General features: G+C 53.7%; 55 protein-coding genes (3 of these 55 cut by a window edge). 33 read left to right on the top strand and 22 right to left on the bottom strand.

The annotated features are described in order from the left end of the window. Positions 1-2, top strand: a 2-nt sliver of a protein-coding gene (xdhB, locus tag AC6I8L_RS09760; RefSeq protein WP_058960499.1) for a xanthine dehydrogenase molybdopterin binding subunit. Its footprint begins 2,365 nt before the window's first position; a 2-nt sliver of its 2,367-nt coding sequence is all that appears in the window; its start codon lies beyond the left edge, outside the window; its stop codon straddles the left edge of the window (only 2 of its three bases are visible, at positions 1-2). Beyond that, a protein-coding gene (gene xdhC / locus AC6I8L_RS09755; protein WP_058960500.1) for a xanthine dehydrogenase accessory protein XdhC crosses the window boundary here: on the top strand, positions 1-771 show its 3' portion. 12 nt of this gene lie to the left of the window's left edge; 771 of the gene's 783 nt are visible here — the last part of the coding sequence; its start codon lies off the left edge, out of view; the stop codon is at positions 769-771. Before xdhB ends, xdhC begins: the two co-directional genes overlap by 14 nt. A gap of 73 nt (positions 772-844) precedes the next feature. Then, on the top strand, positions 845-2,896 hold the full coding sequence (gene dcp, locus AC6I8L_RS09750) for a peptidyl-dipeptidase Dcp (RefSeq protein WP_058960501.1): 2,052 nt from the start codon (positions 845-847) through the stop codon (positions 2,894-2,896). 30 nt (positions 2,897-2,926) lie between these two features. Here the strand turns inward: dcp and hpxO are convergent, their stop codons facing one another. After that, positions 2,927-4,084, bottom strand: coding sequence for an FAD-dependent urate hydroxylase HpxO (gene hpxO / locus AC6I8L_RS09745; RefSeq protein WP_058960502.1), 1,158 nt, complete (start codon positions 4,082-4,084; stop codon positions 2,927-2,929). 250 nt (positions 4,085-4,334) lie between these two features. Between hpxO and AC6I8L_RS09740 the strand changes: the two genes are divergently transcribed. Together AC6I8L_RS09740 and AC6I8L_RS09735 are read left to right on the top strand one after the other, a co-directional pair. Continuing rightward, on the top strand, positions 4,335-4,574 hold the full coding sequence (locus AC6I8L_RS09740) for a hypothetical protein (RefSeq protein ID WP_058960503.1): 240 nt from the start codon (positions 4,335-4,337) through the stop codon (positions 4,572-4,574). Positions 4,575-4,649: 75 nt separating this feature from the next. Beyond that, positions 4,650-5,900, top strand: a complete 1,251-nt coding sequence (locus AC6I8L_RS09735; protein WP_058960504.1) for an acid phosphatase — start codon at positions 4,650-4,652, stop codon at positions 5,898-5,900. A 206-nt stretch (positions 5,901-6,106) separates the two neighbouring features. Here AC6I8L_RS09735 and AC6I8L_RS09730 read toward each other — a convergent pair whose 3' ends face one another. From AC6I8L_RS09730 to AC6I8L_RS09695, 8 genes are all read right to left on the bottom strand, one after another. Then, complete coding sequence (locus tag AC6I8L_RS09730; protein ID WP_058960505.1) at positions 6,107-6,436, bottom strand: DHCW motif cupin fold protein; 330 nt, start codon at positions 6,434-6,436, stop codon at positions 6,107-6,109. 67 nt (positions 6,437-6,503) lie between these two features. After that, a complete protein-coding gene (locus tag AC6I8L_RS09725) occupies positions 6,504-7,991 on the bottom strand; it encodes an FGGY-family carbohydrate kinase (RefSeq protein WP_058960506.1) in 1,488 nt (495 codons plus the stop codon). A gap of 60 nt (positions 7,992-8,051) precedes the next feature. Beyond that, the gene (locus tag AC6I8L_RS09720; RefSeq protein ID WP_058960507.1) at positions 8,052-8,891 is read right to left on the bottom strand and encodes a class I fructose-bisphosphate aldolase; all 840 of its coding nucleotides are present in this window, start codon (positions 8,889-8,891) and stop codon (positions 8,052-8,054) included. Beyond that, positions 8,875-10,629: a glycerol-3-phosphate dehydrogenase/oxidase gene (locus tag AC6I8L_RS09715; protein WP_058960508.1), complete on the bottom strand. Its 1,755-nt coding sequence runs from the start codon at positions 10,627-10,629 to the stop codon at positions 8,875-8,877. Before AC6I8L_RS09715 ends, AC6I8L_RS09720 begins: the two co-directional genes overlap by 17 nt. Beyond that, positions 10,619-11,611 (bottom strand): sugar-binding transcriptional regulator, encoded by a 993-nt coding sequence (locus AC6I8L_RS09710; protein WP_058960509.1) that lies wholly within the window; start codon positions 11,609-11,611, stop codon positions 10,619-10,621. Before AC6I8L_RS09710 ends, AC6I8L_RS09715 begins: the two co-directional genes overlap by 11 nt. 13 nt (positions 11,612-11,624) lie before the next feature. Further along, positions 11,625-12,620 (bottom strand): ABC transporter permease, encoded by a 996-nt coding sequence (locus tag AC6I8L_RS09705; RefSeq protein WP_058960510.1) that lies wholly within the window; start codon positions 12,618-12,620, stop codon positions 11,625-11,627. Then, on the bottom strand, positions 12,617-14,119 hold the full coding sequence (locus tag AC6I8L_RS09700) for a sugar ABC transporter ATP-binding protein (protein WP_058960511.1): 1,503 nt from the start codon (positions 14,117-14,119) through the stop codon (positions 12,617-12,619). Before AC6I8L_RS09700 ends, AC6I8L_RS09705 begins: the two co-directional genes overlap by 4 nt. 10 nt (positions 14,120-14,129) lie before the next feature. Beyond that, positions 14,130-15,158 carry a substrate-binding domain-containing protein gene (locus tag AC6I8L_RS09695; protein WP_058960512.1) on the bottom strand — a complete coding sequence of 343 codons (1,029 nt, stop codon included), beginning with the start codon at positions 15,156-15,158 and terminating at the stop codon, positions 14,130-14,132. Positions 15,159-15,443: 285 nt separating this feature from the next. Here AC6I8L_RS09695 and ampC point away from each other — a divergent pair, with 285 nt between their 5' ends. Then, the gene (gene ampC / locus AC6I8L_RS09690; RefSeq protein ID WP_058960513.1) at positions 15,444-16,562 is read left to right on the top strand and encodes a class C beta-lactamase; all 1,119 of its coding nucleotides are present in this window, start codon (positions 15,444-15,446) and stop codon (positions 16,560-16,562) included. Positions 16,563-16,605: 43 nt separating this feature from the next. Here ampC and AC6I8L_RS09685 read toward each other — a convergent pair whose 3' ends face one another. After that, entirely contained in the window at positions 16,606-17,238 is a 633-nt protein-coding gene (locus AC6I8L_RS09685; protein WP_058960514.1) for a LysE family translocator, read from the bottom strand. 133 nt (positions 17,239-17,371) lie between these two features. Here AC6I8L_RS09685 and AC6I8L_RS09680 point away from each other — a divergent pair, with 133 nt between their 5' ends. Beyond that, positions 17,372-17,671, top strand: a complete 300-nt coding sequence (locus AC6I8L_RS09680; protein WP_058960515.1) for a putative quinol monooxygenase — start codon at positions 17,372-17,374, stop codon at positions 17,669-17,671. An 82-nt stretch (positions 17,672-17,753) separates the two neighbouring features. Further along, positions 17,754-18,149, top strand: a complete 396-nt coding sequence (locus AC6I8L_RS09675) for a VOC family protein (RefSeq protein ID WP_058960516.1) — start codon at positions 17,754-17,756, stop codon at positions 18,147-18,149. Between the two features lie 19 nt (positions 18,150-18,168). Here the strand turns inward: AC6I8L_RS09675 and AC6I8L_RS09670 are convergent, their stop codons facing one another. Together AC6I8L_RS09670 and AC6I8L_RS09665 are read right to left on the bottom strand one after the other, a co-directional pair. Continuing rightward, positions 18,169-18,648 (bottom strand): hypothetical protein, encoded by a 480-nt coding sequence (locus tag AC6I8L_RS09670; protein ID WP_064511341.1) that lies wholly within the window; start codon positions 18,646-18,648, stop codon positions 18,169-18,171. After that, positions 18,645-19,436, bottom strand: a complete 792-nt coding sequence (locus tag AC6I8L_RS09665) for a winged helix-turn-helix domain-containing protein (RefSeq protein WP_479401620.1) — start codon at positions 19,434-19,436, stop codon at positions 18,645-18,647. The genes AC6I8L_RS09670 and AC6I8L_RS09665 overlap by 4 nt, the downstream gene beginning before the upstream one ends. A gap of 290 nt (positions 19,437-19,726) precedes the next feature. Between AC6I8L_RS09665 and AC6I8L_RS09660 the strand changes: the two genes are divergently transcribed. The 3 genes from AC6I8L_RS09660 to AC6I8L_RS09650 all read left to right on the top strand — a co-directional run bounded on the left by AC6I8L_RS09660 (position 19,727) and on the right by AC6I8L_RS09650 (position 22,684). Beyond that, positions 19,727-20,404: a LuxR C-terminal-related transcriptional regulator gene (locus AC6I8L_RS09660; RefSeq protein ID WP_498014452.1), complete on the top strand. Its 678-nt coding sequence runs from the start codon at positions 19,727-19,729 to the stop codon at positions 20,402-20,404. A gap of 234 nt (positions 20,405-20,638) precedes the next feature. Next, positions 20,639-21,901: a DUF1479 domain-containing protein gene (locus AC6I8L_RS09655; RefSeq protein WP_058960520.1), complete on the top strand. Its 1,263-nt coding sequence runs from the start codon at positions 20,639-20,641 to the stop codon at positions 21,899-21,901. Positions 21,902-21,943: 42 nt separating this feature from the next. Then, positions 21,944-22,684, top strand: a complete 741-nt coding sequence (locus tag AC6I8L_RS09650; RefSeq protein ID WP_058960521.1) for a DeoR/GlpR family DNA-binding transcription regulator — start codon at positions 21,944-21,946, stop codon at positions 22,682-22,684. A 12-nt stretch (positions 22,685-22,696) separates the two neighbouring features. Here AC6I8L_RS09650 and AC6I8L_RS09645 read toward each other — a convergent pair whose 3' ends face one another. Beyond that, positions 22,697-23,812 carry a GntR family transcriptional regulator gene (locus tag AC6I8L_RS09645; RefSeq protein ID WP_058960522.1) on the bottom strand — a complete coding sequence of 372 codons (1,116 nt, stop codon included), beginning with the start codon at positions 23,810-23,812 and terminating at the stop codon, positions 22,697-22,699. A gap of 372 nt (positions 23,813-24,184) precedes the next feature. Here AC6I8L_RS09645 and AC6I8L_RS09640 point away from each other — a divergent pair, with 372 nt between their 5' ends. The 7 genes from AC6I8L_RS09640 (at position 24,185) to AC6I8L_RS09610 (ending at position 30,454) form a co-directional block, all read left to right on the top strand. Further along, the gene (locus AC6I8L_RS09640; protein ID WP_058960523.1) at positions 24,185-24,757 is read left to right on the top strand and encodes an SIS domain-containing protein; all 573 of its coding nucleotides are present in this window, start codon (positions 24,185-24,187) and stop codon (positions 24,755-24,757) included. A gap of 14 nt (positions 24,758-24,771) precedes the next feature. Next, positions 24,772-25,245, top strand: coding sequence for a VOC family protein (locus AC6I8L_RS09635; protein WP_058960524.1), 474 nt, complete (start codon positions 24,772-24,774; stop codon positions 25,243-25,245). 15 nt (positions 25,246-25,260) lie between these two features. Further along, entirely contained in the window at positions 25,261-26,250 is a 990-nt protein-coding gene (locus AC6I8L_RS09630) for an autoinducer 2 ABC transporter substrate-binding protein (protein WP_236699738.1), read from the top strand. Between the two features lie 102 nt (positions 26,251-26,352). Next, positions 26,353-27,834, top strand: a complete 1,482-nt coding sequence (locus AC6I8L_RS09625; RefSeq protein ID WP_058960525.1) for a sugar ABC transporter ATP-binding protein — start codon at positions 26,353-26,355, stop codon at positions 27,832-27,834. 27 nt (positions 27,835-27,861) lie between these two features. Then, entirely contained in the window at positions 27,862-28,863 is a 1,002-nt protein-coding gene (locus AC6I8L_RS09620) for an ABC transporter permease (RefSeq protein ID WP_058960563.1), read from the top strand. An 11-nt stretch (positions 28,864-28,874) separates the two neighbouring features. Next, positions 28,875-29,882 carry an ABC transporter permease gene (locus tag AC6I8L_RS09615; protein WP_058960526.1) on the top strand — a complete coding sequence of 336 codons (1,008 nt, stop codon included), beginning with the start codon at positions 28,875-28,877 and terminating at the stop codon, positions 29,880-29,882. A gap of 32 nt (positions 29,883-29,914) precedes the next feature. Beyond that, positions 29,915-30,454 carry a GNAT family N-acetyltransferase gene (locus AC6I8L_RS09610; protein WP_058960527.1) on the top strand — a complete coding sequence of 180 codons (540 nt, stop codon included), beginning with the start codon at positions 29,915-29,917 and terminating at the stop codon, positions 30,452-30,454. On the opposite strand, the gene AC6I8L_RS09605 is transcribed toward AC6I8L_RS09610, so the two are convergent. From AC6I8L_RS09605 to AC6I8L_RS09590, 4 genes are read right to left on the bottom strand one after another with little or no spacing between them, the layout of a single operon-like run. Further along, positions 30,451-31,407, bottom strand: coding sequence for a sugar-binding transcriptional regulator (locus AC6I8L_RS09605; RefSeq protein WP_058960528.1), 957 nt, complete (start codon positions 31,405-31,407; stop codon positions 30,451-30,453). The two genes, AC6I8L_RS09610 and AC6I8L_RS09605, sit on opposite strands and share 4 nt — an antisense overlap. A gap of 23 nt (positions 31,408-31,430) precedes the next feature. Continuing rightward, a complete protein-coding gene (locus tag AC6I8L_RS09600; protein ID WP_058960529.1) occupies positions 31,431-32,369 on the bottom strand; it encodes a sugar phosphate isomerase/epimerase family protein in 939 nt (312 codons plus the stop codon). A gap of 2 nt (positions 32,370-32,371) precedes the next feature. Beyond that, positions 32,372-33,898, bottom strand: a complete 1,527-nt coding sequence (locus AC6I8L_RS09595; protein WP_058960530.1) for a glycerol-3-phosphate dehydrogenase — start codon at positions 33,896-33,898, stop codon at positions 32,372-32,374. A gap of 10 nt (positions 33,899-33,908) precedes the next feature. Further along, on the bottom strand, positions 33,909-35,492 hold the full coding sequence (locus AC6I8L_RS09590) for an FGGY-family carbohydrate kinase (RefSeq protein ID WP_236699739.1): 1,584 nt from the start codon (positions 35,490-35,492) through the stop codon (positions 33,909-33,911). 379 nt (positions 35,493-35,871) lie between these two features. On the opposite strand from AC6I8L_RS09590, the gene AC6I8L_RS09585 reads away from it, so the two are divergent. The 8 genes from AC6I8L_RS09585 to AC6I8L_RS09550 all read left to right on the top strand — a co-directional run bounded on the left by AC6I8L_RS09585 (position 35,872) and on the right by AC6I8L_RS09550 (position 43,670). Further along, entirely contained in the window at positions 35,872-36,525 is a 654-nt protein-coding gene (locus tag AC6I8L_RS09585; protein ID WP_058960531.1) for a DUF2291 domain-containing protein, read from the top strand. Further along, positions 36,522-38,060 (top strand): sugar ABC transporter ATP-binding protein, encoded by a 1,539-nt coding sequence (locus tag AC6I8L_RS09580; protein WP_058960532.1) that lies wholly within the window; start codon positions 36,522-36,524, stop codon positions 38,058-38,060. The genes AC6I8L_RS09585 and AC6I8L_RS09580 overlap by 4 nt, the downstream gene beginning before the upstream one ends. Positions 38,061-38,082: 22 nt before the next feature. Beyond that, the gene (locus AC6I8L_RS09575) at positions 38,083-39,138 is read left to right on the top strand and encodes an ABC transporter permease (protein ID WP_058960565.1); all 1,056 of its coding nucleotides are present in this window, start codon (positions 38,083-38,085) and stop codon (positions 39,136-39,138) included. Positions 39,139-39,207: 69 nt separating this feature from the next. After that, entirely contained in the window at positions 39,208-40,155 is a 948-nt protein-coding gene (locus tag AC6I8L_RS09570) for a D-ribose ABC transporter substrate-binding protein (protein WP_034823484.1), read from the top strand. Positions 40,156-40,319: 164 nt separating this feature from the next. Then, positions 40,320-41,186 carry a DeoR/GlpR family DNA-binding transcription regulator gene (locus tag AC6I8L_RS09565; protein ID WP_058960533.1) on the top strand — a complete coding sequence of 289 codons (867 nt, stop codon included), beginning with the start codon at positions 40,320-40,322 and terminating at the stop codon, positions 41,184-41,186. A 220-nt stretch (positions 41,187-41,406) separates the two neighbouring features. Beyond that, positions 41,407-42,450 (top strand): catalase family peroxidase, encoded by a 1,044-nt coding sequence (locus tag AC6I8L_RS09560; protein ID WP_058960534.1) that lies wholly within the window; start codon positions 41,407-41,409, stop codon positions 42,448-42,450. Then, positions 42,450-43,001: a cytochrome b gene (locus AC6I8L_RS09555; protein ID WP_058960535.1), complete on the top strand. Its 552-nt coding sequence runs from the start codon at positions 42,450-42,452 to the stop codon at positions 42,999-43,001. Before AC6I8L_RS09560 ends, AC6I8L_RS09555 begins: the two co-directional genes overlap by 1 nt. Positions 43,002-43,079: 78 nt before the next feature. Beyond that, the gene (locus AC6I8L_RS09550) at positions 43,080-43,670 is read left to right on the top strand and encodes a TetR/AcrR family transcriptional regulator (protein ID WP_058960536.1); all 591 of its coding nucleotides are present in this window, start codon (positions 43,080-43,082) and stop codon (positions 43,668-43,670) included. A 15-nt stretch (positions 43,671-43,685) separates the two neighbouring features. Here the strand turns inward: AC6I8L_RS09550 and AC6I8L_RS09545 are convergent, their stop codons facing one another. Next, positions 43,686-43,886, bottom strand: a complete 201-nt coding sequence (locus tag AC6I8L_RS09545; RefSeq protein ID WP_153012292.1) for a hypothetical protein — start codon at positions 43,884-43,886, stop codon at positions 43,686-43,688. Positions 43,887-44,204: 318 nt separating this feature from the next. Between AC6I8L_RS09545 and AC6I8L_RS09540 the strand changes: the two genes are divergently transcribed. After that, positions 44,205-44,414 (top strand): YMGG-like glycine zipper-containing protein, encoded by a 210-nt coding sequence (locus AC6I8L_RS09540; protein WP_034823502.1) that lies wholly within the window; start codon positions 44,205-44,207, stop codon positions 44,412-44,414. 79 nt (positions 44,415-44,493) lie between these two features. Here AC6I8L_RS09540 and AC6I8L_RS09535 read toward each other — a convergent pair whose 3' ends face one another. The 4 genes from AC6I8L_RS09535 to AC6I8L_RS09520 form a co-directional block, all read right to left on the bottom strand. Then, positions 44,494-45,864: an amidohydrolase gene (locus AC6I8L_RS09535; RefSeq protein ID WP_058960538.1), complete on the bottom strand. Its 1,371-nt coding sequence runs from the start codon at positions 45,862-45,864 to the stop codon at positions 44,494-44,496. Positions 45,865-46,000: 136 nt separating this feature from the next. Further along, the gene (locus AC6I8L_RS09530; RefSeq protein WP_058960539.1) at positions 46,001-46,981 is read right to left on the bottom strand and encodes a VOC family protein; all 981 of its coding nucleotides are present in this window, start codon (positions 46,979-46,981) and stop codon (positions 46,001-46,003) included. A gap of 10 nt (positions 46,982-46,991) precedes the next feature. Next, a complete protein-coding gene (locus AC6I8L_RS09525) occupies positions 46,992-48,368 on the bottom strand; it encodes an MFS transporter (protein ID WP_058960540.1) in 1,377 nt (458 codons plus the stop codon). Positions 48,369-48,604: 236 nt separating this feature from the next. Next, positions 48,605-49,834, bottom strand: a complete 1,230-nt coding sequence (locus AC6I8L_RS09520; RefSeq protein WP_058960566.1) for a LysR family transcriptional regulator — start codon at positions 49,832-49,834, stop codon at positions 48,605-48,607. Positions 49,835-49,963: 129 nt separating this feature from the next. Here AC6I8L_RS09520 and AC6I8L_RS09515 point away from each other — a divergent pair, with 129 nt between their 5' ends. The 6 genes from AC6I8L_RS09515 to cydD all read left to right on the top strand — a co-directional run. Continuing rightward, on the top strand, positions 49,964-50,701 hold the full coding sequence (locus tag AC6I8L_RS09515) for a PIG-L deacetylase family protein (RefSeq protein ID WP_058960541.1): 738 nt from the start codon (positions 49,964-49,966) through the stop codon (positions 50,699-50,701). Next, complete coding sequence (locus AC6I8L_RS09510) at positions 50,698-51,420, top strand: 4-carboxy-4-hydroxy-2-oxoadipate aldolase/oxaloacetate decarboxylase (RefSeq protein ID WP_058960542.1); 723 nt, start codon at positions 50,698-50,700, stop codon at positions 51,418-51,420. The genes AC6I8L_RS09515 and AC6I8L_RS09510 overlap by 4 nt, the downstream gene beginning before the upstream one ends. After that, entirely contained in the window at positions 51,417-52,487 is a 1,071-nt protein-coding gene (locus tag AC6I8L_RS09505; RefSeq protein ID WP_058960543.1) for a 4-oxalomesaconate tautomerase, read from the top strand. The genes AC6I8L_RS09510 and AC6I8L_RS09505 overlap by 4 nt, the downstream gene beginning before the upstream one ends. 971 nt (positions 52,488-53,458) lie before the next feature. Beyond that, positions 53,459-54,901, top strand: coding sequence for a cytochrome ubiquinol oxidase subunit I (locus AC6I8L_RS09500; RefSeq protein WP_058960544.1), 1,443 nt, complete (start codon positions 53,459-53,461; stop codon positions 54,899-54,901). A 21-nt stretch (positions 54,902-54,922) separates the two neighbouring features. Further along, positions 54,923-55,966 (top strand): cytochrome d ubiquinol oxidase subunit II, encoded by a 1,044-nt coding sequence (locus tag AC6I8L_RS09495; protein WP_064511344.1) that lies wholly within the window; start codon positions 54,923-54,925, stop codon positions 55,964-55,966. A gap of 6 nt (positions 55,967-55,972) precedes the next feature. Further along, a protein-coding gene (gene cydD / locus AC6I8L_RS09490) for a thiol reductant ABC exporter subunit CydD (RefSeq protein WP_058960545.1) crosses the window boundary here: on the top strand, positions 55,973-56,777 show its start. The gene runs 956 nt beyond the window's last position; 805 of the gene's 1,761 nt are visible here — the first part of the coding sequence; its start codon is at positions 55,973-55,975; the stop codon falls past the right edge of the window.

The raw sequence follows: 56,777 nt of genomic DNA, 5'->3' as shown, positions 1-56,777 counted from the left end.
GACTGGATCGCCGTACTGCACAGTTTGCGCGAGAAACGTGAGAGCTGCGTTTTAGTCACCGTGCTGAGCCAGCGCGGATCGGTCCCGCGCAATCGCGGCAGTAAAATGGTGGTCAGCGCCAGCGACACCTATCTCACCATCGGCGGCGGTCATCTGGAATATCAGTGCATTGCGCTGGCGCGCGACATGCTGGAGCAGCGTTGTCTGGAGCCGCGCAGCGAAGAGTTTGCGCTGGCCGCGCGCCTCGGCCAGTGCTGCGGCGGGCATGCCACGCTGCTGTTTGAACCGCTGATGCAGCAGCAACCTGAAATCCAGCTTTACGGCGCAGGCCACGTCGGTCAGGCGCTGGTAAACCTGCTGGCAACGTTACCCTGTCACATTACCTGGGTTGATAGCCGCGCCGCCCAGTTTCGCCATGTGCCGCCGGGCGTCACGGTGCGTCAGGTAGAGGACCCGATCGATTGCGTCAAAGAGGCCGCGCCCGACAGCTACTTCATTGTGATGACCCACGACCATCCGCTCGATTTGGCGCTAAGCGAAGCCATTTTGCGGCGCGGTGATTTTCGCTATGCCGGCGTTATTGGTTCGGCTACCAAAGCGCAGCGCTTTCGCTATCGGCTGGAAGGCAAAGGGATCGCTGCGGATGCAGTGGCGCGGCTGCGCTGTCCGCTCGGCCTGCCGGATGTGAAAGGCAAACTGCCAGCGGAAATCGCCGTGGCGGTAGCGGGTGAAATCATCAGTGTGTATCAGCGCCAGCAGAGCGGTTGTTGAGTGACGTTGAAACTGCCAGGATAGAAGCATCCCGCCGCACCGGTTGCGGCGTTGCTGATTATCAGGAGCGATAATGACTTCACGAGCCAATCCGTTTTTCACCGTCAGTGCATTGCCCTATCAAACTCCGCCTTTTGACCTGATTCAGGAAGCCGATTTTCTTCCGGCGCTTGAAGCGGGTATTGAAGAGAAGCGTCAGGAAATTGCCGCCATCGCCACTAATCCTGAACCGGCTACTTTTGCCAACACCTATGAAGCACTTGAGCGCAGCGGGCAGTTGTTAAACCGCGTCAATCTGGTATTTGGTGCCATGACGTCAGCCAACACCAGTGATGTATTGCAGGAAGTAGACGAGCTAATCACGCCTAAACTCACGGCGCTAAATGATGAAATCCATCTCAACAGCCAGCTGTTTGCCCGTCTCGACAGCGTTTACCAGCATCGCGGCTCTGCCTGTCCGGATGCGGAATCGATGCGTTTGGTGGAAGTGACCTGGCAGCATTTCCAGCTGGCTGGGGCCAGCCTGAGCGACGCAGATAAAGACAAACTGCGTGCTTGCAATCAGGAACTCGCCACGTTGAGTACCCGTTTTGGCAATAAGTTGCTGGCGGCGACTAAAACGGGCGCGTATACGGTAAGCAGCGCGGCGGCGCTGGCGGGATTGAGTGAAGAAGAGCTAGCGCACGCCAAAGCCGCAGCGGAGGCGCGTGGATTGCACGGCGAATGGCTGCTGCCGTTACAGAACACCACGCAACAGCCTGCGTTGCAGTCACTGGAAGTGCGCGCCACGCGTGAAGCGCTGTTTAACCAGGCACTCACGCGTAGCGAACAGGGCGATGACAATGACACGCGCGCAATTGTACTACGTATGGCACAGCTGCGCGCAGAGCAGGCTAAGCTGCTCGGTTTCAATACTTACGCCGAGTGGAGCATGCAGGATCAGATGGCGAAAACGCCGGATGCTGCCTTTGCGTTTATGCGAAATATCGTCCCGGCGGCGCGAGCACGCGCTGAGCGAGAAGCGTCAGATATCCAGCAGATCATTGAACAACAGCACCACACTTTCCCGCTGCGCGCCTGGGACTGGAATTTCTATGCTGAACAAGTGAGAAAAGCTAAATACGCACTGGATGAGAGCCAAATCCGCCCGTACTTTGAGCTGAATAATGTGCTGGAAAAGGGCGTGTTCTGGTCCGCCAGCCAGCTGTTTGGCATCCGCTTCCAGCAGCGTCACGATCTGCCGGTGTATCATCCGGACGTTAACGTTTATGAAATCTTCGATGCTGACGATACGCCGCTGGCGCTGTTCTACACCGATTTTTATAAGCGTGATAACAAAAGCGGCGGTGCCTGGATGAGCAACTTCGTTGATCAGACCACGCTGCTGGGCACCAAACCGGTGATCTACAACGTCTGCAACTACACCAAACCGCAGGCTGGGCAACCTGCGTTGCTCAGCTGGGATGAGGTGATCACGCTGTTCCACGAATTCGGTCATGCGCTACACGGTTTGTTTGCCACCCAACGTTATCCAAGCCTGTCCGGTACCGCTACGCCACGTGACTTTGTCGAGTTTCCTTCGCAGATTAACGAGCACTGGGCCAGCGATGAAAAGGTGTTTGCCAACTATGCCCGTCATTATCAGAGTGGCGATGCGATGCCCGTGGAACTGCGTGAAAAGATGGTGCGCGCATCTAAGTTCAACAAGGGCTACGACATGACCGAACTGCTGGCGGCGGCGTTGCTGGATCTGCAATGGCATTCGCTGACCACGCAGGACAATCCGCAGGATGTCAGTCACTTTGAACTACAGGCGCTGGCGGCAGAGCACATCGCGTTAACCACTGTACCGCCGCGTTATCGCTCCACCTATTTCCGTCATATCTGGGGCGGCGGTTACGCGGCTGGTTATTACGCCTATATCTGGACGCAAATGTTAGCCGATGATGGTTATCAGGCTTTCGTTGAACGTGGTGGGTTGAGTCGTGAGAATGGCCAGCAATTCCGCGATCATATTCTTTCACGCGGTAACAGCAGCGATCTGCAACATCTGTGGCTGGCATGGCGTGGAAAAGCACCGGAGATTGGTCCGATGCTGAAGAATCGCGGTTTAGAAGAGGCGTGATAAGCAGGGCGCATGGTGTGCGCCCTGGCATTAACCCAACGGGCCACCTTCAATGGTGTCGCACATGCCGGCCAGCACTCGCTCGCCGGTTTCGTTTTTCAAATCGGCGTACCACGCAGCGGTGATTTCGGCATCTTTGGCATGCGTCACGTCGCAGCGTTTACGTGCTTTCAACACCAAATCTTTAGTGCGTTCCACGCGGCGCGCCTCGTAGCGCTGCAATCCATCTTCGATACCCAGCGAATGTGAGGCCAGCGTCTGCGCCAGCACCACCGCATCTTCCATCGCGGCGCAACCGCCCTGGCCGATATCTGGCGTGGTGCTGTGCGCCGCATCGCCGAGCAAGGCCACGCGACCTTTGACGAAACGGCTAAAGGGTTCAATGTCGTGAATTTCAACCCGATTGGTGGTATCGGGATTGATACTGTCGATCAGGCGCTGCACCGGATCGGCCCAGCCGCTGAAGTAATTCTTCAGATCCTGGCGCAGAGTGGAACGATCCTCGGCTAAGCCCTTGGGCAAAGGCACGTCGAAGAAGAAGTAAAAGCGGTTGCCGCTCACTGGCATCAGGGAGACGCGCTTGCCCTCGCCGACAAAGGTTGTCCACTGATCGGCTGGGGCGATGCTTTCATCTATGGTCACTAAGCCGTTCCAGTTAACGTAGCCAGCGTAGCGTCGTTCTACATGTTCTCCCAACACATAGTGGCGGACCACGGAATGCGTACCGTCAGCGGCGACCAGGAAATCGCCTTCAGCCTGACTACCATCATCAAACCAGGCGGTGACGCCGGTGGTGCTTTGCTCGACGTGGGTCACGCGTTTACCGAACTGAATGCATGAGCGACCATAGGTATCGATCAGCATCGCCTGTAACTCGGCGCGAGCGACCGGATAAGGGTATTCGCCAACTTGCTGCACCAGGGGGGACAGGCTAAAGCGGGTCAGGGTGCTACCACTGTGCGCATCGTTATAGGCCATAAACGCCATATTGCCGCCCAGTGCCTGCAGTTGCTGTTTCATGCCAAGCGCGTTCAGGCACTTTACGCCGTTGGGCCAGATCGAGATCGCCGCACCGACTGGCTTCATCTCTTTGACCGCTTCAAAAACGGCCGTATCGAATCCTGCTTTCTCCAGCGCAATCGCCGCGCTCATGCCGCCAATGCCCGCTCCAATCACAATCGCTTTCATCACTGTCTCCTTTGTCTACCTGATTACCCTTGCAACTTTCGTACCATTCGCTTTTCTTTGCAGTGATTTATTTAATTTATTGATTATTATGGGTTATCAGTAAATGTGCGTTGCGTAAGTTGCACTGATTTCGAGCAACCATTTGCACGGCGATGGGGCGGTAGAACCCGATCATGAATCAAATGTTCCAGCATGGCATTTGGCGGTGGAGAGGCCATACTGTTTAGAACCTTTTCGCGAGGAATTTCCCATGAAGTGGATAATGGTGTTGATGATGCTGTTCAGTGCGGGTGCTATGGCGCAAACCCAGTGGCAACCGGAAAGAAAAGCGCCCGTGGTGCAACTGACGCCGGTGGCGGCCAAATGCGATCTCTCGTCCTGCCAGCAAAACTGTTATGTACAGCAATCGCAATGCAAAAATGACAACGGCGGCGGCTGTGGATCGCTCGCACAAATTTGCGTACAAAACTGTTCGAACGAGTGCCGATAAATGAAATAAATCTGTCATAACAGGGTGCTAGCGTGTTTCCCCGGCAAGGTAATATTCTGATAACAGGGGAAAATAATGAAAACCCGCTATACACTGATTGCAACGGTTTTACTGCTCGCTCAACAGGCCCATGCGACAACACTGCCGCAGGCGGCCGCACTGGCTGCACAAACGTCTACCGGTTCAACCCCAGGCTATACGCAGCTGGAGCAACAGTCGTTGCAGGCTCAGCGCACCTGGCTGCAAGGCGACAGTGCGTCACTGAAACGTGAGCAACTGGAAAAAGCCAAACAGACCAGCACGCAGGCAGACAAAGCCTGGCTGAAAAGCAGTGGCTATGATTTCAACGTGAAGCAAAATCAGCAGGCTGGCATCGCGCTGTTATCAGGTTTCAGCACATTGCCAGACAGCGTATTGACGGCTAACCGCGCCACCGTGACTGATATCAACCTGAATGCCACGCAGAACGTGCGTCATCAGGCGTTGCAGGATGCGGAAGCGATCGGCTCGCTGTATTTCCTGTCTGACGCCATGGGTCCGCGTCTTGGTAAAGCCTTCATCGCGGCTTATGACAAAGGCGAACTCAGCAAAGCCGCTGCGCTGATTAAAGCCAGTGAAGTCAGCACCAGCGCTGCCAAAAAACACTTTAACTATCCGCGCCCGTTCCTGCATGAAGGCAATACCATCCATCTGGTACCCGATGATGTAGTGGTGAAAGACAATGTGCGCTATACCGCGGACGGCGGATCGTTCCCCAGCGGACACACCAATACCGGTTATACCGATGCGCTGCTGATGGCCGAAATGGTGCCGGAACGCTTTGAGGCACTGGTCACCCGTGGTGCGCGTTATGGATATTCGCGTCTGGTGTTAGGCGTGCACTATCCGCTGGACGTGATGGGTTCACGTATGGTGGCAGAGCGCAACGTGGCGACTTACCTCAACGATGCACGCTATCAGGTGCTGTTCAAAGAGGCGCGCGATCAACTGCGTGCCGCGCTGGAGAAGGAGTGTGGTACTTCATTGGCTGAATGCGCACGCACAACCGGCAAGGACGATCCTTACCGCGCGCCGGATATGAAGCAATTCTATCGTTTCACGATGAGCTACAATCTGCCAAAAGCCAATGTGAAAAACACGCCGATTCAGGTGCCGCAGGGCGCGGAGATTCTGCTGAAAACCGCGCTGCCTAAACTTTCTGATGCGCAGATTCGTCAACTGATGGTGAAAACAGCCTTGCCAAACGGTTATCCGCTGTCGGGCAATGCCGAGCAATCCTTCTGGCAGCGCGTCGATCTCACCGCCGCGTACAGCATGGCTAAGTGATCCTGACGCGGGCACTGACGTCGTCAATACGTCGGTGCCCGCAACTCACGGATTTGCGTTCTTGTTATGGAGATCAAACGCAAAGAGCGTAGAAAGGATTAACGCTGACTGCGGCAACAGCGGGATAGTCAGGACAAACGCACATTATCTTTTCAGACTACCGTATTCAGCATGATGATTCGCAGTGTATAGCCACGGCCCGAGAGCTAATCGACGATGAATAGCTTCGCACCGTACGTCGTGGAGGAACGATGTGCTTCGGCATTATCGGCAACCTGATAGCTCACGCCAGGCGTTAGGGTAAAAGTGCGGCCATCTTCCAGTTCGGTGATCATTTCGCCTTCCAGACACAGCAATATATGACCTTTGCTGCACCAGTGATCGGCGAGATAACCCGGCGAATACTCCACCATGCGCACACGAATATCGCCAAAACGCTGAGTGCGCCACAGCGCAAACCCGCTGTCGCCCGGATGTTTTTCGGTCTCGAGGGTGCTCCAGTCGGTAATGCCAAACGGTAGTTGATTGATCTGCACGACGCTATCCTTATTGAATTCGACGAGAACACAACATTACCGCCTGGCAAAAAAATAACCAGTGAATTCAACCGACTTCATGCCACATTTCGCTCATCGCCAACTCCAGCCTTTTGAACACCCGATAACGTGCATCATGAAACGCAAAGCGTTCCGGGCGTGGCTGTAACTCGCCGGGATTAAGGCGTACTGCTTGCTGTGCCGCCGTGGCCAGATCGGGCCAGACACCTACGCCGACACCCGCACAAAGCGCAGCACCCAGCGCGCCAGTCTCTTTGCACTCAGCCACGCGAATCGGAACGCCCAACACATCAGCAAACATTTGCGGCCAGATGCAGCTGCGCGCCGCGCCACCAGAAAGGGTCGCGTGGGTAAACGGAATCCCTGCTGCGCGCAAGCGATTAATGTGTGCGCGATGGGCAAATGTCACGCCTTCAAACAGCGCAAACAGCATATCTGCGCGCGTATGCCAGCCGCTCAAGCCATAAAACCCCGCTTTTGCGGGTTCAGATTTACGACCGGAATAGAGGTAAGGATGATAGAGCGGCAACTGCGGGTTGGGTTCAACATGGGCCACGGTATCACTGCTGTGAGCCGCGCCGTTGCCAGCGCGCCCATCATCAAACTCACGCAGGAACCAGTCGAGATTAGCGGCCGAGGTGGCGCTGGCTTCAATCGCCATAAAGCGATCATTTTCAATAATTGAATTCATAAACACGGGCCGCTGGTAATCCGGTTTATCGACCACCACCTGATTGATGCTCCAGGTTCCTGCGACGATAGAAGCCTCTCCGGTTTTCACCACGCCAGAACCAATGGCACTGGCCACCACATCAAAAATGCCGGCCACCACCGGAATGCCTGACGGTAACCCGGTGAGTTGCGCGGCGCGCGCGGTCACGTGTCCAACCACCGCACAAGACTCGCGCAGAGGCGGCAGCAGGTTAAGCGCCTCTTCAATGCCATACAGCGCCATCAACTCGTGGCTGTAATTGCGCTGTCGATAATCGATTAATCCGGCTCCGGCGGCATCGGAAACCTCAGCGCTGATAGCCCCGCAGAGGAAATGGGCGATGACATCTTTAGCACACAACAAATGGCCGATCTGCGCCCAGCGATCGGGCTGATGCTGTTTAATCCAGCTGATCAGCACGGGCGTGGCGGCGGGCCAGGGCTTCTGCAGCGAAAGTTGATAGATGGCTTTATCGGTACCGCTGGCTTCCAGGCCCTGCACGGTTTCGATGGCACGATGGTCGATGGATTGAATGCCGAACAACGGCTGCTGCTGCTTATCAAGTGCATACAGACCGTTACCGTGACCCGCCGCGCCCACGGCAATAACCTCATTCGCCGCGCTGCCCGCCTGTTGCAGGCAGCGCGTGACGGCCACGCTGACCCCGTGCCAGATATCTTCTACCGGACGCTCCGCATAACCTTCTTGCGGCTGGAGGGTTTCTCCCGCACATTCGGCAACCGACAGTACGCGGCCACTGAGATCGAACAGTACCGCTTTGATCATGGTGTTTCCGGCATCTATGCCGAGAAGTTGACTCATATCCGACTCCGATTCACAGACGAAGACGGCGCACCGCTTAAGCGCCGGTGCAGGTAATACTCAACCCTGCTGGTAAATGTCTAATGCGTCCGGGCCGCTAGCGCCCTGATGGATAATTGCCATCAGCGCTTTCACCACGCGTGATGGGTTATCGTGTTGGTACACGTTACGGCCATAAACCATGCCGCTGGCGCCTTGCGCCATCAATGCGGCGCTTTTGGCCAGCACCGGTGCCAGTTCGCCTTTGCCGCCACCGCGCACCAGCGTCGGACAGCGCGCCGCTTCCACTACGCGGTGAAAATCTTCCACGTTCTCCGTGGGGTCGGCTTTGATGATGTCGGCGCCGAGTTCACGCGCCAGACGCACCAGCGGCACGATTTTCTCTACATCACCGAGCGAACCGTAAGCCGCGCCTTGTCCTGCCGGCGCCATCACCAGAGGTTCGATCATCAGCGGCATCGCATAGCGATCGCACGCCTGACGCAGGCGGCCGATGTTCTCCACGCACATACGGAAAATGCCGGGCTCATCAGGGATCAGATAGAGATTCACCACCACCGCAGCCGCGTCCATTTGTAACGCGGCGAGGATTGGCTCATCCGGGTTGTGCAACACCGCCCACATTTCGCGATGGCGCGCCGCGTTATAGGCGTTGCCGACATCCGTGCGCATCACCAGCGCCGGTTTTCGTCCCGCGACCTGCTGCAACAGATCGGCCTGGCCGTAATTCACCTGAATGGCATCCGGCTGCGCGGCGATCAGGTTCTCCATCACACCTTCGATGTTCTCTAACCCAATCAGAAAGTCGGGCTCATTCGCAATACCGTGGTCGATAGCCACATCAAGGCACTTACCGTGTTGAAACAGACGATTCATGCGGACTTTATTGCTGACTAACATGGCGTGTTTCCTCCTGGAAAAGAGTGGGGTTGAGATCGGTCAGGCCGTGCTGTCGCGCCAGACTGGCGCAACTGCTTTGCAGATGGTTTTGCAGTTGAGTGGCGTTCCAGCCGCGCAGGTCAGCCATCAGTTGAGCAATTTCGGCCACCAGTGAGGGCGTCAATTCGCCGCAAATCGCCAGCGACGTGCGGCGCACCAGCAGGTCTTCAAGTTGCTGAACCTGCTCATGCTCAATAAGGTAACAAAGTTCCAGCGCGCTATACCCCGCATGATGCTGCAGCGGCTGCTCCCCCTGTTGCTGGATCAATTGCAGGATTGGCAGGGTGCGGCTGCCATAACGGCGGACTAACTGCGATACGCGGGACAAGGGCAGTGAATGCAGATGCGCGAGTTGGGCTAGCCACGCGGTTTGCCCGGAAGGTGCAGGGAAGTCACGTCCACCGCCGATGGGCAGATCGCCGCTCGATATTCGGCGCTTTTCTCCGATCAGACGCAATACCCGATCCGCGGCCTCTTCACCAAACTGACGAAAGGTGGTCCATTTGCCGCCGACCAGGCATAGCAAGCTGTAAGCATGTGCGGCATCAGGCGGCAGCAGCACCAGCGAGTGATTGCGCGAGATTTGCCCGTTAACTTTGGCGTTGCTGGCCGGAAGCGGACGCACACCGCAAAAGGTGTAGAGAATCGACGATTCCGGCACCACGACGTCAGGAAAAACAAAGCGCAGCGACTCAAGAATGTAGGCTTTTTCCTGCTCTTCACACACCACGCTATCGGGATCGTCCACGCGGATATCCGTGGAACCGAGCAGCACTTTGCCAAACCACGGAAACATAATGCAGACGCGGCCTTCCTGGTTTTCGAAATAGACCATTTCCCCATCGAGCATCTGTAACAGTTTGGGGTGATCAATGATCAAATGCGAACCCTTGGTCCCGCCAATCAGTTTGGTGAAATGTTCCGTGGGCGCCAGACGCTGATTGAGCTGATCTATCCACGCGCCGCCGGCATTCACCAATACATGCGGCTGCATTGTAAAATGCTCACCGCTGAGTGCATCCTGTAACGTAACGGATTCGCCATCGGCGCTCACCAGTTGCAAATAATTCAGCGCCAGTGCCTCCGGACAAGCACGCTCGGCATCTTCAATCAATTCATAACCCAGTCGTTCCGGTGCACTGATCCAGGCATCGTAGTAGCTGGCGCTGTATTTCACCCAGGGGGCAAATCCTGGCCAGCGGTCGCGCGTGGCTGCCTCACCGCGCACCTGATGTTTGGGCATCGATCCGTACTGCCTGGTGTAGACATCGTAGAGACTGAGGCCAGTTTTGATCAGCAGAGCGCCGCGGCGTGTGGGTTTGTCGCTCAGACGCAAAAAACGCCGCGTGGCATTGAGCAGTCCGCCGCCGAGGTTGTCGATCGGGACGGTGGTACGCAGCGGAAAAACATAGTGCGCCGCGTTTTTCAGTAGCCGGTCACGCTCCATCACCGACTCTTTGACCAGCGTAAACTCGCCGGTTTCCAGATAGCGCAGTCCGCCGTGGATCATACGAGACAGCGCGCCGCTGGCCGCCTGGCACCAGTCACCTTTTTCCACCAGAACCGCCGGAATACCCTGCAATGCCAGTTCGCGAAAGGTGCTGATGCCGTTGATGCCGCCACCGACAATCAGCACTGGTGTCGTGGTGCGTTGTCGTAAAGCGCTGAGTCGCTGCTCGCGTGTTGCATTATTCTCCATGGATTGCTCCCCGGCTCTTGGCCATTTCGAGTACGCCTGCTGCGGTGGATTCGTCGGTGACCATGCCTTTTAGCCACTGGCCTTGCAGCGCACAGTGGATGGGATCCACTTTGTCGCGTCCGGCCACCACCGCCATAGAAAAGGGAATACGTTGTAGCTCCGATAAGGTCAGCCCAACCAGCCGCTGATTGGCGTCAAACGGCGCGGGCTGGCCTTGTGCATCGAGTAACCAGGCTAGCAGTTCGCTGCGTGCGCCACTGGTTTCGATGCTGGCGGATGCATGACGAGCTGCCAGATTCAAATCGTAGTAGCTGGAACTGTCGCTGTGAATAGAACCAAGACCGACCACTGCCAGCGTAGCGTTACGCGCTTTATCCAGCACCCGGTCTACGGCACTGATTCTCATCAACATGTCACGTTCAGCAGCAGAGTCAGTGAAGAGCGGGGCATGAATCTGCCAGGCATGGCCGCCAAGCCGAGCCGCCATTTCAGAGGCAACATGATTCACGTCGGTATAGTGCTTTCCTTGCACGCAACCCAATGCAGGCACGACCTGAACATCGTATTTGCGCGAAGGATGCAGTGCCTCCACCAGAGCGCTCACGCCTTTGCCACCGGTGAGCGCAATAACGTCGCCATCTTTCAGACGTGATAGCAAATAATCCGCCGCCGCCGCGCCCACCATCTGTAAATTCTGCTCATCACTGCGCGCGACATTGGGTGCCACCACCACCTGTTGCAGTTGACCCCATTGCTGCAGTTCACTTTCGAGTTGGTGGGCCGACAGCCAGGGCGATTTAATAGTGATTTCCACCATGCCGCTCTCTTTGCCCTGACGAATCAGGCGATTCACGCTGGCGACCGACAACCCGGTTTCCACCGCAATCTCCGACTGCTTTTTGCCGTCGAGGTAATACATCACCAATACCTGATAGATCTGGCGTGCACTGTGAAATGCTGGATGTTCGCTGGCGAATTCCATCGATGATGCGTCCTTATGCTGCCCGATATTTATTCAGCAGGTGGTCAATCGACACCGCCGCCAGCAGAATTAAACCTTTGATCAAGTCCTGCCAGTAGACGGAAACATTAATCAGGATCAGTGAGCTGGTCACGATGGAGAGCAGTGCGACACCTAAAACCGCGCCCAGAATCGAGCCAGTGCCGCCTTTCAGGCTTGCGCCGCCTATCACCGCCGCCGCTATCACGTTCAGTTCCATCCCTACGCCAAAGGTCGGGGTAGCTGAGCCTAACCGCGCCATATAAATAATGCCGGCTACACCTGCTAGCGTTGAGGTGAGTACCGTGACCCACAGTTTTATGCGGTTGATGTTGATGCCGGAATAGGCCGCCGCACGCTCATTACTGCCGGTATAAAATACTTTGCGGAACAGCGTGGCTTTGCGCAGCAGGAAATCGAACAGGGCGACCAATATAAAGAACAGCAGGATGACAAACGGAATGCCCCACATGGCACCCTGGCCGATAAATTTGAAACTGACGGGAAGTGTGAACAGCGACAGCGGCGTGCCCTGGGTGATGATCATGCAAAGTCCGCGCACAATCACCATCGCTGCCAGCGAGGCAATAAAATGACTCAGGCCGATTTTGGTCACTGTTAAACCCATCAGCAAGCCCACCAGTGCGGCGGCAGCTATTCCTCCCAGGCTGGCCAGCCTGGGATCCACCCCACTCAGAAACAGTTGTCCCGCGACCACCATAGAAAGGCACACCACCGCGCCGACCGAGAGATCGAGACCGCCGACGATCAACAAGATCGTCATACCGATCACCACAATGCCTTCAATCGAAAACGACAACAGCATCGCTTTCATATTGGCCCACGTCAGGAAGTAGGGTGAGGTAAAACTCATCACGATAAAGATTAACGCGATGATCGCAATCAAGCCGATTTCCCGCTGCTTGTACAGGCCGCCAAACAATGACAGCCGGGATTTGCCTGCTCCGGGCAAGGTCGTATTCATGGTCATAGCGCCTCCACTTCAGGGGGAATGCCAGCAGCCAGTCTCATCAGATTCTCCTCGGTCATTGCATCGCCGGTCACTTCACCGGTGATGTGACCTTCATGAATAACGATAATGCGGTCACATAAACCAATCAGCTCAGGTAACTCTGATGAAATCACCACCAGTCCGACACCGTTATGTGCTAATTGGGCGAGGATCTGGTAGATCTCTGCCTTGGCGCTGACATCGACGCCGCGCGTCGGTTCATCAAGAAAGATGATTTCGGGGTGCACCGACAGCACGCGCGCTAGCGCCACTTTCTGCTGATTGCCGCCAGAAAGCGATGACACCGGGTCGCTCAATTTGCCGCGTTTTAGTTTGACCTGATACGCCAGCGCTTCCGCTTGCACACGCTCGCGACTTGGGCTTAGCGTCAAACCGCGATGGCTAATCGCGCGGACATCCAGCGCCGAGATGTTCCAGTCAATTGGCATTGCTAAAAACAGCCCGGCGTCCTTACGATCTTCGGATAAATAAACCATGTGATGTTGGATACTGGCGGCGTAATTTTTCAGTGTTGCTGGCTGGCCTTTGATACGAACAGTGCCGTGAGTTAACGGGTGCAATGCGCACACGCCCTGAGCGATTTCGCTACGGCCCGCGCCCATCAAGCCACCAATGCCGAGAATTTCGCCGGGATACAGCTCGAAGTTGATATCGTAAAAACGCTGACTATCGCTAAGAGATCGTACCTCCAGCAGCGGTGCGGCACGATGAGAGGGGCGTTTATCGGGATAGAGTTGCGACAATTCGCGACCGACAAGGCGCGTAATGACTTCATCCGGTGTCATGCTGTTCAATGGCGCACTGTGCACCGTCCGGCCATCGCGCAGAATGGTGATGTGCTGACAAAGCGCAAAAATCTCGGCCATACGATGACTGATATACACCACCGTGATGCCCTGATCGCGCAGTTGACGCACGATGGTGAACAGCGTCTGCGCTTCTGGTTCCGTGAGCGCTGCAGTGGGCTCATCCAGAATCAGCAAACGACAATCCAGCGTCAGTGCTTTGGCAATCTCTACGAGTTGCTGTTGTGACAACGACAGTTCGCTAACCTTTTTACTCACTGGAATCGGCGCAAGACGATTCATAACCTGCTGCGCTTTTTCCCTCAAGGTTTTATGCGGTAATAGAAAGCCGCGCTGCTGATGTGCCATCCAGATATTTTCATAGATAGTAATATCCGGGCACAACGCGATCTCCTGATGCACCAGCCCGATGCCTAACCGCTGCGCCTCACGCGGCGAGCGAATGGTTACGGATTGCCCCTCCAACACTATTTCACCGCTGTCGGGGCGCAGAATGCCATCAATGATATTCATCAGAGTAGACTTACCCGCGCCGTTTTCACCGGCCAGCGCATGAATTTCACCGGACCTTAGCGTAAGATCAACGTCCTGTAACGCCTGTACTGCGCCGAAGCGTTTGCTGATGCTGCGTAACTCAAGCAGTGCCGTCATCATCTTCCCCTTACTCGTTGATGCCTTTGGTTCCACGACGTTTCAGGTAACGGTCCCAGCGGAAATCATCGGCATTTTCTTTAGTCACCACGGCATAACCATTGTCGAGGATTGGGAACGAGAAGGGATTCACACCGTTGCGTTTGGCATCATTCATGGGGTCAATCAATTCTGGGTGGGCGGCGAGGAACAGCGTCATAAAGCCCATGTAGCCCTGTATTCCCTGATTGGGGTTGATGGCACCAAACACCTCGCCGCTTTTGATCATATCCAGTACTTTGGCGTTGACGTCCACCGTCATCACTTTCACTTTGCCACCGTTTTCCACCACTGCCTGTGCGGCACCGATTGCGGAACTGGCTTCAGGCATGAAGATGCCTTTCAGGTTTGGATTCGCTTGTAGCATCGACAGCACGGCGTTGTAGGCTTTTGATGGATCCTGATTAGTGGCGGCGCGCGCAACCAGCTTGCTGTCAGGAAACGCGATTTTCATCTCATTGATAAAAGCCGTAACCCGACGGTCATGATTATCCTGCCCTGGATTTTCCAGCACCGCATACTCCGCGCCTTTGCCCATGGCTTTACCAAGTTCATCGGCGGCGGCTTTACCTTCACGGAAGTTATCTGAAGTGATGTAAGCGACACGCTTGCTGTTGGGGGAATCAGCGGCAAAAGTTACCACCGGAATGCCCATCTCTGCCGCACGATTAATTGGCTCGATAAAGGGGTCGGGATTCATCGGATGGAGGAAAATCCCGGCGGGTTTCTGCGCCAGAATCTGTTCGAAACTGGCTAACTGCTGGTTGACGTCATAAGCGGGCGTGCCACCATAAACGGTTTTGCAGCCCAGCTGATGCGCAGCTTGTTTAAACATCTCGTACACCGGAAACCAGTATTCAACACCGGTCACCATGACGTTCATATAGTAAGTTTCGCCAGGTTTGCAACGGAACTGTGGTGATTCATCGGCGGCACGTGCGGTGCTGGAGAGTGTGCCCGCTAACGCAAGGCTGGAAAGAAGGATGGCGATTTTTTTCATGTTTTCCCCGGAGCAGACGCTGAATTTGGAGGCTCAGCCGTGACGACTTAACGCGGAAAAACGAGCCGGGGTACGTTTTGAAAATTATTTCTGATGTGTGAAATAATTTTCATAAGCTATAAAAGCTGGCGGGGAAAAGATCAATTAATGGTTAATAAAATGTTTCGCGCTTGTGATCGCCTTCACTTTCCCGCGGATAGCAGAATATTTGGTTAGGTGAAACCGTGACGGAATTTTATAATCACGCGCTGAAATTGTGGCTTAACTGAAATAAAAGGAATTTTCATGCGCTTATCTCTTACTGCGCTAGCGCTGCTGGCAAGCACCAGCGCCCTCGCACAAACTTCTTTACCTGACGCCATCATCAAACCGTTGATGCAGCAATATCAAATCCCTGGCATGGCGGTGGCTATTCTGCACGATGGCAAAACCGAGTTTTACAACTACGGTGTCGCGTCCAAAGAGACTCAACAGCCGATTACTGCGCAGACCTTGTTTGAAATCGGGTCACTCAGCAAAACGTTTACCGCTACCTTAGCGAGCTATGCGGCTCAGCAGAAAAAACTGCAGTTTAGTGACAAAGCCAGTACATGGTTGCCCGAACTGAAGGGCAGTGCGTTTGATCAGGTGTCACTGCTTAACCTTGCTACTCACACCACGGGCACGCCGCTGTTTGTGCCGGACGATGTCACCAATCAGCAGCAGTTGATGAACTGGTACAAAAACTGGCAGCCGCCGGCTCAGCCGGGCACTCAGCGTGTCTACTCCAATCTGGGGATTGGTATGCTCGGCATGATTGCCGCCAAAAGCTTGCATCAGCCGTTTATCAGCGCGATGGAGCAGCAACTGTTACCCGCGATGGGCATGAAGCACACTTATATTCAGGTGCCTCAGTCAGAGATGGGCCAATATGCGCAAGGTTACAATAAACAAGACAAGCCGGTACGTGTGACGCCAGGCCCGTTGGATGCTGAGTCGTATGGGTTGAAATCGACATCCGCTGATCTGATTCGCTGGCTGGCTATTCAACTGGATGAACAGAAGGTCGCGACGGAGTGGCAGCAGGCAATCGCCACCACGCATCAGGGCTACTACAAAACCGAGGCGTTTACGCAGGCGATGATGTGGGAATACTATCCGTTGCCTGTCTCATCAAAGCAGTTGGTGGAAGGCAACAGCGGTCAGCGCATCATGAAAGGGATGTCGGCCACGGTGATCACGCCACCGCAGGCTGCGCCACAACAGGCGTGGTATAACAAAACCGGTTCGACCAATGGTTTCTCAACCTACGCGGTGTTTATTCCGTCACAGAAGATTGCAGTGATTATGCTGGCGAATAAATGGTTCCCGAATGACGATCGCGTTATCGCGGCGGACAAAATCATTCAGATGTTGGCTCACTAACGGATTGTTGGGCGCGCCCCGACGCGCCCAATTAAATCGCAACTTACTTTCGTGCATCCAATGCGAGTTTGACGGCCATGCCCGCCAGCACCGTGCCCATCAGCCAGCGCTGCAAACGCTGCCAGCTGGGGCGCGTCAGTAAAAATGTCGACACCTGGCCAGCGGTAGTAATGAAAATCGCATTGACCGTCAGGCTAATCACAATTTGGGTGACGCCCAATATCAGCGACTGCATCAGCACACTACCGTGATGCGGGCTAATAAACTGCGGTAATAGCGACAGAAACATCATGGCGATTTTTGGGTTCGCGAGGTTGGTGAGGAAACCCATGGTGAACAGTTTACGCGGGTTGTCGGCAGGGAGATCGCGCACGGCAAATGGCGAGCGGCCGCCAGGCTTGAGTATCTGCCACGCAAGATACAGCAAATAGAGTGCGCCACTGAAACGCAGCGCATCATAGGCCCATGGAACGGCAAGCAGCCACGCGGTGATACCCAGCGCCGCGCACAGCATATAAAACACAAACCCTAACGCCACGCCGCCGAGGGAAATATAACCCGCCCGCTTGCCCTGACACAGCGAACGCGAAACCAGGTAGATCATATTGGGGCCGGGCGTAAGCACCAATCCCAACGCCACCAATGCAAAGGCTAACCAACTCGACAGTTCTGGCATGCAACACTCCTTGCGTTATTTTCGCGATTATGGCGCGAACCAGGCATATCAGGCAACGCACGTTTTCAGACTGACAACAGGAATAAGCTGCGTTACTTTGGCTCGGCTTATTTCATTTAAAAGGGAGATAAAAATGACTGTTCCTGTTGTGGCATTGCTAACGGCAAAACCGGGTTGCGAAGATAAAGCTGAGCAATTATTTTGTGGTGTGATTGAAGAGACGCTGCAAGAAGAAGGGTGTATTACCTATCAGCTAAACATTGATAGCAAAAATCCGCGCCGCTTTGTCTGGACCGAAGAGTGGGCGAGCCAGGAATTACTGGATAAGCACCTGAATGCCCCGCATATCGTTAAATTGTTCGCGGATCTTGAACCGCTGTTAGAACACGCGGAAGTGGTGGCATTACGCAAAGTCGCGGGTGGCAATGCGTGATAAGGAATAAGCAGACTTCGGTCTGCTTTTTATTTGTTGATATCCAGATGAGATTTCGCGTCAGAATATAAAGGAAACCAAAATGAGAACACAAAAGCGTTGCATGGGTTACGTCGCTATTGTGGTCGATGATTATGACCGCGCGATTGAATACTATACGCAAAAACTGGGATTTCATTTAATCGAAGATACCGCACAGCCAGGCAAGCGCTGGGTGGTGGTCAATCCTAATCCGCAGAGCGATTGTAACTTGCTGCTGGCGCAGGCATCGAATGAGCGCCAGCAAGGGTTTATCGGTAATCAATGCGGCGGCCGGGTGTTCCTGTTTTTACAGACGGACGACTTCTGGCGTGATTACCAGCAAATGAAAGCCAATGGGGTCACTTTCTGTGAAGAACCCCGCGAAGAAGAGTATGGCACGGTTGTGGTTTTCGAGGATTTGTACGGCAACCGTTGGGATCTTTACCAGAACAAATGATCGACCGGTCTGACTCGCCTCAAAATCCAGGTTTCATACACCGGTTAAGCGGCCGATAATGGAAGCCTGAAATGACCTGGTTTCCCACTTTAAACAGGTAGATGCGGGCGGTGAAATTCTCGTCCGCCAGCGGATCAATATATTTCCCGATAGCGGGATCCTGCGTATCAGGACCCGCAATACGAAAAGATTTGCGAGTGGAAACCGTTACGGAATCAGGATGGTAGTCATAATCAAGATTCACGGTGCGATCAACATTAATCCTGCTTTCAAGCCCCTGCGGCGACATAAACGCCAGATAAGCATTTAAATGACCTTCACGACTGCCGCTCAATATATCCCAGTAGCCATGACTGACTACGGTCCGGTCAGGTTCATCATAGATAATATAGGTCTCGGCCCGGCAATCGCCAGAAAATGGCCGTACAAAATAGGGCAGCGAAAACCAACCCAGCAACAATGCCAACAGGCAACATGCCGCGGAAACAGCCATTCTCATGGATGATTTCTCCCGATAACCGCAAATGTCTGGCAAGAGGTTGTCGCCAGTTCAATTTCGCCTTTGCACACAAAAAAATTAATCGCGTTGCCACGATCGGCATTAATGTAGATTTTGCTGTGCGGCGTAATGGAAACCTGCATTTTGTTAAGCCAGTAACTCACGCGTCTTGCCGAGTCATGTTTGTCATTTTCCACGTATTGCGAAAACAGAAAGCTGTGCCCATCAAGCAGAAGTGGTTCGCCATACCGCAATGGGTGGATAAGTTGTTGGCCACGAATCACAGTGCCCACGAAAAAAAACAGGCAGCAAAGCAGCAGCGTAAGTACCCTGAATTTTATCTTTGTCGGTTTATTCTTAAGCGCTGATTTCGATGTATCAGAAATAGAGATCGCTGATGTTTCTTGCTTTTGATTCAAACCATCCTGGCGTTCCGGTAACGAATAATTTTGTGAGTCTGAAACCAGAGTGATGCAACCGGGTTTTAAGCGATATCCCATGTATCCCAGTGTTTCAAGAATTTCGCCTTCTACTTCCAGTGAGGCGAGTGATTTCCGGATGCGAAAAAGGGTTTGTCGTACGGTATTATCGGAGACCACAGCACCATGGTTTCTCCAGCAAGCGTCATGTAATGCTTCTTTGGAAACGATATTACCTTCATGCTCACACAGGTACGTCAGGCATATTTTACTTTGCCTGCTAAGAATAATCTCTTTATCTTCCAGCCTGATCAGACCGGTATCGTTAAAAAAAATAATGGTCACTTCTGCCTGATCCCCACGGCGCATCTTCAACGCACACTTTTCATGCGGCTGATTATAACACGGTCTGACAAAAGGGCATGCTGATGATGACAATCAGGTAGGTAACAGCTTTGTCACAGGATTATCTATTTGATTAATATGAGAATTATCTCCATGCTGGTGACTTTTAAGTGACATTTACGCCAGTATGTTGAAAGCCTTCAATCTAGCCAATAATATCCGCATCGGATTAATCGCATGGCATCGGCTAATATCGTTCAGATGAATCTGTAATAATTGCATATTGGCGTGATCACAATTGAGGAACATCAACAATGCATGGCGTCATTAAAATAACGACAAGCAAAATCAAAAATAAAAATATCGCTATTATGACACCCAGCGCGATCACCTATTATGGTATTCGCGCCATGTTGACAACATTGAATGCTGTGACGGTGACTCACCATCCCATCCAAACCCATGATGAACAGATCAACATCATTGATAGAGATTTGGATCTGATTATTATCGATACTGAGGTTGGCAATGCAGATGTTATTTCTATGCTGATAAAATCTTACTTGCCCACAGCATCAGTCATAATTTTAACCCGCGCATCGGATGTCAGGCTATTACAAAAATATAAAAAATCAGGTGTGCAAGCCATATTAAACAGGAAATGCAATCAGCGCGAGGTTGAAGATGCGGTGACGGCAGTACTTGAACATCGAGTCTGGGGATTTGAAGTCAAACCCACTGCACCGCAAAAGGGTTCATCTTTACGACATGTATTCTCATCAAGGATGTATGAAGAAGCGATGCTTTCACTCAGTACCACGGAAAGAACGATCATCCGCTCCATCTATCGCGGTCGTACCGTAACGGATATTGCTGTTGCCAAAGACAAAAGTATTAAAACCATTAGCAGCCAAAAACAGTCTGCAATGCGCAAACTCAATGTAAAAAATCTGGCTGAACTCCATCAGCGGTATCACGCCTGGCTGGAATAGTACCTGCCAGGCCATTTCCTTCCCACATACCACCGTCTTTTTCCTCTTGATTTCCTGACATTTTTCCTCATTTCCCGGCACCGGAGAGCCACTCCGGTGCACCTTCGGTTAGACGTTGTTCTTAATTTTTTTGTGATGGGTTTCTTAAAATCGTGCGCTGAAGTTAGGTGAAATGCCGACAGATTGTTATGAATGAAGCTAACTTAAGTTTCATTCGAAAATCGGAGCGACAAAATGAATACATCCTTTACCTCTTTACAACAACCTGAAGATGCAAAGCAGCATATCCGCTTGATGAAACAGGTGCTCAGAGCGCAAATCGGCGATGTTGAGGGCCTGTTTGAGCAGGTCAGAAGTAAAATCCTCAGCGAAATTGCTGTAGCTCGTGAGGAAGAAGCGCGAAACGGCACGGCATGGCCACAGGTACGTTGGGATGACATCGCCGCAGGGCGCATTTCCGATGAAGTGAAGGATCACATTCGTCGTCGCGGCTGTGTGGTGGTGAAACAGACCTTTACGCGCGAGCAGGCGTTGGGCTGGGATGCGTCGATGCTGGAATACCTTGATAAAAATGATTTCGATGAAGTCTATAAAGGGCCGGGTGACAACTTCTTTGGCAGCCTTGATGCCTCACGCCCTGAAATCTATCCGATCTACTGGAGCGAAGCACAGATGTCGGCGCGTCAGAGCGACGCCATGGCACAAACCCAATCCTTCCTGAATCGCCTGTGGACCTTCGAATCCAGCGGAACGCGCTGGTTTGACCCTGATGTCAGCATTATCTATCCGGATCGTATTCGCCGTCGTTTACCGGGCACCACATCAAAAGGGCTGGGCGCGCATACGGATTCCGGGGCGCTGGAACGCTGGTTACTGCCAGCTTACCAACAGGTGTTCAGCAAAATCTTTAATAACCAATTTGATCAATATGATCCCTGGGATGCGGCACATCGCACAGAAGTGAATGAATATCAGGCTGGCACCACCACCAAATGTTCGGTATTCCGCACTTTCCAGGGATGGACTGCATTGTCAGATATGCAATTGGGTCAGGGCTTACTGCATGTGGTGCCGGTTCCGGAAGCGATGGCGTATCTGTTGCTGCGTCCGCTGCTGAAAGATGTACCAGAGGATGAACTCTGCGGTGTTGCACCGGGCAAAGTATTGCCCATCTCAGAGCAGTGGCATCCTGAACTCATCGAGGGACTGTGTTCCATTCCAGCAATGGAAGCGGGTGATTCTGTCTGGTGGCACTGTGATGTTATCCATTCGGTTGCACCCGTTGAGGATCAACAGGGTTGGGGCAATGTGATGTACATTCCGGCTGCACCCCTGTGCGAGAAGAATGCCGCTTACGCCACTCAGGTTGCTGAGGCGCTGGCAACCGGTGCCTCACCGGGTGATTTCCCGAAAGAGGACTATGAAGCCAGCTGGCGCGATCGATTCACTTTGGACGCGTTAAACAGCAACGGTCGTCGCAGTCTCGGCTTAGAGTAAGTTTCTGGTAAGCTGGATAAAATTTTAATTAAAGCAGGCACTATGAACGCACGTCATCAGCACATTATCCAACTGGTCAGCGAACGCGGCAGCGTCAGCGTCAGTGAACTGGCGCAAACCACCGGCGTTTCCGAGGTGACGGTGCGTCAGGATCTGAATGTTCTGGAAAAGGGTGGCTTTCTGCGCCGCGTGCACGGGTCAGCCGTGGCGCCAGAAAGCGATGATGTCGGTGCACGCATGCAAACGCGTTTTGCTGTCAAAAAACGTCTGGCGGAGTACGCCGCCTCGCTGGTTAACGCAGGTGAAACGGTGTTTATTGAAGGCGGCAGCACCAACGCTTTGCTGGCACGCGAGCTGAGCGAACGCGGTGATATCACGATTATCACCGTCAGCCATTACATCGCGGGATTACTGCGAGAACAGGGCGGTGATGTGATCATTCTTGGCGGGCTGTTCCAGAAGAGCAGTGAGTCGGTAGTCGGGCCGCTGACGCGATTGTGCATCCAGCACCTCAACTTCCATAAAGCTTTTATCGGTATCGACGGCTGGGATGCCATCACCGGTTTTACCGGTCGTGATATGCTGCGCTGCGATGTGGTCAACGCCATCATGGAAAAGCAGACGCACACTGTGGCGCTCACCGATTCATCAAAGTTTGGTCAGATACATCCCTTCGCTCTGGCACCGAACGTGCCCTTTAAGCAGGTGATTACAGATAGCCAACTGTCGCCGGTGTATCAGGAAATATTGCGCCAGCAGCCAATGGAGTTAACGCTGATTTAGCGGGTAAAGAGGCTAACAGGCGTGACAGGAAGCGCGTACGATCAGTTCCCCCTGCGCGATAAGGTGGAGTGGGCTGGCCTCAGGATTATCCAGACGGTGCATCATCGCCACCACCGCGTTATGTCCAATAGCATTGAATGGCTGTTTCCAGGTGGTTAACGGGATACCCAGCAACGCGGAATATTCATTGTCATCAAAACCCACTACGTTGATTTTGACTCCCTGCTGACTGCAGAGGGATAGCAATTTCATCGCGGTAAAGTCATTGGCACACACCACATCACGCGCGCCACTGGCCAGCAACTGGTGGATAAAATCAGCGTGATTCAGTTCGCCTTCATGCTGCCATTCCGGCAGGGGAGAAATGCCGGCTTCCTGCAACGCCAGTTGATAGCCAAGCATTCGCATGTAAACCGTATTTGCTGAGAAACGTTCACAGAGGAAATCGATGCGACGCGGGCGATCGGCTAGTAAATGCCGTGTCATCACGGCTCCCGCTGCGACGTTATCGATGCCAATTAAATCCCACCGGCTGCGCGCGGGCCACCGCACCACATCACTATCAAGCAGCACCACACTCATGCCGTCGCGTTCCAGTTTACTCAGAATCAGTTGATTGATTTCAGTAGCGAAGGGATGAAATTCAATGGGAATAAAGAACACGCCTTTCACACCGCTACGCTGGTAGCGCTCAATCACACCCTCAATCTTGCTGATGATGGCCTGCCGCGAAGCTCCCGTGCCCAGCGTCATGACACCGTTCCACACCAGATCAAAGTTAAAGGGCTGAGACAGGGCGGCAATGGATTTAAAGATCTGCTCAAACAGAAATCCACTTTCGTTGGCTTCCATGCGCGGGGAAAGAATACCCAAAGCCATCGCAGGCGGCAGGTGTGTCATCTGGCTGGGTTCAGCATAGGTAATGTAATGGCCTGAACCCTGAGTACTGCTAATCAGTCCCTGTTCACGTAAGCGTGACAATGCGCGAGACAGCGTGGGGCGTGAAACATCCAGTTCAGCACACAGCATCACTTCAGTCGGCAAACGTTCACCGCTGGCATAATCGCCACGATGAATACGTTGAGTTAATTCAAGATACACGCGATCCAACTTGCCTGATTTCGCCATAGTGCGGTTTGCCCGTTGATCAACAGTTTCAGCGATGGAACACATTAAGGGAGTTAATAAGTAAAATCAACCAACTGAAAAACGTGCAAATTTGTAAATTATAAAAAGTGATAGTGAATTCGATTTTTTAAAAACCGCACGACCTCGAAATGAAAAATAGCGCACAAACTGCACGTAAACTTGTGATCGACTCCGCTAAATCGCCTTTACTGCTCGATATGTAATCCATTTGTGTTTGATTTGTGATCAATTCCAAAAGAAAAAGTAAAAATGTTGCGTAAGGTTGTCATCAGTTGTCAGGCATTTAATTTTACAAATTTGTAAATATAAACCCTACATCTGTGCCTTTTAGGGCCAACTGAGGAATGACACATGTCTCAATACGCAGCATTGGTAGAGAAGGTCATTAATGAAAACCGCGACACGCTGTTGGCGGTTGATCCGCAGCAAATCGACCAGCTCATCACAGAAATCCGCCAGGCGAAAACCATCCAGCTTTATGCTATGGGCCGCATGCAACTGTCAGTGCGTGGCTTCGCCATGCGCCTTAAGCACATGGGATTTGACAGTTATGTCGTGTATGACACCACGTCGCCCTATCTTGGCAAAGGTGATTTGCTCATCGTGCATTGTGCCGTCACCAATGTAGAACTGAACATTATCAAACTGGCGAAAGAAGCCGGTGCCCGCATCGTGTTGCTCACCGCCCACCCTGAAAATGAACATGGCCAATATGCGGATCTAGCTGTGCGTGTTCCCGGCCAGATATTTGGCGGCGATCAGGAAATTCCCTCCATTCAGCCAATGTCCACCTTACTAGAACAGTCGCTATTCCTCTTCACCGATATCGTCACCATGATGCTGATCGAGCAGTGCGGTATTCAGATGGATGCGATGAAAGCCAGCCACACCAACCTTGAAGGGTTGCCTCATAAGTTTGCCTGAGCGGAGCGCATGCGATGAAAGACGGTGACATCATTCAGATTGCTCATCTGGTGGAAGATCTTGATGGGGCAATGCAGCACTACTGGGAAGCCTTCAACATGGGTCCGTGGGATGTCTATACCTACGGTCCCCATAACGTAAATCAGTCGATTTACCGTGGCCAGCCGGCAGAACATATCTACAAAATTGCCGTGTGCTGGATCAATGGCGTACAGATGGAATTGATGCAGCCGGTCTCTGGCTACAGCATCTATGACGAGTACATCGAAAAGCACGGGTACGGCTTACACCACCTCAAACTCTATTTTGCCGATTGTGAAAAGGCGCTCGAAACCTACAAGGCACGCGGATATGACGTCGTGCAGAGCGGCAACATTGGTGATGACGTTTTCTATTACCTCGATACCGAGGAGCGTTTTCAGGGTGCCGTGATCGAAATCGGTAACGCTGGCTCCATTCCTGAACCTGAACGGCGCTATCCCGCCTGATAAAGGACACACATCATGATGAAAACGCGTAATGCGCTCACGCTGGCACTGCTGCTGGGCGTAACCTCACTCTGCACATCGCTGCCTGCTCAGGCGGCAGATGAATACACCATGGTCGGTATTCCCAAACTGCGTTCTGCGTGGTTTAACGATTATGAGACCGGCCTGAAAAAAGCCGCCAAAGATTTCAAAATCGATGCCTATCAGCAGGCGCCAGCCTCCGCTGATGAAGCGCAGCAGGTGCGCATTATTGAAGACAGCATCACTCAGGGTGCCAATGCACTGCTGGTGGTTCCGAATAATGCCAGCTCGGTAGAGCCCGTCTTCAATCGTGCGCGAGGCCAGAAGATTGTCGTCATCACCCACGAGTCAGTGAACCAACCGGGCGCTGACTATGACGTTGAGATGATCGAAAACGAAAAATTTGGTCGCTACATGATGGATGAATTAGCCAAACATGCCGGTGGCAAAGGGGAGTTCGCTATTTATGTGGGTTCACTGACGGTACCGGCGCACAACACCTGGGCAGATGCAGCGATCAAACAGATGAAAGAGAAATATCCCGATATGAAGCTGGTCTCCGATCGCTTCCCGGTGAGCGAAGATCGTAACGCCTCACGTCAGAAAACACTGGAGCTACTTTCAACTTATCCCGATATGAAAGGTGTGCTGGCATTCGGCAGTCAGGGTGGGCCGGGTGCCGCACAAGCGCTGCGTGAAAAAGGCCTGGTGGGGAAACTCACTGTTATTGGAACGACGTCCCCGAAAGAGAGTGCCACCTTCCTGAAGGATGGTTCCTTAACCGAATCGATTCTCTGGAGCCCGGGTGAAGCCTCCTATGCCATGGCCTACATTGCCAAAATGGTACTGGATGGCAAGCGGGATCAGATTAAACAAGGTCTGGAAATCCCCACGCTTGGCGTACCGACCATCAATGGTCAAAACATCATCTTTGATAAACCACTGACCGTCACCAAAGACAATTACAGCAAGTACGATTTTTAATCATAAGGGCGGCATTCGTGTCGCCCCAAAGCCTATACGTTTTATTGGTGAGACGTCATCGATGATGCCCGTCCCTTTCACCGCAGAGTGTGCGGAGGTCGTATGCAGTTTTTGTCTGTGGCGAACGTCACGAAAAAATTTGGCGGCGTGACCGCACTCAACGATGTCAGTTTTGATATCAATGAAGGTGAGGTACACGGCCTGGTGGGTGAAAACGGCTGCGGTAAATCCACCTTAATGAAGATCATTGCTGGTGTTGAATCACGCGATCGCGGCAGCCTGACCATCAAAAATCAGTCCATCCAGCGTTTCACCGCAATGGATGCGGTGAAGCAGGGCATTGGCATCATCTACCAGGATCTGTCGCTGTTCCCTAATCTCAGCGTGTTAGAAAACATCTATATCAGCCAGATGCTGAATGACCGTAAAGCGCTGGTGCGCAGTAGCACATACAAAGATAACGTCGTCAAAATCATCAATCAATTGGGCATTCACCTCGATTTAGACGCGACGGTAGACGAACTGCCCATTGCCAAACAGCAGTTGGTGGCGATTGCACGTGCGCTGGTCAATCAATCGAAACTGATCATTCTCGATGAACCTACGACCGCGCTGACACGCAGTGAGATCAATAACCTTTTTGCCATTTTGCGCCAGTTAAAACAACAAGGCATCGCCTTCATTTTTATCAGCCACAAGCTGAATGAATTACTCGAGATCTGCGATCGCGTCACGGTGATGCGCGATAGCAAAGTGATTGACTGCCAGCCCACGGAAAAACTCACCAGTGGGGATATTGAAAATCTGATGCTGGGCTATGCCCTGACTTTTGAAACGCGGGCATCGAGTGCGACAGATGAGGTGCTACTCAGTGTGCGCCATCTTAGCAAACGCAACAGCTTTCAGGACGTCAGTTTTGAATTACGCAAAGGTGAAGTGTTGGGCATTGCCGGTTTACTGGGTGCCGGACGCACCGAACTGGCCATGGCGCTGTTTGGCGTGGAACCGGCACAGAGCGGCGAGATTTATTTGCATGGCCAACCCGTCACCATCAACAGCATCCATGCTGCGGTAAAACACGGTATCGCCTATGTTCCCGAAGATCGCCTGGCACAAGGGCTCATTATGGAGCAGAGCATCGCGGCGAATGCGGCCATTTGCACCCTGGATCACTACCTGACCCCAATGCGACTCCTTAACAGTCAAAAAATGCGCGATACGGTTGAGGAGTTGCTCAAAGGCATGCAGGTGAAATATGGCAGTCAGGACCAACCGATTCGCATGCTTTCCGGTGGCAATCAGCAAAAAGTGGTGCTGGCAAAATGGCTGGCGATGCGACCTCAGGTCTTCATTCTGGACAGCCCAACCGTGGGCATTGATGTGGGTGCCAAAAACTACATCTACCAAACCGTGAAAGCGAAAGCGCAGGAAGGCATGGGCATCATTTTTATTTCGGATGAGCTACCAGAGCTGCTGGCCAATTGTGACCGCATCATCATGATGCAACGCGGTCGTCTGGGCAAAAGCTGGCGCAGTGACGAAATCGATAACGAAGCGCTGCAACATGAGATGGAGCGGCAATAACGCCCACAGAAGGAGAGTGTCGTGGATATGATGAAACTGTTCAAAGCGCGTGAGACCCTGCTGCTGGTGCTGATCGTCGTGCTGTCGATTGTGATCACCAGTATCAATCCCAACTTCATTAGCTTTGATAATCTGACCGACCTGCTAAAGTCCTGGACCGTGCTGGGCATCTTTGCATTGGGTGTCTTACTGGTGCTGATTTCCGGTGGGTTTGACGTTTCGTTTACCGCCATTGCCCAGGTAGCGCAATATGTGGTGGTGTTCTGGTTCCTGCAACTCGGGCTCGACAATATCTGGCTGGCGATACTCTGCGCACTGATTCTCGGCGCCTTAATGGGATTGCTGAACGGCATCATCATCTATTACTTCAAAATCACGGCTATTATCGTGACGATTGCCACCAACAGTCTCTTTTACGGCACCCTTTATGTCGTGACGCAAGGTGATTTGATTTACGACTTGCCGCCTTCACTACTCACTCTGGCTGAGATCAAAATCTTCCCGTTACAGGCAGCAAACGGCGCCTGGTATGGCTTGAGCCTGGTGACCTGTTTGTGGTTTGCCCTGGCGATATTCCTGCATCTGTTCCTCAAACACACCGTGCTGGGGCGCAGCATATACGCGGTGGGCGGCAATGCGCTATCTGCAGAACGCGTAGGTTTCAACCTGCGTCGTACGACGTTGTTCATTTATACCTTTGTCGGGGCCATTTCGGGATTTGCCAGCATTATCCAGGTGTCAATTGTGCAGACGGTGATCCCCAATTCCATTGTGGGCTCTGAGTTGCAGGTGATTGCAGCCGTGGTGCTGGGAGGTGCATCGGTCACCGGTGGGCGCGGTAGTTTAGCGGGAACCTTGTTAGGTGTGTTGCTGTTCGCGATCCTCAGCAACAGCCTGACACTGCTAAAAGTCTCGCCTTACTACTACAACGTCTTCACCGGTTTGGTGATTCTGTTTAGCGTGTCACTCAATGCGTTGCAAATTCTGCGGCAGAAAAGGGCGCAGGTGCGTGTGGTGGTGGAACAATGAGGAGCAAAGCCATGAAAACTTACGCGCCCGGGCGCCTGCGTCTCAGTGCCGTTATTGCGGAGAATCTGTCGCTGTATGTGGTGCTGATCGCCGTATTTATCCTGATGTTCGCACTCAATGGCGAGAAGTTTATTCGCACGCAGAACCTGATATCGATGGCTTATCAATTACCGATTGTCGGTTTGCTGGCGATTGGCATGATGATTTCAATGCTGTCCGGCGGAATCAATCTCTCCATCATCTCCACTGCCAACCTTAATGGCATTATCATCGCGCTGGTGCTGCAAGCCCTCTCCTCACAGGGCATGAAACTGGCGGGTGGGGAACTGGTATTGCTCGCCGTGCTGCTCGGTTTGATTGCCTGCCTGCTGGTGGGAGTGATCAACGGCTTGCTGATATCGATCCTCAAGATCCCCGACATTCTGGTGACACTCGGCACCATGACGTTAATTGCCGGATTGAATGTGGTGCTGACGCGCGGCTATACCCTCTCAGGTTTCCCGGATTCATTGCTGAGCATAGGTAATGGCGTCAGTTTCGGTATTCCTAATGCTCTGATCCTGTTTTTCGTGGCAGCCATTATTGCGTCAGTGGTGCTTAACAAAACCCGATTTGGTTTTAGCCTGTATATGATGGGTTCAAACGCGACGGCGGCGCAGTACGCCAACGTCAATCTGGTTAAAATCACTGTGATGCAATATGTGTTCTCTTCAACGTTCGCGGCGCTGACCTCGCTGGTGATGATGGGACAACTCAACTCGGTCAAAGCCAGCTATGCGGATTCTTATTTGCTGGTGGCGGTACTGGCCGCGTTTCTCGGTAAAGTGAGCCCGTTTGGCGGATTCGGTCGCGTTTCGGGTGTGGTCCTGGCGGTGATTATCCTGCAGATGATATCCAGCGGATTAAACCTGCTGCGTCTCGATCCCTTTATGATCACCGCGACCTGGGGGGCGATAATTATCGCCATTGTGGTGTTCCGGGGCTTGTTCTCTCAGATTAAACTGGGTATGGGTAAATAATTAAAACATCAACATCGCGAATTCAGGATTCAATGTTCCCTAACATCACCTCTAAAAGACTGCACTATCGCCAGTTAGTTGCCGATGACTGGCGATTCTTTCTCTCGCTGCAACAGGATGAGCGTGTGATGCGCTATGTGGCCGATCCGCAGCCTGAAGAAGAGATTCGACGTGACAGGTTCGAGATAAGATTGCCCCACTGGCAGAAAGGCAGCACCCATTGGCTGTGTCTGGTGATGATGGAACAGGGGCAATCAGCGCCGTTAGGTGTCACCGGATTTATCGATCGCGGTGACGGCGTGGTGGAAGTCGGTTTTTTGCTGGCAGCAGAAGCTCAGGGCAAGGGATTTGGTACGGAATCACTTCACGATATTGCACGTTATGCGCTGAATGAACTGGGCTTTCGCAAGCTGATTGCCACTGTGACCGCAGGAAATGAAGCCTCACGCAGGACACTATTAAAAGTGGGATTCCAGCAGGAGGGCACCTTGCGGAAAAGCTATCATCTCGCGGGTGAGTGGCGCGACGATTGGGTATTTGGATTATTCGCGGACGAATGGAGGCCACTCTAACCTGCGATTAACGCCTGTGCCGTTAATTCATCGGTAATTAATCCCGTCACCAACCCGCTGGCCAATACCGCGCGGATCGCGTCGACTTTGCTTAATCCCCCCACCAGCGCCACAATCTCGGCGCGGTGGGCAAGCTCTAAATCCACCGAGAGCGTACGCGCTGTCAGGCTGTTGTGAATCATCTGCCCGCTGGCGTCAAAGAAATGACCGAGCAGCTCACCGACAGCGCCAGAAGCCGAGATATCGTTGATCTCGGCTTCATCAATCATACCGGCTTCAACCAATTGCGCGGCCGGTTCCACAGTTCCGATTCCCACCAGCTTCACCTCGCTCTGTGCGGCCATGGCAAACACTTCGCTGACGCCGCGCTGTTTAAGCAGCACGTCGCGGTCTTCCTGAGTATTAGCGAAGAACGGCACCGGCATCATATACGCCTGCGCACCGGTCTTTTCGGCAATGCGATGCATGACATCGTGGGGATTGAGCGCATAGTTGCGCGTCAAACAGCCCAGCAGCGAAACGAAGCGCATATGCGGGGCGTCAATGCGCGAGAGTTGGTGAATAGCGGCGGAAAGGGTGCGGCCGTGTCCCAGCCCCAGGGTGATCGCAGGCTGCGACGTGAGGAGATTGCGCAGATAATCCGCGCCCGCCATACCCAGCGTTCGCACTGGTAATCCCTCTTCACCAAGGTCAGGCGCAACGTGGCAAAAACGCAGTCCGTGCTTTTCGCACAGCTGATCTTCCAGCGCCACGCACGCCATGATATCGCCATCAATCGACACCTTCACCGCACCCTCCGCGACCATCTTGGCAATCATGCGATGGGTTTTGACCGACGGTAATCCCAGACGTTTGGCGACTTCAGCCTGGGTCAGGCCGCCCACGTAGTGCAGCCAGGCGGCACGCAGGGCTAAAGAGTCATCGCGTTCAGCGGGAGTAGGAGCCGGTTTCATGTTTCATTTCCTGATCAATAGGCTTAGGAAGCCAGATGCAAATCCTGCACGCCCGTATCAATGTGCGATGCCCAAAACGCAACGCTTTCCGCGATATCCGCCACCACCTGGCGGTCAGTGGGTTCACGCTCTTTAAAACTCAGTTCGAGGCAAATTTCGTTATCCTGCGCGCCACCGCGCGCCAGCGCGTCCAGCAGCGGCTGGGGCTGAATACGGCCGCCCGCATTGTACTGCAATGTGAAGGGTCTGTGGCCGCCTTTGTCCATCATGCTTTGTTTTATATGAATAATCGGCGAGTAGCGCGGCACCGCTTCAGCCCACGCGTAAGGGTCGTAATCACGCGGGTCGATTGAAGTGACATCGCCGTGATCGATATCCGCCATCATCCACATCGGCAGGGCAAAGGACTCACTGCTCAAACGCTGCTGCAGTGCGAGGCAAGCCGGAATGGTCTCACCAAACTCGCGTCCGATGCTCATCGGTTCCCAAAACAGGTATTTCAATCCGGCGGATTGCGCATGCTCCGCCACCTCGGCCCAGCAATCAATCGCGATATCGATCAGCGCTTCCCGCCGCACTGCATCGTTGAAATCCTGCTGGGTGAAAATGGCGAACTGCGATCCAACCGCCTCGCCACCCAGTTCTGCGGTGATATCGGCGAAGGTTTTAAACCAGTCAACGTAGTAGCGTCGCACGTCAACGTCCGGATGACCAAAATGATTGAGGCGGCCATAGGGGCCGGTCATACCCGATGTCACACGCACCCCGGTTTCCCGCAACGCCTTCTGCATCTGGCGCGACATGCGGTTGATGGTGGCGGCTGGCCAGCCAGGATTGATAAATTCATGGGTTAACTGCAGATCGCGGATACGGATCTGTTGTGCCACGGTGTGAATCAGATCCTGCGGATCGGCAAAACGATTCACTAGCGGATTGGTATTCAGCGAGAGCGTTAAGGGCATGATTACGCCTCCTTACGCAGCGGCACGGCTGTAGCAAAGGTCGCGTCAAACCATTGGGTAAAGGCCTGCTGCTGAACTTCGGTCAGATGCAACTTGTGCTTAGTGCGACGCCACAGCACATCTTCCGCCTGCTGCGCCCACTCATTTTCTACCAGGTAGCGCACTTCAGCTTCATACAACTGCGCGCCGAAATGGCGGCCCAGATCGTTGAGCTCACGGGCGTGACCCAGCACTTTCTCAATGCGCGTGCCATAAAGGCGCGCATAGTGTTTGCGCAGCGGCGCCGGTAACCATGGCCAGCGTGTTTTCACTTGCTCAAGGAAGCTCTCGAAATCGCCATTTGCCATATCACCGCCCGGCAAAGTGGCATCGCGTGTCCAGTCTTCACCCATATCAGGGAAGAAGGGCGCAAGCTTCTGGATAGCGTGTTCTGCCAGCTTGCGGAAAGTGGTGATTTTGCCACCAAACACATGCAGCAGCGGGGCGTTTTGCTGATCGTCGAGATCGAACACGTAGTCACGCGTCACGGCAGAAGGGTTACCTTTGCCATCGTCAAACAGCGGACGCACACCCGAGAATCGGGTAATCACATCGCTGGCGCGCAGTTTTACTTTGAAGTAGCGATTGACCACATCAATAAGGTACTGCTGCTCGCTGTCATCGGCGGTCACTGCTTCCGCTTTGCCCTGCCACGGAATATCGGTGGTGCCGATCAGGGCTTTATCGCCTTCATAAGGGTTGATGAAAATGACGCGTTTATCAGTATTTTGCACCAGATACGCCTGCTGGCCTTCCCAGAATTTCGGCACGATGATGTGTGAACCTTTAACCAGCCGCACGCTGCGGTTGCTTTTGGTCTGGGTGACCTGATTTACGATATCCAGTACCCACGGGCCGGCCGCATTCACCAGCACTTTGGCATAAACCGTGCGCTGAGTACCGCTGGCCTCATCCTGAATCGTGACTTCCCACTTGCCGCTGATACGTTTGGCCGACACACAGCGGGTACGCGGCAGAATCGTGGCGCCGCGTTCCGCAGCATCCACGGCATTCAGTGCGACCAGGCGTGCATCATCGACCCAGCAATCGGAGTACTCGAAGCCTTTGCTGTAGCTATCGAGGATTGGGGCGCCTTCGGGATCGCGCATCAGATCAAGCGATCGCGTGCCGGGCAGCTTTTTGCGCCCGCCTAAATTGTCATAGAGGAACAGCCCCAAACGCACCAGCCACGCCGGACGATCGGTCGGGCTATGCGGCAACACAAAGCGCATCGGCCAGATAATATGCGGTGCGGCATTCAGCAACACTTCTCGCTCGATCAGCGCCTCGCGTACCAGTCGGAATTCATAATATTCTAGATAGCGCAGCCCGCCGTGCACCAGTTTGCCCGAGCGCGAGGAGGTACCCTGTGCCAGGTCATCTTTTTCACACATCATCACGGACAAGCCACGCCCAGCCGCATCACGTGCGATGCCCGCGCCATTAATGCCACCGCCAATGACAAACAGATCCAGCGTATTTTCACTCATGGTGTACTCCTTAAAACTTATTCAGTGCATGCCAGGCGGCAGGGAGATCGCTGCGGATCTGCTGATAATGGGGAAACAGTTGGTTATAGCGCTGCGACAGTTCAGCGGAAGGCGGTTCAGGCGCATCCAGCAGCGGGCGTACCCAGGTTTCCACGCACTGTGCCATGGAGGGATACGCGCCAATCGCCACTGCCGCCATCATCGCAGCGCCCGCTGCACCGGCTTCATCACGCTGGCTGATACGCACTGGTGCGCCAATGCAGGCAGAGAGGATCTGCCGCAACGGCTGAGAACGCACCGCGCCGCCGGTAAGACGAATTTCACCCGGCAAAGTACTGCCCATCGCCTGATAACAATCGCGCGCGGCCATGCCGATGCCTTCAATCACGCCGCGCACCAGGTCGGCAAAGTTGTGCTGATAGTTAAGTCCGGTGAAGCTGGCGCGCGCATCGGCGTTGACGAACGGCCCGCGTTCACCGGCAATTGAGATGTAGGGATGGAACAGCAGGGTGCCGGGTTCGGCTTTGTTGAGCCACTGGTCGATATGCGCCACCAAACGCGCATGATCGATTTCACAACCGAATCCGCTCAGCAATTCACTGGCCACATTCAATAGCCAGTCGAGATTGAGGGTAGACGCCATATTGGTTTGCACCTGCGTCACATAGCCCGGCCAGGGCAGCGGAATCACATAGCCAGTTTGCGCTGGATTCAACCACACCTCATCAATGGTCACGCTGCGCAGATGCACCCCGGTAGAGCCGACAATCGAGCAGGCGGTATGGGCTTCGCCGGTGTGCACGCCTGCGCCCAGTGCGGTCATCGCCATATCCACGTAACCCAGCGAAATCGGTGTACCCGCGCGCAGGCCGGTGAGCGCAGCGGCCTCTGCTGTTAACGGATGAGTGATTTGCGTGCCATCGATAATTTCCGGCAGCAGATGACGTCGATGTTCCAGTCCCAGCGCCGCGATGACGGTATCGTCATAACGCTGGGTGCGGAAATTACCAAAAGTGAAGCTGGCCTCAGAAGGATCGGTGGCACGTACGCCCGTCAGATTGAGGTAAAGCCAGTCTTTGCAGTGCAGCGCCACTTCGCTGTTCGCCAGCAAGTGTGGAAAGTGCTGGTCCATATGCGCCATCTGTGAACCCTGCTGGCAGGTATTCAGCCCGGTACCCGTGGCCTTAAAACGCTCTGCTGCAAGGGCGTGCTGGTTTAGGGCATCGACGGTGTGTGCCGCACGCGCATCCAGCCAAATCCAGGCATCCTCTACCGGCTGATTATTGGCGCCCACCAGCCAGGTGCCATCCCCTTGTGCGGTGACGGCCACGGCCACCACGCGGGAAGAGAGATTTTCCACACGCTCGCCCAGTTTCCGTATCGCGTCCACGGCATCTTGCCAGGTCTGCGACATGGATTGCTGCGCGGCACCACCTTCGCTGCGGTAATAGCGGTTACGCACGGAGGCGCACGCCAGCTGTGTGCCTTCCAGATCAAACGCCACCGCTTTCACCACGGAGGTGCCGGAATCCAGACCCAGAATGATATCGCTGTTACCCACGTACACCTCCGAAGGGAAGAAAAGTTGACCCATCACGTCGTGTTAATTCCCTGTGATGAATTTGCTAAATAATGTCTTACACCACTTCCCATGGAGATAACATATCTCATGTATTATTTTTCGATAAAACGAATAAATTTCACTTCAGTTAGCGAGTTTGATCACGAAAATGGCGGTTGTACACGACAATATGAAATGAGATATCACATGAAGAAGGCTTGTATGGCGGGCTTTTATTAGCGATGAAGGCGTTAAGGTGTGAATTTAGCGATCCAGATCGCGCTCCTGAAAAATTCGTGAACCCCCTGTTGACAATTTAGTCACATCAGCACAATCCTCATCACAAGAGTTATCACATTTATAACATTTAATGCGGCGATTATCGCAGCAGATAACAGTGAGAGGTCACGTTATGTCCGATGTCTCAATGCTGGCACAGCAGCTCTCCCGCAAGCGCATCCGCCGCTACAGCATCATCGGTGTTGTGGTGGTTGCGGTGATTGCCGCCATGGCCATCGACACCAAAGTGGTGAAAATCGGTTCCGAGCAAGATGTGCAAGAGCAAGGTTTCTCGCCGGATAGCTACGGGGAGAAGACCTTCCCCGGTATTCAGCAGGATGTGGAAGCGCGTGCGGTGGATGCCAAAACCCTCGCCGATGCGCTGAAAGCCAATCAACAGGAAGCGGTACAGAAATACGGTGTGGGTTCGCCGCTCCCGGTGATCCCCGTCAAGCTGGAAGGCGTGGTGCAGCCTGGTCAAATGGGCATCTTCCCGCTGAAAGTGGCCGGCTTACCGGAAGGAAATGTGATTCGCCTGCAAACGGGCCCCGCCATCACCGGCACCGACTTGCGTGACGCCAGCGGAAAAATCCAGTTCGGCGATTTTACCAACCAGATTGAGTATCAAAATGCCGGTTCGGCGATCAATCGCGCCATGAAAGCCAAAGTGCTGGATCAGTTGGATCGCGATGCGCTGCTCGGTAAAACCGTGCAGGTGATCGGGGTGTTCCGTTTGCTCGCGCCGAATAACTGGATGGTGACGCCAGTCAGTCTGGAGGTGAAATGAAACCATTCAACGTTAACCCGGCGCTACTAAAAGGCGAAGTGATCCTTGAAGCGCGCAACATCAGCAAGATCTATGGATCGACCCATGCACTTAAAGGCGTGAATTTTGAGATCCGTCGCGGTGAAGTCACCACGTTGTTTGGTGAAAACGGCGCAGGTAAATCTACGCTAATGAAAATTTTGTCGGGCGTCATTACGCCAACATCCGGGGAAATTCTCTATAACGGCGAAGAGAAAGTGTTTCGCTCCGCCACTGAAGCACGCGATTGCGGCATCTCGATTATCCATCAGGAGCTGAATCTCGCTCCCAACATGAACGTGCGCGACAACATCTTTATGGGGCGCGAAATCATGAAGCCGGGTGGGGTGGACTACGCGGAAGAAGCCCGCATAACTGCCCATCTGATGGCGGCGCTGGAGGAGGAAATTGACCCGCTGACGCCGGTGGAAAACCTGCGTCTGGGCCAACAACAGATTGTCGAAATCGCCCGTGCATTGTCGGTGAATTCACAGATTCTGATCATGGATGAACCGACATCGGCGCTCAGTGCTGCGGAAGTCGCGGTGCTGTTCCAGGTGATCCGCGATCTCACCAGTCAGGGTGTAGCCATTGTATACATCTCACATCATCTCGAAGAGGCACTGGAGATCACCGATCGCGCCGTGGTGCTGCGTGATGGCGTAATGACCGCGTACGCGAAACGCGATGAGATCGATCTCGAATGGATCGTGCGCAATATGGTAGGCGATCACTTTGACCTGGGGTCGCCGCCGCAAGGTTATGAGTTTGGTGACCAGGCGTTGACCGTGCAAGACCTGACGGTGAAAAGCAAAACCGGGATTCGGCTGGTGGATAACCTCTCGCTGTCAGTGAAAGCCGGTGAAATTGTCTGCATCTATGGCCTGATGGGCGCGGGGCGCACCGAACTGCTGGAGTGTATCGCCGGGCGTATTCATCAAAGCCAGGGCCGCGTTCTGCTGCAGGATACCGATGTCAGCGGCTTAACCATTCAACAGCGCATTCAAATCGGCCTTGCGTTGGTGCCTGAAGATCGGCAACGCGACGGTCTGGTGCAAACCATGTCAGTGGGCGAAAACCTGTCGCTCGCCAGTATCAGCGAATTTGTGCGTGGACTGGTGCTGTCACCGCGACGTGAAAAGCAGCTGGTGACGGACAGTATTCGCAACGTCACGGTGAAAACCGCTGGCGGCGAGGCGGCCATCGGATCGCTCTCCGGTGGCAATCAACAAAAAGTGGTGATCGGCAAAATGCTGGCCACCCGTCCCAAAGTGATTCTGCTGGATGAACCCAGCCGCGGCATTGATATCGGTGCCAAAGCGGAAGTGTTTCGTCTGCTGGCGGAAAACGCCAAAAAGGGGCTGGCGGTGGTGTATACCACCTCGGAAGTGGGCGAATGCCTGAGTATTGCGCATCGCATTGTGGTGATGAGCAAAGGGCGCATTAACGCCATTTTCGATTCCAGCGTGAGTAAAGAACGCATTATGGCCGCTTCAGGCGAGTCTCTGGTGGCATGACATGAAAAACGGAGCAAACGGTATGACAGACAGAACACACACGCTGGATTCGCCACCCGTCGCGAGTAAAAAGAAGACCGATAAAAGTCTCAATCTGGCGCGATTGCTGCTGGAAGGGCGCGCGTTTATTGCGTTGCTGGTGATTATTATCACCTTTTCCTTGCTCTCGCCTAACTACTTTACCGGCGCCAATTTCCTGACCATGGCTTCGCATGTGGCGATTTTTGGCTTACCCGCCATTGGCATGTTGCTGGTGATCCTCAATGGCGGTATTGACTTATCCGTTGGTTCAACGCTGGGTCTGGCTGGCGTGATGGCCGGCTTTATGATGCAGGGGATTAACCTTGAAGCGCTGGGCGTGGTGCTGTATTTGCCGGTGTGGGCGGTGGCGATATTAACGCTGGTGATTGGCGCGCTGGTGGGATTGGTCAATGGCGTGCTGATCGCCTGGTTCCGCGTTCCGGCATTTGTCGCCACGCTCGGCACCATGTATGTAGCGCGCGGTATTGCCCTGCTGATCACTAACGGACTGACCTACAACAAACTCTCTGGCACTGAAGCGCTGGGCAACACTGGCTTTGACTGGCTCGGCTTCAATCGCATCTTCAACATCCCGGTGGGTGTGCTGGTGTTGGGCGTGGTGGCGCTGGCCTGTGGTTTTCTGCTGAGCCGTTCGGCGTTTGGCCGTTGGCTGTATGCCTCGGGTGGTAACGAGCGCGCCGCCGATCTCTCCGGCGTACCGGTGAAACGTATCAAAATCAGCGTTTATGTGTTGTCGGGTATCTGTGCCGCGATGGCAGGGCTGGTGCTCTCTTCCCAGCTCACCTCCGCTGGCCCAACGGCAGGTACCACCTATGAACTGACCGCGATTGCTGCGGTGGTGATTGGCGGAGCGGCCCTCACCGGTGGTCGCGGTAATGTGCGCGGCACGCTGCTGGGTGCTTTTGTAATCGGTTTTCTCTCTGATGGCTTAGTGATTATCGGCGTTTCTGCCTACTGGCAGACGGTGTTCACTGGCGCCGTGATTGTGCTGGCGGTATTGCTCAACACCCTGCAATACGGCAAACGCAGTCGCTAACTCACGCGCGCTGTCTGGCAGCGCGCGGTTATCCGTAAAACCTGTACCCTAAATAATAACGGAGCACCTATGTTCACAAAACGTCTGTTTATTGCTGCCGCCGCTATGGCGATCACCACCTTCGCTGCACCGACCTGGGCGGATAACGGGTTGATGACCATCATCGTCAACGATCCATCCAACCCTTACTGGCTGACAGAAGGTCAGGTCGCGCAAAAAGCCGCTGAAAAACTTGGCTACAGCGCAAAAGTCAGCGCGCACAAAGGTGATACCAACACCGAAAGCCAGCTGATTGATACGGCGATCACCAACAAATCCAAGGCGATTATTCTTGATCCGGCTAACGCCGATGGTTCTGTCGGTTCAGTGAAAAAAGCCATCGCGGCGAATATCCCGGTGTTTATCATTAACGCTGAGCTGAATCAGAGCGGATTGGCTAAAGCGCAGTTGGTTTCTAACAATGCGCAGGGCGCGGCGGTGGGCGCGATGGAGTGGGTGAAACAGGTGGGTGATACCGCCAACTATGTTGAATTAGTGGGCCCGCCATCCGATAACAACGCGGCAACGCGTGCCAATGGTTTTGATACCGTGTTGTCACAGTACCCGACGCTGAAGAAAGTGGGTCAGGAAGTCGCCAACTGGGACCGTACCCAGGGCTTCAACAAGATGCAGTCACTGCTGCAGGCTAATCCAAACATCAAAGGCGTGATCAGCGGCAACGATGAAATGGCGCTGGGGGCGATTGCCGCACTGAAAGAAGCCGGCAAGCTGAACCAAATCAAAGTCGGTGGTTTTGATGGCTCTCCGGATGCCGTTGATGCCGTAAAAGCCGGTACGCTGGCGTATACCGTGATGCAGCCGGTGGCGCAGTTCGCGCAGAAAGCGGTAGAGCAGGCTGACAGCTTCCTGAAAACCGGTAAAACCGGCGCAGCATCGGAAAAACAGCTGTTTGACTGCATTTTGATCACCAAAGAGAACGCAGGCAATTTCGTATCACCGTTTGTATTGAAGCAGTAATGCATGACGTGCGGCTTGCGGGCCGCATACTGCTCAGCGGACGCACTCCGGTGCGTCGCTGTAACCCTTCTCGTGAGTCCAAACACCACACCATTTGCAAAAGGCGCGTTTCCGCGTTGTAATCACCTGGAACCCGCATTTCTGCATCACTTTCTGGACGAAATATGGCGCACAACCCGCAGGACTCTTCTCTCAACGTCTTCATGGCCGAACCCTTACCCAGCGACAGCCGTCAGGCGCGGCAGTTGGCGCGACGCCAGTTGATCGCGGAAGCCGTGATGGCAGAAGGCGCTATTCGCATTGAAGATATTACCGACCGTTTCGGCATCAGCCTGATGACCGCGCACCGTGATATTGATGAGATGGTCGAACGCGGATTGCTGCATAAATCGCGTGGGGTGGTCTCCGCCACGCCAACAAGCCTGGTCGAGTCCAGCGATATCTACCGCGCGACGCGTCAACTGGAAGAGAAGCAAGCCATCGCTGAGGTGGCGGCCACTTACCTGGAGCCAGGACAGGCGATCTTCCTCGATGATTCCACCACGGTATTGCAGATGGCGCGCTTGTTACACGCGCGCGCCCCGTTAACGGTGATCACCAACTCACTGACGCTGATGAATGAGTTACGCAACGGGCGCGATATCACGCTGATGGGATTAGGCGGTCAGTTTTATCACTGGTGCAATGCGTTTATGGGCCGCATGACGCGAGAAGAAATTGCCAGTCTGCGCGCCGATGTGTTCTTCGTCAGTATGTCAGCGATCATTGATGACACGGTCTTTCATCAGTCAGCGGAAACCGTCGAAACCAAACGAGCGATGTTTGATGCTGCACAGAAACGTATTTTGATGATGGATAACACTAAATTTGAACGCCGGGCGCTGCATCGTTTTGCCCATCTCAGCGAGTTCGATGTGGTGATTGTCAACCAGGGTACGCCTGTGCCCGTGCTGCGACGGATGCAGGATCTGGGTGTGAACGTCGTGGTTGCGCCCATGAAGACCCACGCTGGATCGCGCGAAGAAGCCTGATTCCCCTGCAAATTCATTCCTTCAGATGACCTAAGGCGCGCACTGTCGGCCGCGGCAGTGGTGCATCGGCCTGTTCAAATGCGTTTGACAATGTAATCTACCTACTAGTAGATTGATAGCTCCGCCACCGTGAACGAAGACGGTGCAATTGATTGCCACGCGCTAATCATTCAGCTCGGGTAACTGCCTTGTCTTAATTTATGCCATGTTGAGCGAACCTATGAACAAGCCTTCTCTTACGACCGGCCAGACACTCACCCGTCTGGCCGCTATTGCAGTGGTACCATTGATAGTCATCGCGTTATTTCTCTGGGCTGGCGGCTGGTTAACACCGGATAAGTTGACCTCCGATAAACTCATTACCGTGCTACAAAAATCAGGCGGGGAGCATCCCGGTTATCGCCGCAATCATGCCAAAGGTGTCTGCATCAACGGCAGCTTTGCCGCTAACGGCAATGCCAGCGTACTGTCGCGTGCCGGGCTGTTTGCACCGGGCAAAACCCCGGTGATTGGGCGCTTTGCTATTGCCGGTGGTAATCCGAACGCTCCGGATTATGCCGTGCCGGTGCGCAGCATGGCGTTGGCGTTTTATCAAAAAGATGGTCAGCAATGGCGCACCGGGATGAATGCCATGCCGATATTTCCGGTGAACAGCGTGGAAGGGTTTTACGACCTGCAAATTGCCACGCTGCCGGATGCGAAAACAGGTCAGCCCGACCCCGCGAAAATTCAGGCCTTTGTAGAAAAACATCCCGAAATTAAGCCGTTCTTCGGCTGGGCGCAACAGTATGTGCCTTCCTCGAGTTGGGCGAGCGATCGCTACAATAGCCTTAACGCCTTCAACTTTGTTGATTCGGCCGGCAAGAGCCATGTGGTGCGCTGGAGTATGGTGCCGCACACCGATTATCAGCCGATCAATGCCGCCGATAAAAATGACAGCAACTTCCTGCAAAGCGATCTGCAACAGCGTCTTGCCAAAGGGCCGCTGCAGTGGGACCTGATCATCACTGTCGCAGACGCGCAGGACAAAAGCAGCGATGCCTCAATTTCCTGGCCAGCGGACCGACAGACCATCAATGCAGGAACCCTGACTATCAACCAAACCACGCAGCAGCAGCAGGGGGCCTGTAACGATATCAATTACGATCCGCTGATTCTGCCCGAGGGCATCACCGCCTCGGATGATCCGGTTCTCAATGCACGTTCATCGGCTTATGCCAAATCCTATAACGCCCGTACCCGTGAACAGGCAGGAGCACACTGATGAAACACACAGAGACTTTCCATCCGGCGTTGCGCGCGATTCACTGGCTGATGGCTGCCGCTATTATGACCATGCTGTTTATCGGCGTGGCCATGGTCGCCACCGTCTCGTCACTGCACAGCTTGCTCGTGGCGATCCATAAGCCGTTGGGCTTAATGATATTGCTGCTGGTGGTGGTGCGATTGTGGCTACGTTTTACCACCGCCAAACCGGCCTTGCCGGAGACGTTATCAAACGGGCAAAAAGCGCTGGCACACCTTTCGCATTGGGCGTTGTACGCAATGATGCTTGCGCAACCTCTTATCGGCTGGGCGATGCTGTCGGCGGCAGGCTATCCGATCAGTCTGGGAGGCAGTCTGGTGCTGCCCCCCATCACGCCAATCAGTAATGATCTGTATGCCTGGTTGCGTCCGCTGCATACCTGGGTTGCTTTAGCCTTGTTCGTTACGGTGATGCTGCATCTTGCCGCCGCGTTGTTCCATGCGCTGATTCTGCGTGATGGCGTCTTCAGAAGTATGACCGGTCGCCGTAAGCGTCCTGAAGCGCCTTGACATCACCGCTGCAGGTCAGTAGGTTCAGTGCCAATTTACTGATTTGCAGCCATTTCATCTTTGCTGCCGGAGCCCTGCATGACCGTTGAACGTTCGCCTAAAGCCACTGAAATCATTAACCACACCCGAGCGCTGCTCACAGCTGGTGGTTATAAAAGTTTCAGCTATGCCGATTTGGCAGAACGCGTACAAATTCGTAAAGCCAGTATTCATCATCATTTTCCGGGCAAAGCCGACCTGGTGCTGGCCGTGGTCAATGATTATCGTGAGGAGGCGCGAGCCGGTATGGCCGCGACCAGTGAGCATTTCAGTGATGATCCGCTGGCTGAACTGAACGGATATGTGAACTTCTGGGCAACCTGCATTAAGGAAAACAGCTCACCGTTCTGTATTTGCGTAATGCTGGCAGTGGAGTTGCCGACCTTACCGGAAGAGGTGGCGGCTGAAGTGACCGGACATTTCGCCGATCTGTCCGCGTGGCTGGCCGGTGTGTTGCAGAAGGGGGAAAAGCGCGGGGTGTTTATTCTGCGTGAAGGGGCGGAAATGGAGGCCAAATCGCTGATGGCGACGGTGCATGGTGCGATGATTGCCGCGCGCGCGTTTAATAACCCCGAACTGTTCTTACCCATGATTAAACCGGTGCTTAACAGTCTGGTTATTTCCGTTTAATGGCTTTGCGGCCATTTATCTTCGCGACTCTTTCATCAACAACAGAATCACTTTATCCACCAGATAAGGTGCCTGCTTATTTAATTCAGGATCGTTGCGTAATTGCGCAGCAATGTTCAACGCAAATTCGCGAACATTCTGTTTATCCGCTTGCGTTGATTCACAATCTGAAGGACGGCAGTCAGGATATTGGTTAGGAAAATGAATCACTCTCACAATGCCCCCTGAAATCGTTGCTAAGGTAAGCCGAATAAATATTAATCTACTAGTTGGTAGGCTGGCAGTCAAGGGAGGAATTTGCAGTAAAGCACAGCAGGTTTAAACCTCCGTGAGAGGCCGGGTAGGGGCGTTTCGCGCGCTTTCTCACCGCTTCGCCAGTACCGCCTGAAAATAGGAATTTTTACCTTTCGTCGTTTCACAAATCCTCTTAAATTAGCGCCGACGAGCAGTGCAAGTCGCCAACGATTTGGTGTCTTAACAACAATCAAATTAAAAACAATTGCATTCCATTTTTTAATGGTAATGAGGATTTCGATGCTTTTAAAACGCAGCTGCAGTATCGCCATTGTCGCTTTAGTCTGTTTATCAGTTACCGCTTGTGGCATGTCGCATCGTGGTCGTAATACGGCAATTGGTGCGGGTGTTGGTGCTGTGGGTGGCGCGGTATTAACCGGCGGCAGTACCTTTGGTACGCTGGGTGGTGCAGCCATCGGTGGCTTGATTGGTCATGAAGTGAGTCGTTGATTCATCCTGCTGATCTATTTCGTCGCGCACTCAATGCGCGACGAAATAATAACTTTTATACCTTCGTTTTATTCCCCGATTAAATTTTCTTTAACTGGCCAAATACCTGTTTGCCGTTATGGAAGGTTGCTATCACGGGTGCAACATGCGCCACCGCTTCAGCAGAACAACTCGCCGCCACTAACATCATCGTTGCGCTATCCTGCGCCTTCGGCCACTGTTGTTCACCCTGGCTATTCAGCGGCAGCACTTCATGGGTGGCGATACCCAATGCGCGACTCAATGAGAACTCATCCGGGCCACGATACAACTGCGCATAGACGTTGGCTTTCTCCAGCATGCTTCCGCTGCCAAAAGGTTGCCAGTGGTCGGCAATGGTATCGGTGCCCGACCATACCGGGACGCCCGCCGCACGCAACTGTGGCAATGGCATGATGACGCGCCCGATCGGCACGGTTGTCGCGATGCTGAACTGCTGCGCTTTGAGTTCCTCGATCATCGCATCCAGTTCACTCCCCGATAACGTGCCCAGTGCAAACGCATGGCTGATGGTCACTTTGCCTTTTAACTGCGGATTCTCACGCACCGTTTTCAGCATGTAGCGTATCGCGGCCACACCGTGCGGCTCGGTTTCGTGCAGGTGGATATCCACCGGCGCAGCAAAATCGAGTGCAATGCTGAACATCGTATCCAGCGATTTCTCCATCGCACCATCAACGTTGGTCGGATCCAGGCCGCCGACAAAAATGGCGCCCATGTTCATCGCTTCACGCATCATGCCTTCGACCCTGGACCGCAACAGTCCATGCTGCGGGAAGGCGACAATCTTCGCGGTAAAGTCCTGACGGTGGTTAGCAATCGCCTGTTGCAAGTGCGCCAACCCGTCCAGTTTGCTAATCGGGTCGATGTTGCAGTGGCTGCGCGCTTCGGTGCTGCCTTTCGATTGCAGCAAACCAATCAGCTTTTCGGCACGCATTTCGGAGGTCGGCACAATCTCAGGAAGAATCTGCTCCTCCTGATGAATCATATCGATAACGCTTTTACGCGGCAGCGGGGCGCGCCAGCCATCGCCATAAAAGGTTTTATCAAGGTGGATATGCATGTCGCGCGTTGCAGGCAGCAGAATATGGCCCGCCGCATCCCAGGCGGGAAGGGTGCTGCTGAAACCTGCCGCGTGGATACCCGCGATATTTGCGCCGTTGATTTCGATATCGTACAACCCGGTGCGTGTCGCGGTGATCACGTCGTGATGACGTACAAAGGCTTCTTCCAGCCGCACATTGCGCAGCAGATAGTGGCTAACGTCGATCTGCATCAGGTTTTCAGGGGGACAGGCAGTGGCCGCAGCGTTACGGCTACTTAATCCGGCACCGAGCAGCGTACCTGCCGCCGTGAGTTTGATGCCAGCAGAAAGAAAGTCCCGGCGGTTGCCGGAAGTCATGAGGCTCATCGATTATGTTCTCCTTGTAGGGGAGATTTACCCTAGAGGAGCGATAAGCGCGGTGCTGTGATTTTTTCCACTGATGACTATGGAGAAAAGTAATGACGCATCGGACAGCATCGCTATCCGATGTTCTGTAGAAGGGTTAATGATTTTGCGGTTTGGGCATCGGCGGTGTGCCATGAGTATGGAACGTCTCAATGGTTTTCAGGCCCCACGCCTGGCCTTTCTTACGTTCGCTTTCCGTCCAGACTACCGTCTGCCAGTCTGGCGCGAGTATCAGTCGGGCCCCGGAATTGGCCAGCTCGACGCGATTCCCCGCCGGTTCCCAGACATACAGGAAAAACGTGCCCTGGATGGCATGTTTGTGTGGGCCGGTTTCAATATGCACGCCGTTTTCCAGGAAGATGTCGGCCGCGCGCAGAATGTCCTCTCGCGTATCGGTGGCGTAGGTCACATGGTGCAAACGTCCATTGCCGCCACCGTGCTCTTCGGTACAGGCCAAATCATAGGTTTTATTATTGATGGTGAACCAGCAGCCACCAATCCGCCCATTATCCAGCTGAATCATCTCTGTGACGCGGGAGCCTAAGCAGGTTTCCATAAAGCGCTTGAATTCACTGACATCTGCAGCCAACAAATTGAGGTGATCCAGACGACGCGGACAGGCGCCACGCGCATGGTAACGCTGAGACAGGTTTTTCAGCGACGGGCGTTGGTCATCGGGCGCCTGATAACGGACCGTGTCGTAATAGATCTCAAAAATATGGCCAAAAGGATCGGTAAAGCGAAATGCCTGTCCGTGACCCTGATCGTCGTTGACCCACCCAAGCACTTCATAGGGGCTGGCTTCAATCGCCGCAACACGCCGTTCCAGCGCAGCCTGTGAAGCGGCGCGATAGGCAATGTGCCCCACGCCGGTCGTGTGATGACGCGTAAGCTTCAGGCTGTGAAACTCATAATCATCCCAGGCGCGCAGCCAGGCGTGATCGTCGTCCTGCGCGGTGATCGTTAAGCCATAAACATTGACAAAGAAGTTGAGGCTCTCTTCAAACTTGTCGGTGTAAAGCTCCACGTGAGCCAGATGCGCAATATCGAAGCAGGGTTCAGAAAGTTGAGATGTCATGATGCCATTCCTATTTATTGAGGGTTTGTGACAGCGCCGGAAGGTCATCCAGTGCTGCGCCCTTTATTTTCAGAGACAGAGAAACATTGCGATGAAGCACAATGCTGATCGCAGCCAGTAGCGCGGGTAGCGCGAGAATAAAGAAAATCGCCGACTGCGCCGGGAACGCACCCATCAGCAAGCCGCCAATCGAAGAACTGAGAATCGCACCGGTACGGCCTATGCCGTGCATCCAGCTCACGCCGGTGGCGCGCATTTCGGTAGGGTAATAAGCAGGGGAATACACCTGTAGACCATTCTGTGCGCCATTAATACACATGCCGATAATGAAAATGAATACGCCCAGCGCCACCCCGGAAAACGCGAAGATGCCTTGTGCTAGCAAGCAGAGACAACCCAGCAGATAGACCACGCCAATCACTACTCTGGCGTTGCATTTATCCATCAATGCACCGACCAGAATACCGCCCAGCGGACCACCAAGCTGGAATAACCCCGCCAGAATCGCCGCTTGTTCGAGGGAAATACCGCCCGAGCGCATAATGGTCGGCAGCCAGCCGTTAAGCAGATAAATCACGAACAGCCCCATGAAGTATGTCACCCACAAAATGATCGTGCCGCGAGCAAAACCGTGGTGGAAGAGCTGGGAGATGGTGCTGTTGCGATTGATTCGGGGAGAGTTGAGCACGAACGCCGTATCCTGCTGAAACTGGCCGCCCATGCGATTAAGCAGCGCAGCAATCTGCGCGCGAGGTGCCCGGCGCACCACCAAATTTAACGCGGATTCAGGTAGCAGATAACCTAATAAGGGCAGCATAAGCAGCGGCAATGCACCGCCGAAAATCAACACTGCATTCCAGTGATAGTGCGCCAGTAACGCGGCCGCGATAAAGCCCCCCAGACCGGAGCCGATATTAAAGCCGCTGAACATCAGGGTAATCATCACGCCCTTACGACGCTCAGGCATATATTCTGCCAGCAGCGTGACGCAATTGGGCATGACTGCGCCCAGCCCGAGCCCGGCAATGAATCGCATCATCGCCATTTGCAGCGGCGTGGTGGCGAAGGCGCAAATCAGACTGAAAGCGGAGAAGATCAGTACTGCCAGCAGGATGATTTTTTTACGGCCAAATCGATCGGATAATGGACCCGCGATCAATGCGCCAATCGCCACGCCAAACATCGCCGCGCCAAGGATCGGCCCCATCGCGGCGCGTGAGATATGCCACTGCTCAATCAGCGCAGGCGCAATAAATCCCATCACGGCAGCATCGTAACCGTCGAACATAATGATGATCAGGCAGAGGAATAACACGCGCCACTGAAAGGCGGAAATGGGTCGCGAATCAATCCAGGCTTTGATGTCGACCAGCTTATTTGTATTCATACGTTCGCTCTCTCTTCGGGCACGCAAAGTCTATTGAATGACAAGTCATGATTAACTCTTCCAGCTCCACGGTAAGCACCGTGTGGCAGGCTGTCTGTCAAAAAAGGCTTTTAGCGGTATGAGTTACGTTTATATTGTGAGCGAGTTGTCATAATCCGCGGTGTCAATATGGGTTTGTGGTGCCCGATGGAAAAGCCTTAAGCGCAAACGGCATACAATCTTTGTATGAATTTCGTTTAGGTCGCTGTCGTATTAGCTTCGGCGTTGATGCACTTAATCAGTGCCAGTGTGGCCGGGGAATGCAGCGCACCCGCGCGCAACGTGATGCCGATATCACGACGCGTATCGGGCAGGGTGAAGGACAGAGGTTGGAGCACACCTGACTTCAATTCGTACTCCAGCTGGTGCCATGACACCGCCGCCACCATATCGGAGTCCATTAATAAGCCGCGCACGATGGCGAGGTCACCGCTCTCAACCACCGGTTTGGGTGCCGGGATATCCAGCGTCGCAAAGGCGTGTTCTAGCAGATGGCGGGCCGGACTGTTTTCTCGCGGAAAAATCCATTGTGTGTCGGCGAGATCGGCAGCGCTTAACGTTCGACCGGCTAACGGATGTTGTGGCCTGGCGAGCAGCACAAGTTCTTCGCTGAACAGCCGTCGATTATCGATATCAGTAACGTTGCTGTCATGACGCAAAGCCCCGACAATCAGATCAACGTCGCCGGCCCGGAGTTCGGTAATCAGCGTGCTAAAGGCACTTTCATTGGTCACGACTTTGATCGCCGGATGTGCCGTCACCAGACGGGCAATCGCGCGTGGCAATAACACACTACGACACAATGGCAGGGCGCCAATATGAACAGTGCCCTGCAGAACACCTTGCTGGGCGGCAAGATCTTCCGGGATATGGCGAATTTCATTCAGGGCGCGGCTGATGTGTGGCGCCATTTCACGCGCGGCGGCTGTCGGCTGCATGCCCCGCGGCGAGCGCTGGAACAGCACGATATTCGCCCCTTTCTCCAGCACCTTGAGCGCTGCACTGACGGCGGGCTGGCTGATGCTCAGCGAACTGGCCACGCTTTGCGTATGCTGCAAATGAAACAGCCTTAAAAATATTTGCAGGCGCCTGACGTTGAACAACCAAATCGGTTCGGCGTCATCCCGCATGGACTCGCGCAGTTTAAATCGAGCGAGAAGTGCAGGTATCTGTTTGAGTTCCTGGAGGGCACGCTGTGCGCGGGGCAGTACACATTTACCATTCTCGGTGAGCAGCATCCCGCTGGCATGACGTTCAAACAAAGGCGTGGCGAGAGTGTGTTCCAGATCACGTATCGATCGCGTCACCGCCGATTGCGTGCGAAATAAATCTTCCGCAGCCTCCGAGACGGTTCCCCGTTCTGCAATCATACAAAGTGACCTTAGCTGCATGATTTTAATGTGATTAGTGTCTTCCTGTTCCTGCATGCCCTCTGCCCCTGAACCTCTGATAATGATCACAACATAAATAAAAATCATAGCTCGCACAATGAAAGGCATTATTCGGTCACGGTGGTGCGTGTCAGGATGAAAAAAACGCAATAGCAGGGGAACATAATGGAAAACGCAGTGAAAAAGAGTGCCTTGGTGGTCAGTGCCCATTCCGCTGACTTTGTCTGGCGCGCAGGCGGGGCCATCGCGTTGCACAGTGCGAGCGGCTATGACGTGCACGTCGTCTGCCTCTCTTACGGGGAGCGCGGTGAGTCGGCAAAACTGTGGCGCAAAGGCAATATGACCGAGCAGACCGTCAAGCAGCATCGTCAGGCCGAGGCCGAACGGGCCGCGGATGTGTTAGGTGCCAGCATTGAGTTCTTCGATCTCGGCGATTATCCCCTTCGCGCGGATAAGGAAACGCTGTTTCGCCTCGCCGATGTGTTTCGCCGCGTACAGCCTCACTTTGTGCTGACGCATTCGATTGCTGATCCTTATAACTACGATCATCCGCTGGCGGCCAATCTCACCCAGGAAGCACGCATCATTGCGCAGGCAGAGGGGTATCGTCCGGGAGAACCAATTATCGGTGCACCGCCGGTTTACTGTTTTGAACCGCATCAGCCTGAACAATGCCTGTGGAAACCGGATGTGCTACTGGATATCTCCTCGGTTTGGGAAAAGAAATATCAGGCGATTCAGTGCATGGCCGGGCAGGAACACCTGTGGGAATACTACACGCGCGTGGCGCTCCAGCGCGGTGTGCAGGCCAAACGCAACACAGGGATTGCATCCACGCGCGTCATCACCCACGGCGAAGGCTATCAGAGTCTGTTCCCACGGGTGACAGAGGATCTCTCATGATTGCGGTCAATCAGAAAGGCATCGTTGTTAAGCAGATTGACCGGACCGATTCGGCTCTGATTGCACAATTTGCCCGTGCCGGAGTGGCGACCGTCCACGAAGCGCAACAGCGGCAAGGTCTGCTCAATGTGCGGATACGACCAATCCAGCAGGGTGTCGCGATAGCCGGCAGTGCGGTCACGGTGCTGGTTTCTCCCGGTGATAACTGGATGTTTCATGTTGCAGTCGAACAGTGTCAGCCGGGCGATGTGTTGCTGGTGTCACCGACCTCGGATTGCCATGACGGCTTCTTCGGTGATCTGCTGGCCACTTCATTAAAGGCGCGTGGCGTAGTGGCGCTGGTGGGCGATATCGGTATCCGTGACAGCCAGACCCTGCGTGAGATGGGTTTCCCGGTCTGGTCACGTGCGGTATTCGCGCAGGGAACGGTAAAAGCTACGCTGGGATCGGTGAACGTGCCGATTATCTGTGCAGGCCAGCTGATCTATCCCGGCGATATAGTGGTTGCCGATGACGACGGCGTGGTGATTGTGCCGCGAGCGGATGCGAACACCGTTGCCGAGGCAACCCAGCAGCGGGTCACCAATGAGGAGAGTAAACGAGTAAGACTGGCTGCCGGGGAACTCGGGCTGGATATTTATCAGATGCGTGGCGCGTTAGCGGAGAAGGGATTGCGCTACGTGGAGTCTCTGGATGCCCTGCAAAAGAGTTCGCTATGAAACAGACGCTGATACCCTGTGTGTTAATGCGAGGCGGCACCTCCAAAGCCGCCTGTTTCCTGGCCAGCGATCTGCCAGAAGCGGGGCCGCAACGAGACCGCGTGTTGCTGGCCGTCATGGGTTCACCCGATCCCCGTCAAATTGATGGCATCGGTGGGGCTGATCCGCTGACCAGTAAAGTGGCGATAATTTCTCCCTCCACGCGGCCTGATGCAGATATCGATTATCTTTTTGCGCAGGTTAACGTGCATCAAGCGGTGGTCGATTATGGACAGAACTGCGGTAACATCCTCGCCGCCGTGGCGCCTTTTGCCATTGAGAAGGGCCTGATAAGGGCACAGGGCGACATCACGCGCGTGCGCATCTTTATGATCAACACCGGGCAAATCGCAGTGGCGCAATTTGCCACGCCCGATGGCACGGTGGAATATCAGGGCGAGACCCAGATAGACGGCGTGCCCGGTTTTGGCGCAGAGCAAATTTTGCAATTCGAGGATATTGCAGGATCCAGCTGCGGATCGCTGTTACCGACCGGTGAGGCGCGTAATCGGTTTGACGGGATTGAGGTGACCTGCATCGATAACGGTATGCCCGTGGTGATCCTGCGTGCTGAGGATGTGGGATGCACTGGACAGGAGACCCGCGAACAGCTGGAGAGTAATGCTGAGTTAAAAGCACGCCTGGAATCCATCCGCTTACAAGCGGGTCCGCTGATGAATCTCGGGGATGTGACGAAACGAACCGTGCCGAAAATGACCCTGATTGCTCCGCCCGCTAATGGCGGTGCGCTATCCACGCGAACATTTATTCCCCATCGCTGTCATGCTTCTATTGGCGTACTGGGCGCGGTGAGTGTCGCCACAGCCTGCCTGATCCCCGGTTCCGTGACGCAGGGCATCGCGCAGATTACCGATACCAGGCAGCAGCGTCTGGCGGTAGAGCATCCCAGCGGCGAGTTTAGCGTGATGCTGACCCGTGATGAGGCAGGGAAGGTGACGCAAAGCGGCCTGATACGCACGGCACGCTTGTTATTCGACGGGCGGGTCGCCATTCCAGGCTCACTCTAAAACACGAATTACCCTGCACGCTGACGTTCTCCGTTGCTGACAACCTTATGGGTTGTCGGCATTCTTCATTCGATTGCCAAAATCTTCGTTTCCACGCGTGACTGCGTGCTCCCACTCACACTGCCTGACCAGACTCCTTATCTGCCTTAATAAATGTCGCCTGATTCATTATTAATGTGACAAGTGTGCGCACGGTGTGTCTTTAATGTTACGAGTCGGTATATTTAATACAGAAGTTTTTAAAGATTTAATGGCGCAGAAATTAAGTGTTCTGAAAGTGATAATTGTATTTGGTTTGTTAAATTAAATCATTCCGGCTGTTATTAAAATACAATAACTCAATGCTTGTTAAAATTACGTATTATTGATGTTGAGCTTATGTCTACGGTAGTTGTAACCCTGCTAAATAATAAGATAATCGCATCATTACGGGCTGCGCACCGATTCTTTCACTCTTCAGCGCATCATAATTAACGCTCAAAAACACGCTAAAACCTTGAATTAAGTTGATTAAAATCAAAGATCCCTCATGGGTTAACGCTCTCATTACATTTAATTCACATGAAAATCATTCATTTATACAGCGAATTTTTTCTTTTTGTTACAAGTTACCCCTTTAATTTGGATGCCTTTGTGTAAACGAAAATATAGAATAATTTACAGAAAAATTCTTATTACGAGCCGTGTCGATACCTACGCCTGCAAGTGTTATCGACTGACATTTCGTTAACAATCATGATTTATTTTCCCGTTCTTTCTCCGGAACGAACGCCGAAGTGAATATCCTATTTCCCAGACGTCACCTGTCTGGAAATTAAACTGTGGTTGTTGCTCGTGGTTAAGAGAAAGACGACAGTGCGGCACCGATTTCAACTTGTTATGCACGAGCTTGCTTCATCTCACTTCATAACATGTGAAACGGCGCTGGATTGCCGTTAACTAATTCGGTCACTCAAAAAAAGAAGATAGTCATGCTAAGTAACGATCTTACATCGCTGATCACGCGTATTGACTTCGCGCTAATTTCATCCATTCACATCATTTTTCCCCCGCTAACCATTGGACTGGCTGCACTGTTGTTCATCTCTGAACTGATGTGGGTCAGGAAGCAAGATGAGCAGTGGTATCGCCTGTGTCGCTTCTTTGAAAAGCTGTTTATCGTTAACTTCGGTGCTGGCGTGGCAACCGGTGTCACCATGGAAATGGCCTTTGGCATTCTTTATGGTCGCTTCTCGCAGGCTGCCGGGCCGTTCTTTGGTCAGGTGCTCGGCTATGAGACCATCACCGCCTTTATGTACGAAGCCGGCTTTATCGGACTGATGATTTTTGGCTGGGGCAAGATCAGCAAAGGGATGCACCTGTTTGCGACCTTTAACGTGGCGCTCTCTTCTACGCTTTCTGCGATGTGGATCCTGGTGGCTAACTCCTGGATGCAAACGCCAACCGGTGTTGAACTGCATAACGGTATTTTCATCGTAACTGACTGGCTGGCCGCGCTGTTTAATCCGAATGCGCGCAGTGCTTTCCCGCACATGCTGCTGGCAAGCTTCGAGCTCTCGCTGTGCTTCGTGGTGGCGACCTGCGCCTGGTATGTTCTGAAACAGCGTCATGTTGATCTGTTCCTGAAGCCGCTGAAATATTCACTTATGGCGCTGGCCGTGGTCGCCGCCGTTCAGATCTATATGGGTGACGTGCTGGGTGAAGCCACGCTGGAACATAAACCGGCGGCGCTGGCAGCGATGGAAGGGCACTACGATACCTATGATTCTGCGGGTAACGTCAACAGTGCCTGGCACATCCTCGGTTGGCCAAACAAAGAAGGCACGGGCCTCGCATGGTCTATCGATATCCCGCACGGTTTAAGCCTGATTGAAACCAAAACCTGGAACGGTACGGTAACGGGCCTGAACAGCTTCCCGAAAGATCAGCAACCGCCTGTGGTGTTGCCATTCTACGCCTTCCGCGCCATGTCAGGTGCTGCGGGTGCCATGTTGCTGGTGAGCCTCTGGGGCGTCTGGCTGATTGCACGTCGTCGCATGACCGCTGAGCTGGCTCCGCGTAATAAGCTGTTCCTGGCGCTGGCCGTTATCATGGTAGTCCTGCCTTATATCGCAGTGATTGCGGGCTGGTGGACGCGCGAAATTGGCCGTCAGCCGTGGATCGTTTATGGCCTGATGCGCACCGAAGACGGTATGAGTCCAATGACCCTGGGTCTGGCAATCTTCTGGCTGGTGGGCTTTGCCATCTTTGAAACGGCTGTGGTCGCGGGCACCATATGGTTCCTGGCGAAAGTGGTGCGTATTGGTCCTGATTTGACCAGCAAAATACCGGGCGAGGGGCATGAGCATTTGGGTCACCTTGAAATGCCTGCCAGTGGTCATGCTGACCATCCTGAATATATCCGTCCGGTTTGATGGGAGAATAAATCCGTGGACATGCTTAATTCGACTCAGCACTTCCTGATCATCGCCTGGTGGTTAGCATTTGGTATCAGTGTTCTTTTATATATCGCGCTGGATGGCGCCGACCTGGGGGCGGGGATCTTCTCGCTCTTCGTCCGCGACCATGATGAACGTGGCGCGATCATGTCGGCAATGGCCGGCACCTGGGATGCCAACGAAACCTGGCTGATCGTCGCCGGTGGTATTATGTTCGGCACCTTCCCGTTTGTGTACGGTTCGGCATTTAGCTACCTGATGGTGCCAATGGCGCTGGTGTTGTGGGGCATTATGTCCCGCGCGGTGGCACTGGAGTTTCGTCATCTGGCCTCGCCATTCTGGCAGAAGTTTTCTGACGGCATCTTCGGTGTCGCCAGTCTCGCGGTGACTTTCTTTGGTGGGATGAGCGTTGGTGCGTTGCTGCAAGGTTTCCAGATGGATTCGCCTGCACAGGGTGTACCAACTTACGTGGGTGGCGCATTTAACTTTATTTCAGCTTTCTCCATCTGGACCGGCGTGGCTTCCTGCGTGGCAATGACGCTGGCAGGCGTGCTGTTCGTACGTGCTCGCTTCGAGAAAAATGAACCGATTCGTCAGGATGCAGCACGTTGGACGGCGGTGATCTTCTGGTTAGCTATCGCTGCCGTGGTGATTACCTGGGTGTGGAGTGCGGTGATCTTCGACTGGGCACGTGCGAAATGGTTTGGTCCGCATTTCTGGATCTGGGGCCTGTTTGGCTTAATCGCTCTGGTCTGTATTGATCAGGTGCGTCGTGACACCCTGAAGGACAAAGATTTTGCAGCGGTGATGTGGTTCAATGGCGCGGCATTTATTCTGGGCTTCGGTATGTTACTCACCATGTTCCCATGGATCGTGCCAGGCACCTGGACCATCTGGGCGGGCGCCAGTCCACAGGTTTCGCTGATTACCTTCACCATGACCATGGGCGGTTTTGTTCCGGTAATGCTGATGTACAACTGGTATCAGATCTGGGTATTCCGCGGCCGTATCTCCAAGCTGGTTGGTCACGGGGGACACTAAGACATCATGTCTGCTAGTTCCCCTCCAAGTGGAATGGCAGCCCGCCTGGCGGAACGTTGGCTTTCGAGCCTGCGCCGCCAGGCAGGCGGTTTATTTTCACTGTCCATCAGTATGGCGGCGCTCAATGCCATACTGATGATTGCACAGTGTTGGCTGTTAGCCTGGCTAATCAGCAACGCCGTCCTCGGTGGTAAAACCTTCACCGCGCTATTGCCTTATCTCTTATTGCTGCCGGTTGTGATGTTGCTGCGCGCGGGTATCGATATCCTGCGCCAGGGTTTTGCGTTTGAAGCCTCCGCACGTATCCGTCAGGGATTGCGCGGGATGTTGTTAGATCGCATCGCCACACTGGGTCCCGCCTGGAGCCAGCATCAACGTACGGGCAGTATCGCCAGCTCACTTGGCGAAGGCGTCGAAGCTATCGAAGCTTATTTTTCCGGTTTTCTTCCGCAAAAAATCATCATCGGCATTGTGCCGCTTGCCATTCTGGTGGCGCTTTTTCCTTTTGACTGGGTTTCTGGCTTGATCATGTTGATCACCGCGCCACTGGTGCCGTTGTTCATGATCGTGGTAGGAAAGGGCGCGGAGAAAATGAGCCTGAAGCAGTGGCACAAACTCAGCCTGATGAGTGCGCACTTCTTTGATGTGATTGCTGGCCTGACAACGTTACGCCAGACCCATGCTGCACGCCGACAAGCGAACATCATCGCAGCGATCTCGGACAGCTATCGTCAGACCACCATGAAGGTGTTGCGGCTGGCATTCCTTTCATCATTGGTGCTGGAATTTTTTGCCACCATCAGCACCGCGA

This window comes from Type-E symbiont of Plautia stali (assembly GCF_059731115.1).
This window is presented reverse-complemented; position numbering and strand designations above follow the sequence as displayed.

Bases quoted from the DNA above. Each gene is read 5' to 3' on its own strand.
- dcp (WP_058960501.1), top strand. From the start codon at position 845: ATGACTTCACGAGCCAATCCGTTTTTCACCGTCAGTGCATTGCCCTAT.
- hpxO (WP_058960502.1), bottom strand. From the start codon at position 4,084: ATGAAAGCGATTGTGATTGGAGCGGGCATTGGCGGCATGAGCGCGGCG.
- AC6I8L_RS09740 (WP_058960503.1), top strand. From the start codon at position 4,335: ATGAAGTGGATAATGGTGTTGATGATGCTGTTCAGTGCGGGTGCTATG.
- AC6I8L_RS09735 (WP_058960504.1), top strand. From the start codon at position 4,650: ATGAAAACCCGCTATACACTGATTGCAACGGTTTTACTGCTCGCTCAA.
- AC6I8L_RS09725 (WP_058960506.1), bottom strand. From the start codon at position 7,991: ATGAGTCAACTTCTCGGCATAGATGCCGGAAACACCATGATCAAAGCG.
- AC6I8L_RS09720 (WP_058960507.1), bottom strand. From the start codon at position 8,891: ATGTTAGTCAGCAATAAAGTCCGCATGAATCGTCTGTTTCAACACGGT.
- AC6I8L_RS09715 (WP_058960508.1), bottom strand. From the start codon at position 10,629: ATGGAGAATAATGCAACACGCGAGCAGCGACTCAGCGCTTTACGACAA.
- AC6I8L_RS09710 (WP_058960509.1), bottom strand. From the start codon at position 11,611: ATGGAATTCGCCAGCGAACATCCAGCATTTCACAGTGCACGCCAGATC.
- AC6I8L_RS09705 (WP_058960510.1), bottom strand. From the start codon at position 12,620: ATGACCATGAATACGACCTTGCCCGGAGCAGGCAAATCCCGGCTGTCA.
- AC6I8L_RS09700 (WP_058960511.1), bottom strand. From the start codon at position 14,119: ATGACGGCACTGCTTGAGTTACGCAGCATCAGCAAACGCTTCGGCGCA.
- AC6I8L_RS09695 (WP_058960512.1), bottom strand. From the start codon at position 15,158: ATGAAAAAAATCGCCATCCTTCTTTCCAGCCTTGCGTTAGCGGGCACA.
- ampC (WP_058960513.1), top strand. From the start codon at position 15,444: ATGCGCTTATCTCTTACTGCGCTAGCGCTGCTGGCAAGCACCAGCGCC.
- AC6I8L_RS09685 (WP_058960514.1), bottom strand. From the start codon at position 17,238: ATGCCAGAACTGTCGAGTTGGTTAGCCTTTGCATTGGTGGCGTTGGGA.
- AC6I8L_RS09680 (WP_058960515.1), top strand. From the start codon at position 17,372: ATGACTGTTCCTGTTGTGGCATTGCTAACGGCAAAACCGGGTTGCGAA.
- AC6I8L_RS09675 (WP_058960516.1), top strand. From the start codon at position 17,754: ATGAGAACACAAAAGCGTTGCATGGGTTACGTCGCTATTGTGGTCGAT.
- AC6I8L_RS09670 (WP_064511341.1), bottom strand. From the start codon at position 18,648: ATGAGAATGGCTGTTTCCGCGGCATGTTGCCTGTTGGCATTGTTGCTG.
- AC6I8L_RS09665 (WP_479401620.1), bottom strand. From the start codon at position 19,436: ATGCGCCGTGGGGATCAGGCAGAAGTGACCATTATTTTTTTTAACGAT.
- AC6I8L_RS09660 (WP_498014452.1), top strand. From the start codon at position 19,727: ATGCATGGCGTCATTAAAATAACGACAAGCAAAATCAAAAATAAAAAT.
- AC6I8L_RS09655 (WP_058960520.1), top strand. From the start codon at position 20,639: ATGAATACATCCTTTACCTCTTTACAACAACCTGAAGATGCAAAGCAG.
- AC6I8L_RS09650 (WP_058960521.1), top strand. From the start codon at position 21,944: ATGAACGCACGTCATCAGCACATTATCCAACTGGTCAGCGAACGCGGC.
- AC6I8L_RS09645 (WP_058960522.1), bottom strand. From the start codon at position 23,812: ATGGCGAAATCAGGCAAGTTGGATCGCGTGTATCTTGAATTAACTCAA.
- AC6I8L_RS09640 (WP_058960523.1), top strand. From the start codon at position 24,185: ATGTCTCAATACGCAGCATTGGTAGAGAAGGTCATTAATGAAAACCGC.
- AC6I8L_RS09635 (WP_058960524.1), top strand. From the start codon at position 24,772: ATGAAAGACGGTGACATCATTCAGATTGCTCATCTGGTGGAAGATCTT.
- AC6I8L_RS09630 (WP_236699738.1), top strand. From the start codon at position 25,261: ATGATGAAAACGCGTAATGCGCTCACGCTGGCACTGCTGCTGGGCGTA.
- AC6I8L_RS09625 (WP_058960525.1), top strand. From the start codon at position 26,353: ATGCAGTTTTTGTCTGTGGCGAACGTCACGAAAAAATTTGGCGGCGTG.
- AC6I8L_RS09620 (WP_058960563.1), top strand. From the start codon at position 27,862: ATGATGAAACTGTTCAAAGCGCGTGAGACCCTGCTGCTGGTGCTGATC.
- AC6I8L_RS09615 (WP_058960526.1), top strand. From the start codon at position 28,875: ATGAAAACTTACGCGCCCGGGCGCCTGCGTCTCAGTGCCGTTATTGCG.
- AC6I8L_RS09610 (WP_058960527.1), top strand. From the start codon at position 29,915: ATGTTCCCTAACATCACCTCTAAAAGACTGCACTATCGCCAGTTAGTT.
- AC6I8L_RS09605 (WP_058960528.1), bottom strand. From the start codon at position 31,407: ATGAAACCGGCTCCTACTCCCGCTGAACGCGATGACTCTTTAGCCCTG.
- AC6I8L_RS09600 (WP_058960529.1), bottom strand. From the start codon at position 32,369: ATGCCCTTAACGCTCTCGCTGAATACCAATCCGCTAGTGAATCGTTTT.
- AC6I8L_RS09595 (WP_058960530.1), bottom strand. From the start codon at position 33,898: ATGAGTGAAAATACGCTGGATCTGTTTGTCATTGGCGGTGGCATTAAT.
- AC6I8L_RS09590 (WP_236699739.1), bottom strand. From the start codon at position 35,492: ATGGGTCAACTTTTCTTCCCTTCGGAGGTGTACGTGGGTAACAGCGAT.
- AC6I8L_RS09585 (WP_058960531.1), top strand. From the start codon at position 35,872: ATGTCCGATGTCTCAATGCTGGCACAGCAGCTCTCCCGCAAGCGCATC.
- AC6I8L_RS09580 (WP_058960532.1), top strand. From the start codon at position 36,522: ATGAAACCATTCAACGTTAACCCGGCGCTACTAAAAGGCGAAGTGATC.
- AC6I8L_RS09575 (WP_058960565.1), top strand. From the start codon at position 38,083: ATGACAGACAGAACACACACGCTGGATTCGCCACCCGTCGCGAGTAAA.
- AC6I8L_RS09570 (WP_034823484.1), top strand. From the start codon at position 39,208: ATGTTCACAAAACGTCTGTTTATTGCTGCCGCCGCTATGGCGATCACC.
- AC6I8L_RS09565 (WP_058960533.1), top strand. From the start codon at position 40,320: ATGGCGCACAACCCGCAGGACTCTTCTCTCAACGTCTTCATGGCCGAA.
- AC6I8L_RS09560 (WP_058960534.1), top strand. From the start codon at position 41,407: ATGAACAAGCCTTCTCTTACGACCGGCCAGACACTCACCCGTCTGGCC.
- AC6I8L_RS09555 (WP_058960535.1), top strand. From the start codon at position 42,450: ATGAAACACACAGAGACTTTCCATCCGGCGTTGCGCGCGATTCACTGG.
- AC6I8L_RS09550 (WP_058960536.1), top strand. From the start codon at position 43,080: ATGACCGTTGAACGTTCGCCTAAAGCCACTGAAATCATTAACCACACC.
- AC6I8L_RS09540 (WP_034823502.1), top strand. From the start codon at position 44,205: ATGCTTTTAAAACGCAGCTGCAGTATCGCCATTGTCGCTTTAGTCTGT.
- AC6I8L_RS09535 (WP_058960538.1), bottom strand. From the start codon at position 45,864: ATGAGCCTCATGACTTCCGGCAACCGCCGGGACTTTCTTTCTGCTGGC.
- AC6I8L_RS09530 (WP_058960539.1), bottom strand. From the start codon at position 46,981: ATGACATCTCAACTTTCTGAACCCTGCTTCGATATTGCGCATCTGGCT.
- AC6I8L_RS09525 (WP_058960540.1), bottom strand. From the start codon at position 48,368: ATGAATACAAATAAGCTGGTCGACATCAAAGCCTGGATTGATTCGCGA.
- AC6I8L_RS09520 (WP_058960566.1), bottom strand. From the start codon at position 49,834: ATGCAGGAACAGGAAGACACTAATCACATTAAAATCATGCAGCTAAGG.
- AC6I8L_RS09515 (WP_058960541.1), top strand. From the start codon at position 49,964: ATGGAAAACGCAGTGAAAAAGAGTGCCTTGGTGGTCAGTGCCCATTCC.
- AC6I8L_RS09510 (WP_058960542.1), top strand. From the start codon at position 50,698: ATGATTGCGGTCAATCAGAAAGGCATCGTTGTTAAGCAGATTGACCGG.
- AC6I8L_RS09505 (WP_058960543.1), top strand. From the start codon at position 51,417: ATGAAACAGACGCTGATACCCTGTGTGTTAATGCGAGGCGGCACCTCC.
- AC6I8L_RS09500 (WP_058960544.1), top strand. From the start codon at position 53,459: ATGCTAAGTAACGATCTTACATCGCTGATCACGCGTATTGACTTCGCG.
- AC6I8L_RS09495 (WP_064511344.1), top strand. From the start codon at position 54,923: ATGCTTAATTCGACTCAGCACTTCCTGATCATCGCCTGGTGGTTAGCA.